The sequence below is a fragment of the Pseudomonas sp. LBUM1649 genome (assembly GCF_059716155.1).
This window is the reverse complement of record NZ_CP166807.1, coordinates 3,706,761-3,764,431: the sequence shown is the minus strand read 5'-3', so window position 1 is coordinate 3,764,431 and position 57,671 is coordinate 3,706,761. Positions and strand designations below refer to the sequence as shown.

Here is a 57,671-nt window from a genome sequence, read left to right as displayed (position 1 = left end):
CTGTTCAACTTCCGCGAAATCCGCTACTTCGACATCAAGGGCGAATACACCGGCCTGACCTCCAAGGCCATGACCGCGCCGGACGGCATGATCCGCATCCCGCTGAACGAAGAATCGTCCAAGGGCGCCGGGCAGATCGAAGAATTCCTGATGCAGTTCAACGGCGAGGGTATCCAGCACGTTGCGTTTCTCAGCGATGACCTGATCAAGACCTGGGATCACCTGAAAAGCATCGGCATGCGTTTCATGACCGCGCCACCGGAAACCTACTACGAAATGCTCGAAGGCCGTCTGCCAAACCACGGCGAGCCGGTGGGCGAGCTGCAGGCACGCGGCATTCTGCTGGACGGTTCGTCCGAGTCGGGCGACAAACGCCTGCTGCTGCAGATCTTCTCGGAAACCCTGATGGGGCCGGTGTTCTTCGAATTCATCCAGCGCAAGGGTGATGACGGTTTCGGTGAAGGCAACTTCAAGGCGCTGTTCGAGTCGATTGAGCGGGATCAGGTGCGTCGTGGCGTGCTGTCCACCGATTAAGCCGAGTCAGATGTAAAGAAGCCCGATCTGCATCCATGCAGATCGGGCTTCTTCGTTTTTGCCCTTGTAGGAGCAAGGCTTGCCCGCGATGACCGATAACGCGGTTCAGCAGGTTCACCGCAGCGCGCCCATCGCGAGCAAGCTTTGCTCCTACATTGGTTTGCGGTGTTGCCGAACGAGATGCTTGAACCCTTCAAACACCAACACCAGTACTGCCATCCAGATTGGAATATAGGTCAGCCATTCACCGGGCTTGATGCTTTCCCCCAGCAACAACGCCACGCCCAGCAACAGCACCGGCTCGACGTAGCTCAATAACCCGAACAGACTGAACGGCAGCAAGCGACTGGCGATGATGTAGACCACCAGCGCCGAAGCGCTGATCAGGCCCAGCAGTGGAATCAGCCACGCCAATGCCGGGTGCTGATCGAAGACACCGAAGCCTTGCTCGCCACCGTGCACAAACCAGTACGCGATCGGCAGCATCAGGGTCATGTCCAGCCAGAGCCCGCCGAGGTTATCGGCCTTCAGCCATTTGCGCAGCACGAAGTACAGTGGATAGCCCACTACCACGACCAGTGTCGCCCAGGAGAATCCGCCGACTTGATACAGCTCGTTGACCACACCCAGGCTGGCGAAGCACACCGCGACTTTTTGCAGGTATGACAGCCGATCACCGTAGGCAATACGCCCGGTCAGTACCATGGCCAGCGGCAACAGGAAGTAGCCCAGGGACACATCCAGGCTGTAGCCATTGAGCGGGGCCCACATGAACAGCCAGAGTTGCACGCCCAGCAACGCCGATGACAGTATCAGGCCGCCGATCAGCTTCGGTTGCGCGCCAATCCTTCGCAGCAGGTCGATGACCCGCCGCCATTCCCCGGACACCAGCATGAACAGGGTCATGCACGGCACGGTCAACAGCATGCGCCAGCCAAAAATCTCCACGCCACTCAACGGCTTGAGCAACGAAGTGTAGTAATACATGACGGCAAACAGCACCGAGGCTGAAACCGATAAAGCGATACCTTTTGACAAGCTGTCCTCGCGAGGTTGAACGTAAAACGGGGTGCGGAGGATACGTGGTTTTACTGTCGAATATTGTCCAATCGATCAATAAAGATCCCCTGTAGGAGCGAGCATGCTCGCGATGGTCGTCAACGATAACGCGGGGAGCCTGAATGCCCGCGGTGTCTATTCGCTCATCGCGAGCATGCTCGCTCCTACAGTGGTTTTGTGTTTATTCAGTTACGCGGCTTACGACCCGACACGAAATGACTCACATCATTGAACCCCGGCGTTGACGCATGCCCCGGTGTCACCAGCGAGTCGATGAAGGCTTCATCCTCAGCGCTAATCTTCACCGCCTGCGCTGTAATGTAGGCATCCCACTGTTCTTCAGTGCGCGGGCCGACAATGGCCGAGCTCACGGCACTGTTGTTCAGCACCCAGGCGATGGCGAACTCGACGATGCCGACGCCGCGTTCCTGGGTGTATTGCGCAATCCGCTGGGCGATACGCAGGGACTCGACGCGCCATTCGGTTTCCAGAATGCGTTTGTCTGCGCGTCCTGCGCGGCTGTTGGCGTCCGGCTTGACGTCCGGCGCATATTTGCCGCTGAGCACGCCGCGCGCCAACGGACTGTAGGGCACCACCCCTAGGCCGTAATTTTGCGCGGCACTGATCTGTTCGGATTCGGCCTGGCGGTTGACGATGTTGTACAGCGGCTGACTGATCACCGGCCGGTCGACACCGAGCTTGTCGGCCACGCGAATCACCTCGGCAATGCGCCAGCCTCGGTAGTTCGACAAGCCCCAGTAACGGATCTTGCCTTGGCGAATCAGGTCGCCAATGGCCGACACCGTGACCTCCAGCGGCGTGTTGTGGTCTTCGCGGTGCAGGTAATAGATGTCCAGATAGTCGGTACCCAGGCGCGTCAGGCTGGCCTCGATACCGTTGAAGATGTGCTCGCGGTTGAGGCCGCTGCGGTTCGGCACACCGTCCACCGGGCCGAAACCGACCTTGGTGGCCAGCACCCATTCCTGACGGCGACTGGCAATGGCCTCGCCGACGATCTCTTCGGAACGGCCATTGGTGTAGACGTCGGCGGTGTCGATGAAATTGATGCCCTGGTCCCAGGCCTTGTCGATGATTCGCAGGGAATCTTCGGTACTGGTCTGCTCGCCAAACATCATGGTGCCCAGGGTCAGGGTGGAAACCTGCAGGCCCGAGTGACCCAGCGTGCGGTAGCTCATGAGGAAATCCTTTTACCGGGGGGAAAGGCTAGATCAAATACCAGAATTGCAGCGCGGAGCAAACGCTCTGTGACATGGAGCCTCTCTGTATCATGATTTCTTGCGATGCAAAGGGTAACGTTGATCGCCCGCAGATCTCGACCAAACCATCCCGCCACGCTTTCAAGGATCACCACTATGTTCGAACTCGATCACGACCTGGCCCCAGGACATCGTCGACCGGGCAATTGTGGAAGCTGGACGGGATGCTCGCTCTCTATCTCGGCGTACAGCTTCTCCCCGAAACCGACACACCTCTCTGACCAAAACCCGACCCCCAGTAGGAACTGCCGCAGGCTGCGATCTTTTGATCTTGAAAAGCAAAGTCAAAAGATCGCAGCCTGCGGCAGCTCCTACAGGGAAACCATAAGATTTTGGAAATGAACAATAATTCTTGAGCCCGCTTGTGCAGCGGCCCGGCGTTATTGTTCCTGTCGGCTGGCAGCATGAGCGCATTGGAACTGGAGAATTTGCATGAAAATCGTCATCGCCCCCGATTCGTTCAAGGACAGCCTCAGCGCTCAAGGCGTCGCCGATGCCATCGCCCTCGGTCTGGCAGACGTCTGGCCCGATGCGCAATTGATCAAATGCCCGATGGCCGACGGCGGGGAAGGGACGGTCGAGTCGGTGCTGGCGGCCTGCAATGGCCAATTGCGCCGGACCGCGGTGCGTGGACCTCTCGGAGCCACGGTGAATGCAGCCTGGGGCTGGCTGCCCGGCACCCACACCGCGATCATCGAAATGGCCGAGGCCAGCGGTTTGCAGTTGGTCCCGGTCGACCGCCGCGATGCTTGCATCAGCAGCACCTTCGGTACCGGTGAATTGATTCGCACTGCACTCGATGCCGGGGCGCAGCGAATCATTCTGGCCATCGGCGGCAGTGCGACCAATGACGGCGGCGCGGGGGCGATGCAAGCCTTGGGCGTCAAGCTGCTGGATGCGCAGGGGCAGATCCTGGCACCGGGCGGCTTGGCACTGGCACAGTTGGCCCGCATCGATCTGAGCGCTATCGACCCACGCCTGGTCGAGGTGCGCTTCGACATTGCCGCCGACGTGAACAATCCGCTGTGCGGTCCTCACGGTGCATCGGTCATATTCGGCCCGCAAAAAGGCGCAACGCCTGCTCAGGTCGAACAACTGGATCTTGCCCTCGCGTACTTTGCCGATCACTGCGCAAACGTCTTGAACAAAGACGTGCGCGAAGAGCCCGGCAGTGGCGCAGCGGGCGGTCTGGGGTTTGCCGCCAAGGCGTTCCTGGGGGCGCAGTTCAAGGCCGGGGTTGAAGTGGTCGCCGAGCTGGTGGGCCTGGCCGATGCGGTTGCCGGCGCTGATCTGGTGATCACCGGCGAAGGTCGTTTCGATGCGCAGACTTTGCGCGGCAAGACACCCTTTGGTGTGGCGCGCATTGCTCGTGAACACGGCGTTCCGGTCATCGTCATTGCCGGCACGTTGGGCGAGGGCTATCAAGCGTTGTATGCCCATGGCATCGACGCCGCGTTTGCCCTGACGAGCGGCCCGATGACATTGGTGCAAGCCTGCAGCGAAGCACCACGCCTGTTGCGTGAGCGAGCAAGTGATGTAGCGCGGGTCTGGCGGATGGCTGTTCTACGCGATCCCCTGTAGAAACTTGCGCAGCCACCGAAGCAGGGTCTCCACCAGAGCGCGAAGTTAGTGAGCGGGCCACGCGCCCCTGTATAAGTAGCCACCTGTCAACTCTGACAGTATCGCAAACTAAAAAGTGAGTATTTAATTCTGCCCAAGGTTGTAAAAGCTGGGTAGTGCGACGAAGCGTGATTGCAGTGCTTGAAGTAGTTCGAACTGCCTACCGAGATGAATGGGTCATGACTAGCGTCACGAACAAATACTCATTATCAGGAGAGCAACATGGCAAGTTCCGACGAGCAACTGAATGTTGAACAAGTGTACAGGAGCAAGAGTACTAATCTATCCAGGGTTCCAGCACCTAACGCCTATGACGCGCCGACAATCGAAAATACGATTCCAGGTGATCCCGATGGGTTGATGCATATCAGCAAAATCCAGGGGCCTGCTGCTGAGCCTATAAAAATCAGAGTAGAACCATGGGCTAATTTGCCTGAAGACCCAACTGATGTCGGTCATCTTTACTTGGAATGGAAGTTTCAAGGTTGGGGTGATTATCAACCCATCGAAGACCGCGAAATTAGAGATCCGATAACTCAGCCAATTTTTCCCGGTTTCTTCGAAATCCCGAAGACCCTATACGATGGGTATGAGGGAACTTTTGAAGTCAGATATCGGGTTAAGGAGTGGAATAACGGGCAGGAGGTGGATTCGCTTTCCACCCCGCTGACTTTCGACACAACCGCGCCTTGGATGCCGGCCGCCCCCCCGGAAGCCATCGTCCCAAAATTGATCACCACGGCACTCCTGGAAGCAGAGGGCGGAGTCGAATGCGAGATCCCCGATCCCGGGGAGGTCAAACCCGTTACGATAGCCCTCGCCTGGTCCGACAAAGTTCCAGAGCAATTGCCTCCAATGGAGGAAATGCATTACGTAGGGCTGCTTCCAGCGGATCGCAAATCAAGGTGCCGAAGGAAATCTTCGAAAATTTTGGCTCACGCACGCTTTATCTGGCGTACGGTGCAATGGACAAGGCAGGTAATTTAAGTTAGATGTCATGGCCGGTCACTGTCGAGAATGCACTAGGGACATTACCCTCCGGCCTGAAATCGCCCACGGTGCCCAAGGGCGATGATGATGATGAGATCGACCGTGAGGATGCTGCCGCCCCCGTAGAGGTTCACACAGGAACAATTGATAATTACCAGCCTGAGGATCGCATCAGGATTATTTGGGGGGCACAGAGTTTCATCGGCGGCCCCATGTCCCAGTTAGGCCCATCACCGAAAGTTATTGTCCCATGGCCCAACATGAGGGATGCATACGACTTCGAATTGGGTGGCCAACAGTCCACGCCAGTAAAGTTCCAGGTATTGCGGGGCAATCACCCCATTGACTCCCCACCGAGGGTTAATCCGCTCAAGGTGGACCTTGAAGTGCCGATTGTTAATCCGGGTGGACCTGACCCGGAGCATCCTGATTTCCTGAAGCCAATCATCACCAGCAGTAGCGGTAGCACAACCGATTTGACAAGGGCCGATGCGGACAAACCCGCCACGGTCACCGTCACCCTCCCTGATGGCATTGAAGACAATGATGTGATCACGGTGAAATGGAATGGCGTTCTTGTGAATGCTACCGCGCACACCATCGACGGGACTGAAGGCGCCACCATCGGTATTGAGGTGCCTTGGGAGGAAATCGAAAAAACGCCGATGATGCTCAACCTTCCGGTTTGTTTCCGGGTCAGGCGGCCGGGTGTCACCAATCCTTTGGACTCACCTGAGGAAACGATCAACGTCAAGGTACTGAAAATAGAACTGCCACAACCCGAAGTACAAATGGCGGGGACGTTGGTCAATTGCAATGACTTGCTTCAAGAAGGCACGGAGTGGGGTATTCATGTGCTCATTCCACCATCCGACTATTTGAAGAAAGATACGAACGTGATGTTCGTTTGGCAGCTCTTTGTAGATGGCGTGGGCTTGGTCAATACCGAGATTGTGCAAGAAAAAACCGTCACTGAGGATCAGGAGAATAATGGCATTTTGTGGTTTGTACCTTACTTGCGATGCCTGAAGCCTTCTTACATTCCAGGGGTACGCCTAACGACCCGGGCACGGCTGGCCTACGGGATGCAGATCGATGGGGATGAAGCGTCATCCAATATGGTCGACGTAAGGGTCGGTGTATTTGAAAAAGAGGACCATTGCGAGATACCACGGCCCTAACTTCAGATGTCCGAGGAGAGAGCACGGAGAGGACGGCTTTTTATGAGGCCTTCGAATATCCTTCGTGCTCTTCGGAAAAGTCCTACATACCAATCTGAGATGTCTCGGTAGTCTTCGCCGCTTTTGTAGGCTCAAGCGGAGGTTGTCTGCTACGACGAACTCCACCGTTGAATCCCCAATATGTGGTGTCTAGCTTGGAAAATAAAACATCTTTTACATTGTCACCGTTGTCCTCATCCTTGAAGTGGATAACGATCATGCCCTTGCTGCTGATCAGCACGCATTCGCTTGCCCGGATTGTCGATAATGGCGAGCAGGCCAATATCAACAGCGGTACTGTGACCGATGATTATCTTGTCAGAAACAGTTCCAGTTTGACCGCTAACGGTGCTACCACCGAGCAAATTCGCGTCCAGGGCAACTCCGCGCTGACCCTCAACGGCAGTACCGTTGTCTCAGGCGGCAGTTCGATCGGGGTTGATCTCGTCAATAGTCGGGCAACTGTGAGCGGCAGCAATATCACCGGTACCACCACCGGGTTGTCGTTGGGTTATACGGGGGCCAATCCGTCGGGCTCCACCGCCACCGTGACCGGCAGCAATATTGTTGGCGGCACCATAGGGGCATTAGTCGGTGGTTTCAGCCAGCTGCAGCTCGAAAACAGTGTGGTGGCCGCGACCAATCCAACCAGTATCGGCCTGCAATTGGCCAATGGACAGGTGTCGGCGAAAGGGAGTGTGATTCGCGGAGGAACCAGTGGTGTGCGTTTCACTTCGGATCAGAACACTGCCGGTCCGGCGCGGCTGGACCTCGATGCCACCCGGATTGAAGGCCTTACCGGCTCGGCAATCATTATCAATAATGGAAGCCAGCCGCCAATCAACGCGCAAATTACCGTGGCTACAAGACCGTGAATGGCCTGCTGTGCATCACCGACGTCAAGACCCCGGTAAGTATACGGATCCGGAGGGGCATATGATTAGGTGGGTTAGACCAAACGTCGTAACAGCCGCTGATACTGCGGCTGCAAAGCTCGCTGCGAATTCCGCGATTATCGTTGCTGAGGACGCTGCTAAGGTAATGACAGGGAGTGCCAGAAAGGGTGCCAACGTACAAAATACTGCTGAAAGTACAGGTAGGCTGGTGAATAGCCAAGCTGACACTGTAATGACAAGTTCCCGTGGCGTACCGAGTAATCCGGCCTATGACGTCGTCAGCCAAAGTTCTCCAGCTTCGCCCGCGAGGTCAGGGCGGATCAGCGAAGCTTCCAGCGCAATGAGTCAAGGTTCGGTAAAAACGAAAACGACAACACAGACGACTAAGCCGGGCTACATCGACCAGTCGCACCGCGGTCAAATGCCCATTCCCGGACCTTCAAATCCGGTGCGTCAAAGTACAAGGCCGAAACCGGCACAACCACCAAAACCAAAATCTGTTCCGCAAGCTAATCCCAATCAACAGCGAATGAGTGACCTTAAAACAAAAATCAAAAACATGAAAAAACTGGATGGCGGTGCAATGTTTGATCAACGACAACTAAGTAAATGGCAGAATGAACTAGAAAATTATGAGTTACGGCATAAATAGTGCTATCCGCATAGGCCACTAATCCGAGCAAACTCCGCCAGCGCACCGTCATGGTCAAGTCCCAACTTGTCCATGGCGGTGCGCTTTTGCCGGCTGATGGTTTTTTCGCTGCGGTTCAGTTGCGCGGCAATCTGCCGTCCAGACAATCCTTGGGCAAACAACCGGACCACTTCGATTTCCCGGTTCGAAAGACTTACTGAAGGTGCGCTTGAACCGGAGGCAGGCAAGGACTGGGTATCGACGATCCCGGCAAAGGTGGGGCAAAGGTATCGACGTCCCTTGGTGACGGCGATTACCGCCCGTTTCACCTCGTTCAAGGCGGTGCGCTTATCGAACAGACCGTTCACCCCTATATTGAGCAGTGCTTGCAATAAAGACGGGTTGCGCAACATGGTCACTACAATCAAAGGCAGCGGCGCGAAGTGGCGTTTGAGGTACCCCATCAATGCCAGCCCATCGGGAAGGCGTCCGTACGGCATCGCGTAGTCGCTGATCACCAGGTCACAGGGCGTGCGCTGCAGATGATGGATCAGCTCATCGGCATTTTCAGCCTTGGCGACAACTGAACATGGGGGATCGGCCAAGGAGGAGAGAACCATTTCGATACCCGTCAGCACGACCGGATGATCGTCGGCGATGATGATTCGCAGCGCTTTGTTCGGTCGGTGCCCATGGGACACTGACGTATCGTCACAGGCACTGGCGCGGGAGAGGTCAAGCGGTTGGAATTGAGGTATGGGGTCCAGGCTCATGAAAAGTCTCAACAGGGGTCAATGACAGGCCGACCGCTGAAGAGACGTGGCTCAAGGTACCTTAATCAGGCCTTGTTCCAGCGCCATCACCATGGCGATCCAGCGCGACCTCACGCCGAATTTTCGGCGGATATTGCAAAAGTGATAATTCACACCAGCCTCGGTGCATTGGACGATCTGCGCGATTTCCCAGGACGATTTACCAATGGCTGTCCACTGCAAAAGCTCCTTTTCCCGAGCCGTCAGCCTGATCGCTTTAGGTTGTGGGCACTCTTGCGGCTGGAATTTGGCCTGGGCTGGCGATGTTCGAACCGATACGGTATTGGCACGGTACATAGTTGAATCTCCCATTCATCATCATTGACGGCGTGGGCGCGGCGGAATCTTCCTACATCTTGATGGCATGGTTCGCGCGGCCGTCCTTCAGGCACCTGGTTTCAGGGCTGGAGGCTCGGTTTCCTTATAGCGCGAATCACCCCACTTGGAACCTGTCACAAATTACAGGTGGAGACTTTAATCGGACTTCGCGGAATTGGCTGTCAGCAAAGGAACCCAGGTTTGTAGGAGGTATCGCTGAATTTCTGTTGCCTAATCCGTTCGTCGATTTCACAGCGGTACTGGCGCGCGGCGCGATTTGAGATAGGGTTGACTCAGGAACTCGCGCGATTGGAGAAATACATGCGCTATTCAGGCTTGACCCAACGCATCGCCGGTGAAGGCGCCGCGGCCTGGCAGATTCATAACCGCGCACTGCAAATGCGCGAACAGGGTGTCGACGTACTGCTGCTGTCGGTCGGCGACCCGGATTTCGATACACCCGGCCCCATCGTCCAGGCCGCCATCAACAGTTTGCTGGCCGGCGACACCCACTACACGGAGGTGCGCGGCAGTCGGGCTTTGCGCGACAGCATTGCCCACCGTCATCGGCGTCGAAGTGGTCAGGTGGTCGATGCCGACCATGTGATCGTGATGCCCGGCGCGCAATGCGCGGTGTACTCGGTCGCGCAGTGCCTGCTCGATCCGGGCGACGAAGTGATCGTCGCCGAGCCGATGTACGTGACGTATGAAGGCGTGTTCGGCGCGTGCGGGGCAACCGTGGTGCCGGTGGCGGTGCGTCCGGAGAACGGCTTTCGGGTCGATCCGGCGGATGTGGCGGCCCGTATCACACCCAGGACCCGGGCGTTGTTGCTCAACAGCCCGAACAACCCCTCCGGCGCCAGTTTGTCGCTGATGATCTGGCAGGAGCTGGCCTTGCTGTGTGTGCGTCACGACCTGTGGTTGATCAGCGACGAGGTCTACGGTGATCTGCTGTACGAGGGCGAACATATCAGCCCGGCCAGCCTGCCGGGGATGGCCGAGCGCACCGCGACCATCGACAGCCTGTCCAAATCCCACGCCATGAGCGGCTGGCGAGTGGGTTGGGTGATCGGGCCCAAACCCTTGAACGACCATCTGGAGCATCTCTCGTTGAGCATGCTGTTTGGCATTCCGGAGTTCGTGCAAAAGGCGGCGCAACTGGCGCTGGATGAAAACCTGCCGGAGGTGGCGCTGATGCGCGAAGAATATCGTCAGCGCCGCGACCTGGTGTGTACGAGCCTGAACCAATGTCCGGGTATCCGGGCCATTCGGCCGGATGGCGGGATGTTCGTGATGGTCGACGTGCGCCAGACCGGGTTGTCCGCCCAGCATTTCGCCGAGCGGCTGCTGCAGGGGTATGGCGTGTCGGTGCTGGCAGGTGAGGCGTTCGGGCCGAGTGCGGCGGGACATATCCGCATCGGCCTGGTGGTGGATCAGCGCAAACTGGCGGATGCCTGTCGGCGGATTGCGCTGTGTGCCATGGACCTTCTGGAAGCGCGGCGGGCCTGAAAAAAGATCGCAGCCTGCGGCAGCTCCTACAGGTGTATGCGTTCCCCAGTAGGAGCTGCCGCAGGCTGCGATCTTGATCTTCAGTCTTTCCAGGCCGCCGAATTCACCAGATTAGCCGGCCGCTCACCCGCCAACGCCGCCAACAGATTATCCACCGCACACCGGGCCATCGCCTCCCGTGTCTCATGGGTCGCCGAGCCCATGTGCGGCGTTGCCACCACGTTATCCATCTGCAACAGCGGCGAGTCATGGTTCAGCGGCTCACGCTCAAACACATCCAGCCCCGCCGCGCGAATCTGCCCCGTACGCAGCGCCTCGATCAACGCTGCTTCATCCACCACCTTGCCCCGTGAAATGTTGATGAAGATGCTTTGCGGGCGCATCAGGGCAAATTCCTCGGTGCCGATCAGCCGCTCGGTTTCAGCGGTTAATGGCAAGGTCAGGCAGATGAAATCCGCCTGCTGCAACAGCTCGCTCAGGCTGCGATATTGCGCATTGAAACGCTGCTCGACCGAAGGTTTTGGCGAGTGGCTGTGGTAGATCACCGGCATGCCGAAACCGCAATGCCCGCGCTGGGCCAACGCTTCACCGATGCGCCCCATGCCGATGATACCCAGGGTTTTGCCGTGAACGTCGCTGCCGAAATGCGCGGGGCCGAGGTTACGTTTCCAAAGGCCTGCGCGAACCATGTTCGCCAGTTCCACCACGCGTCGGGCGGTCGCGAGAATCAACGCAAAACCGGTGTCGGCGGTGGTTTCGGTGAGCACATCCGGCGTGTTGCTCAGCAGGATGCGTCGCTCGGTCAGGTAGTCGATGTCGTAGTTGTCGACGCCCACCGAGACACTGGCGATGGCTTCCAGGTTCGGTGCCAGATCCAGTAATCCGGCGTCCAGTTTCAAGCTGGCTCCCAGCAAGCCGTGAGCGCGGGGCAGGGCATCGCGCAATCGGGCCAGGCCAGCGGCGTCGAGGCTTTCGATCAGCGTCACTTCGGCCTGCTCGTGCAAGCGAGCCATCAGCAGCGGCGAGAGTTTCTTGTACAGAACAACCTGCTTTTTCATTGTCGTTATCCAATCAGGAATGTGCAGCGGTGCGGGTTAAAGCGACCGTGGTCCGCTCCCGATCGCTGGCGCCGGGCTTGAGGAAAATCGTCAGCACCACCGAGAGCATCAGCGCACCGCTCATCAACAAGTAAGACGCGCCGGGCGAACCCGTGGAGCTGTTCAGATAGCCGACCAGGTAGGAACCGCCGAACGAACCGAGGGCGCCCATGCTGTTGATCAGCGCCATCGCGCCGCCCGCCACGTTAGCCGGCAGGATTTCCGGGATGATCGCGAAGAACGGCCCGTAAGGCGCGTACATGCAGGCACCGGCTATCACCAGCAAGGTGTAGGACCACCAGAAATGTTCGGCGCCCAGCGCGTAGGAACCATAGAAAGCGAACGAGGCGATCAGCAGCGGCGGCCAAACGAAGCGTTTGCGCTTTTGCAGTTTGTCCGAACCCCAGGACACCAGCAGCATGCCGATCACCGCCGCCAGATAAGGCAGCGCCGACAGCCAGCCGGCCTGCACCATGTCCATCTGCGCACCGGCCTTGAGGATCGATGGCAGCCACAGTACGAAGCCGTAGACGCCGATGCTCCAGCAGAAAAACTGCAAGGCCAGGATGATGACTTTCGGTGAGCGGAACGCTTCTGCGTAGTTCTTCACCGCTTTGATGCCGACCTGCTCGGCGGCCAGTGCGCTTTCCAGATCCTGCTTCTCTTGATCGTTGAGCCACTTGGCTTGCGATGGACGATCATCGGCCAGACGCCACCAAATGAATGCCCAGAGCACCGCCGGCAGTCCTTCGATGATGAACATCCAGCGCCAGCTGTAATGCTGCACCAGATACCCCGAGACCACCGACATCCACAGCATGGTCACCGGATTGCCGAGGATCAGGAAGGTGTTGGCCCGCGAGCGTTCGGCGCGGGTAAACCAATGGCACAGGTAGATCAGCATTGCCGGCATCACCGCGGCCTCGACCACGCCGAGCATGAAGCGGATGACGATCAGCCAGTAGGCATTGGAGACGATCCCGGTCAGGGTCGCCAGGCTGCCCCAGAGGATCAGGCTGACGAAAATCAGCTTCTTCACGCTGTGTTTCTGCGCATAGATCGCCCCCGGCACCTGGAAGAAAAAATAGCCGAGGAAGAACAGCGCGCCGAGCATCGACGACAGGCCCGGCGTGATCATCAAATCCGCCGCCATGCCGGAGGCAGCGGCGAAGCCGTAGTTGGCGCGATCCAGATACGCCAGGCTGTAGGTGATGAACACGATGGGCATGATGTACCACCAGCGGCGGGTGGCGAGCGTTGCGGTTTTCATGGTGGTGCTCCTGAGCTTGTTGTTTTTGTCGCAGCAGGTAACGGTGATCGTTCCCACGCTCCGCGTGGGAATGCCTCTAGGGACGCTCCGCGTCCCCTGTGACGCAGAGCGTCACGGGCTGCATTCCCACGCGGGAGCGTGGGAACGAGCGGTTAAAGGGGGAGGCAGTTCGGCTCGGGTCGGCAACCCCTCCATATCCCCCCGACTCTGCACCGCCCGGCTGCCAATCCAGTTGGCCCGCTGCACGGCGTCGGCAAAGCTGTGGTTTTCGAGCAGGGCGCTGATCATGCCGACGGCAAAGCCATCACCGGCGCCGACGGTATCGACCACTGTGTTCACCGGCACGCCGTCGACAAAGCCGGCATCCAGATGCGTGCGGTAGTAAGCGCCATGCGGGCCGAGTTTGATCGCCACCGCTTCGGCGCCCCGGTCGAGGTAGAACGCGGCGATGTCGGCCGGATCTTCGAAACCGGTGAGCAAGCGCCCCTCACTCAGCCCCGGCAACACCCAATGGGCGAGGGCGGCGAGGCGGTTGATCTCGCTGATCATCTGTTGCTCGCTGGCCCACAGGCTCGGGCGCAGGTTCGGGTCGAAGGACACGCTGCGCCCGGCTTCGCGCATGCGGGTCATCAATTCGAACGACATCTGCCGTGCCGTTTGCGATAGCGCCGGTGGGATGCCGGTGGCGTGCAGGTGTCGGGCCTTGAGCAATTGGGGCACGATCGAGTGCGGCGACAGGTGACTGGCCGCCGAACCGCGGCGGAAATACTCGACGACGGGGTCGTTGCCATTGTCGGTGCGGGACTTGAGCTGGAAACCGGTGGGATGGGCAGCGTCAATGTCGACGTGGCGGCAATCCAGACCTTCCTTTTCCAGCGTGTCGATGACAAACCGGCCTAGAGAATCCGCACCCACCCGGCTCAACCATGCCACCTTGAACCCGAGCCGCGACAAGCCAATGGCGACATTGCTGTCGGCCCCGGCAATGCGCTTGTGGAAAGCGCTGACACTGGACAGATCACCCGCCTGCTCGGCGACGAACATCGCCATGGTTTCGCCGAACGACAGAATATCGATCTCAGACATGAGCGTTCTCCCGCTGCGATTGGCCCAGGTGGGCGAGGGCGGCGACGTGTTCGCGGGTCAATTGCACCAGGTCATCGCCTTGCAACGGGTATTCCGCCGCGCGCATAACGACTTGGGCCATGTGCCGCAGTAGCTGTTCCCACTGTTGCAAGTCGCTGGCGGCAGGTGGGATGGCAAGCAGTTTGCCGTCGGCGCGACGGGTCACCGCTTTGCAGTGCACATAACCCACATGGCGACCGAGCAATCGCGCAGCGCTGGCAGCCGACTGGTCCTGCCAGTGCCAGTTGCCGATGTCGAAGGTCATCTTGATCGGCAGGTTGTGCTGCTCCACTTCATCGAAAAAACGCTGGAAGGGTTCGATACGACCGCCGTGCAGGGTCTGGTCGTTCTCGACCAACAGCTGCACCGGGCTCTGCGCGAGTGTGCGAGTCAAGGCCGCAAGGTCGCTGTTGTCGGTGAAATAACCCAGGGACACTTTCAGCCAATTGGCGCCGAAAGCCTGGGCGCGCTGTAGGGCGCAGATCAGTTCGGGATTGGGTTTCGACTGGCCGGCCAGCCACAATTCCATTGGCGAGGAATACACGCTTTCGAGGCCCCCGGCTTGAGTGGCAGCGGCGAGTTGCGCGGGGTCTTCGACGGTCAGCAATTCTTCGCGCCATTCGATGCAGTTGGCACCGGCAGCAGCCAGCAGCTCGATGAAACTGCCTTGGCCGCGTTGGCGTACCAGATCGGCGCCGTAGCTGGAGAGGCTGATGGAGACGGGTGGTTTATTCATTGTTTTTCTACCTCTGAAACCGGTTTCATTTTTGTTCAAATAAAGGCGTGATCTTTAGGGCCCCATCGCGAGCAAGCTCGCTCCCACAGGGTTTTGTGTCGTACAAAAATTGTGTGTACGCCTGGGATCCCTGTGGGAGCGAGCTTGCTCGCGATGAGCCCGGAACAATCACCGAAAATCTCCAAGGGTCGACCCCCGCTCAATCAACCGCGCCGCAAAATCCAGCGTCCGCACTGGGCCATCATCGCCGCGCAAACGCCTGAGCAAACACTCAAACGCGCTGGCGCCCATCTCGGTGGTCGGTTGGGCGAGGGCGGTGATGCCGCTGCCCACCAGCGGGTACCAATCCAGGTCATCCAGGGCAATCAGGCCCACGTCATCGAACAGGTTGCACCCGAGCTCACGCAATGAATGAGTGCTGGCCAACGCCGCAATCCCGTTCGCGCAAAACAGCGCTTTCGGGCCGGGGCCAGGTGTGTCGAGGAAGGTTTTCAGATTCGCCGTCAGCTCGCTGCCGGTTTCTGTGATTGCCCCGCGAAGCGCGGGCCGCTGCTCGATCTGCGCCTTGAAGCTGCTGACCCGTTCGATCCGCGAACTGGTGCCGTCAAAAGGCTCGGTCACCAGCATTACGTCGCGGTAACCACGTTCTTCAAGATGGGCGAGGGCCATGTCGACGGCTGCCGGATTGTCCAGCCCGACCATGTCGCTTTCAAGGTGCTCGACCTTGCGATCCACCAGCACCAGGGGCATTTCACGATGCAGTTCGTGTAATTGGTCGCGGTGATGGCCCAGGGTGTTCACGATCAGGCCTTCGATGTTGTACGAGCGCAGTAGCGCCAAGTGCTGACGTTCCTGCTCGTCATCGCGGTCGGTGTTGCACACCACCAGGCTGTAGCCGTGCTGACGGCAAGCGGTTTCCACCCCGTGCATCACGGCAATCGAATAAGGGTTGCGGATGTCGGCCACGAGCATGCCGATCAGGCGGGTGCGTCCGCGTTTCAAGCCGCGGGCCATCTGGTTCGGACGGTAGCCCAGCTCGGCAATCGCCTGTTCGATGCGCTGGGCGATGGCATCGGAAAGCAGGGCGCGGTCATCGCCAATGAACCGGGAAACGCTGGCCTTGGAGACCTTGGCGTGTTCGGCCACGTCGAGCATGGTCACGCGGCTGCGCTGGGCGGCGGAGAAGTCGTTCACGGTCTGGAACCTTCTTATTGGATTTATTAGGCTGGCGCATAACGCTGAAACCGGTTTCAGGAGACACCAAAAGCAAATGTGCCGTCAAGTACCGATTTCTTCCGGAATCGATTCATGACCGGTGGCGCTTTGACCAGCGCACTCATCCACGCCGAACCCAGCAACCCTGGGCCAGGTCGATCCAGTTGTGAGTGGTCATGCTGCACCTGTGAGACGGATTGCAGGGTTATTTAACGCACGAAGCAAAGCGATGACTAGAACGTTTGTGCAATGAACAGCTCGGCTTTAGCACAAATAAACCAGCCGCACCACTATCAGGTTTGATAGTGGTGCGAGCGACAGGCATCAGTTTTACTGTATTGCATTAACTTGCGCGAGGAGATGCCCCATGAGCAGTTACGACGCCCCCGGCACCCCGACCGAAAAGTTGATTAATTCTGCCTCTGCCTCTGATGCGCGAATTTGCTCGCCCGGTAATATACGAGCACAGCGTAACCCACCCAACACTGTCTTGTTAACTTGGGACGAACCCTACTCAACGTGCAATTTATGCCCAGATGCCATTGGCTATGATGTCTACGGCGAAGGTATTACCACACAGCATGTGGTTCGGCCGCCTTGTGAAATAACGGGTTTGCAAACACATATCGAGTACCTGATTTACGTTACCGCTAAAGCGGGCGGGAACAATGTATCGACGCCCAGCGTCTATCATTTTCCCAAGATCAGACCCAACAAGCCCGGCATTCCTCAGCTGAGCAATATCGCTTATTCATCCGCGACGTTGACCTGGACACCGTCGCCCGACAGTGGCGAGATCAAACGTTATAGAATTTATCTGAATGGATTTCTGGTTGGTCTGACAAAAGAGACTCGTTTCAATCTGAATTTTTTGAAAACAGGTTACGGTTATTCAGTGCAGGTCTGCGCAGTCAACGAGCAGGGTGAGTCCGATCCCGCGTCGGCCACGTTAAGGACGTTGCTCCGCCCGCCGAAAGACCTGAGGCTGCGGCATAATTTGGGAACCTGCAGACTTACTTGGACTCCATTTTTTGCGGTTTTACCAAATCATGAGGGAACCGTTAATGGGAAACCCTTCACCGCCGGACCTTTCGGTCATAACTTTAATCTTGCTGAACTGTCCCCAGGGCCAGCTCCGCACCACTTCCACTTCACGATCTTTGCCAAACTGGGTGAGCAAGTTTCCGAAACCACCACGTTTACCGCTACCTTGGATGACGTCGTACCGCCCACACAGCCTGGAAAGCCTGTAGTTACTCATGTCACTCATGATTCGGCGCAATTGGCTTGGGCGCCAGCCAGCGACAATACGAAAGTTACCGGTTACAGAGTGGTAATCAATGGCATACGTGCCATTACCACAGAGAACACTCATTACCTATATAAGACCTCAAGTAACGGCAACTTCAAGTGTGTCTATATACGCGCAGAAGACAAAGACGGAAACCTTTCCAGACCCAGCGATCGAACAGTTTTCAGAATCACAGGGCCAGAGGATAATCCTTTACCTTCGCCCATAGCTTTCATTACAGCCCTGACATCCACAACAGCCAAACTGAATTGGTCCCTCGCGGAGGGTGGCGTCTTCCCACCGATAGGGGTAATGATCATGATTGATGGTAGTCATCATGAAACATCTATGGTTAGCAAGTCTATAGTGTTGCGGGATCTGAGCCCGGGTTTTGAATACGTTATTGAAATATTTGCTTATAATGCATTTGACAAAAATGTCAGAGCCAATAGTTTTGCATTATGAGCACAAGGATACTACGCCACCCGCCATGCCTGGAAATCTAAGAAAAATAGATTCGACATATGATTCAGTCACATTTGGTTGGGAAGATTCAGAAGATGACGTCGCCCTACTTGAATACGTTATCTATAGCAATCACGAATACTTCGATGTCACGACGCTTACTACCTATACGGCCGCTAACCTCATGCCTGGCACGTATGCCTTTGAGGTGTGCGCCATGGACCTGTCCGGAAACGTCTCAGAGCCAGCGACTGTCAACGTTATCGTTGAAGGCGAGTTAACAAACGCGCCGAGCAACTTTCGATTTACCCAGGCAACAGGGCTGCTGCCCATACCGACGTTAAAATGGGATGCACCCAGTGATATGGATAATGTCATTCGATATGACATCACCTTGACCGGCCCACAGGGGACGGCTCGCCCATATAATACAACCCGGGCTTTTCTGCAGCCGCTCCTGCTCCCGCGTACTCGTTACATTGTCAGTATTACAGCACTGAACGACATTGGCACTTCACGGCCATTAATTTCGGAGATGACCACAAACTGAAGGCCTGCACTCATGGCCGTACAACACTTACTGTGCCTTCATCCAAATAGTCCCGCGGCAATGTTGATAGAAAACCCGAGAATCGCCGTATTGAACAGAAAACCGATCAACGACTGCGCCAGCACGATCTTGCGCAAGCCGCGGGTTGCCACACCGACATCCGAGGTCTGCACCGCCACGCCGATGGTGAACGAGAAATACAGGAAGTCCCAGTAATTGGGCGTGGTCAAGCCTTCGGCAAAGCGCAGCGCCGGTTCCTTGCCGTTCCAGGTGTAAAACAGTCGCGCATAGTGCACGCTGAAAATGACCCCGATCAGCAACCATGAACCGATGACAGTGAACGCCGTGAAGCCGTAGTGCAGCAGCTTGCGGGTGGTTTCCAGGTCTTTGCTGCCGGCCAGTTCGAAGGCGATGGTTGCCAGGCTGGCAATCGCTGCGATGCACACCACGAACAGCACCAGCCCGGCGTTTTCGTCTTCAATCTCGGCGATGCGTTTCACATCGGTTGCCTTGGAGCGCACGGTGAGCCAGAACATCAGGAGCAGATAGGTCCAGACCCCGACGTTCCAGCCGATGAGGATTTTGCTGATGATCGAATCGGCCGGAACCAGGATGCCTGCCGCGACGCCGAGGGTGGCGGCGGCGGATAGGCGAGGGTGGGTGTGGGTGAGGTAGGGCATGGAGGCTCACTGTGGCAGGGCGTCAGTGCACCATAGCGCAGGCGGCGGCGCTTTGTGTAGGAGCGAGCTTGCTCGCGAAAAACTCGAGAACGGCGCTGGGTGTCAGGTACTCAGCGTTATCGTTGACGACCATCGCGAGCATGCTCGCTCCTACAGGGAAAGGATCGGTTATAGGTCTTTACGGCGCTTGCGCACCAGCTTCATCACCACCACAAAAAACACCGGCACGAACAGCACGGCCAGGGTCGCGGTGATCATCCCACCGATCACCCCGGTGCCGATGGCTTGCTGACTTGCCGAGCTGGCACCGCTGGCAATCGCCAACGGCACCACGCCGAGGATGAATGCCAGCGAGGTCATGACGATCGGCCGCAGGCGCAAACGCGCCGCTTGCAGGGTGGCGTCGATCAGGTCGTGGCCTTCGTCGTACAGGCTCTTGGCGAATTCGATGATCAGGATCGCATTCTTCGCCGACAGGCCGATGATGGTGATCAGCCCGACCTTGAAGAACACATCGTTGGGCATCCCGCGCAGGGTCACCGCGAGCACTGCGCCGAGTACACCCAGTGGCACCACCAGCAACACTGAGGTCGGGATCGACCAGCTTTCGTACAAGGCCGCCAGGCACAGGAACACGATCAACAGCGACAAGCCGAGCAGGATCGGCGCCTGACTACCGGACAAGCGCTCCTGCAACGACAGCCCGGTCCATTCCTGGCCCAATCCGGCGGGACCTTGCGCCACCAGCCGTTCGATCTCCGCCATGGCCTCACCGGTGCTGTGGCCGGGCTTAGGCTCACCGGAAATACTGATCGCCGGATAGCCGTTATAACGGGTCAGCTGGGCCGGGCCCTGTGTCCATTTCGCCTGGACGAATGCAGACAGCGGCACCATTTTCCCGTTGTTGTTGCGCACGTGCATTTTCAGCAAATCGGTCACCTGGCTGCGTTGATCGCCTTCAGCCTGGACCACCACCCGTTGCATCCGCCCCTGATTGGGGAAGTCGTTGATGTACGCCGAACCGACCGCGGTGGACAGCACGCTGCCGATGTCGGCAAAGGACACGCCCAGCGCATTCGCCTGTTTGCGATCCACGATCAACTGTACCTGCGGCGCTTCGGCCAGGGCGCTTTCGCGCACATTCATCAGGATCGGACTCTTCTCGGCGGCCGCGAGTAATTCAGTGCGGGCCTTCATCAATGTGGCATGGCCCAGGCCGCCGCGATCCTGCAAACGGAATTCGAAGCCGCTGGACGTGCCCAGGCCATCGACGGGTGGAGGCAGTACCGAAAACGCCATGGCGTCCTTGATCTGGCTGAGCGCAGCATTGGCCCGGTCGGCAATGGAAGCGGCCGAATCCTCAGGGCTCCTTTGGGACCAGTCCTTCAACGTGCTGAACGCCAGCGCCGCGTTCTGGCCGCTGCCGGAGAAGCTGAAACCGAGAATGACCACGCTGTCGCTGATGCCCGGTTCGCCGGCGTTGTGCGCTTCGATCTGCTCGACCACCTGCACCGTACGGTGCTTGCTCGCGCCGGGTGGCAGTTGAATGTCGGTGATGGTGTAGCCCTGGTCCTCCACTGGCAGGAACGAGGAGGGCAGGCGCATGAAACACACGCCCAGGGCTACCAGCAGCACAACGTAGATCAGCAGGTAACGCCCGGTTCGCTGCAACGCATAGGCGACCCAGCCCTGATAACGTTCGGTAAGTCTCTCGAAGCCGCGGTTGAACCCGCCAAAGAACCCGGTCTTTTCGTGGTGTTCGCCCTTGGCAATCGGTTTGAGCAAGGTTGCACACAACGCCGGGGTCAAGGTCAGGGCGAGGAAGGCCGAGAACAGGATCGAGGTGGCCATCGACAGCGAGAACTGCTGGTAAATCACCCCGACCGAACCCGGCATGAAGGCCATCGGAATGAACACCGCCACCAGCACCAGGGTGATGCCGATGATCGCCCCGGTGATCTGCGTCATCGCCTTGCGGGTCGCCTCCCTGGGCGACAGGCCTTCGCTGACCATGATCCGCTCGACGTTTTCCACCACTACGATCGCGTCATCCACCAGGATGCCGATGGCCAGTACCATGCCGAACATGGTCAGCACGTTGATGGAAAACCCGAGGGCCAGCATGGTCGCGAAAGTGCCCATCAGCGCCACCGGCACTACCAGCGTGGGGATCAGCGTGTAGCGGATGTTCTGCAGGAACAGGAACATCACCGCGAACACCAGCAACATCGCCCACCGAGGGTGTAGACCACCTTGGTGATCGAGACCTTGACGAAGGGCGAGGTGTCGTAAGGAATCGTGTATTGGACGCCCGCGGGGAAGTAACGCGACAGTTCATCCATCTTTGCCCGCACCAGGGTCGCGGTGTTCAAGGCATTGGCCCCCGGCGACAGCTGGACGCCGACGGCGGTCGACGGCTTGCCGTTCAGACGCGTGGAAAACTGATAGTCCTGACTGCCGATCTCGACCCGCGCGACATCGCCGATGCGCACCGTGGAACCGTCGGGATTGGCCTTGAGCACGATGTCGGCGAACGCTTCAGGGGTCGACAGCTGGCCTTTGACCAGAATGGTCGCGGTGATTTCCTGAGTCGTGCGGCTCGGCAAGTCGCCAATGCTGCCGGCTGAGACCTGGGCGTTTTGCGCGACGATGGCGGCGTTGACATCCGGCGGGGTCAGGTTGAAGCCGATCAGCTTGCGCGGGTCGATCCAGATGCGCATGGCTCGCTCGGCGCCGTACAGCTGCGCCTTGCCGACGCCGTCCAGACGCTTGATCTCGTTCATCACGTTGCGCGCCAGGTAGTCGCTGAGCGCCACATCGTCGAGCTTGCCGTCGCTGGAAGTGAGGGCGATCAACAGCAGGAAACCGGCGGACACCTTTTCCACCTGCAAGCCTTGCTGGGTCACCGCTTGTGGCAGTCGCGACTCCACGACCTTGAGGCGGTTCTGCACGTCCACCTGAGCCATTTCCGGGTCGGTGCCCGGCTGGAAAGTCGCCTTGATCGTCGCGCTGCCCAGGCTGCTTTGCGATTCGAAGTACAACAGATGGTCGGCGCCGTTGAGTTCTTCCTCGATCAGGCTGACCACGCTTTCGTCCACGGTCTGTGCCGACGCGCCGGGGTACACGGCATAAATTTCGATTTGCGGTGGTGCGACGTTGGGGTACTGCGCCACCGGCAACTGCGTAATGGCCAGTGCACCGGCCAACAGGATGAACAGGGCGACCACCCAGGCAAATACCGGGCGGTCGATAAAGAACTGCGGCATAAACAAGCGTCCTGCTTACTGGCCAGAAACCTGGGCAAGGGGAAGAGGGGTGTCGTCGACCTGCACTTTTTCGCCGGGACGGGCGTGTTGCAGGCCTTCGATGACGATGCGGTCGCCGGGTTTCAGCCCGCCTGTGACGACCCAGCGGTCGTTCTGCACCGGCCCCAGTTCGACCGGCTGCTGGCTGACGCGCTGCTCTGCGTCGAGCAGCAACACTTGGGCGATGCCGGCGCTGTCACGCTGGATCGCCCGTTGCGGCACGCTGATGCCTTGCTGGTTGACCGCTTGCTCCAGGCGCACGCGCACGAAGCTGCCAGGCAGCAGATCGAGGTCCGGGTTGGGGAATTCACTGCGCAGGATGACCTGGCCGGTGCCCGGGTCGACGGTGATGTCGGTGAACAGCAACTTGCCGGGCAACGGGTAGAGGCTGCCGTCGTCCTCGATCAGGGTGGCCTTGGCCTGTCCTTGACCCACTGCCTTTAACTGGCCAGAGCGGAACGCCCGGCGCAGGTCGTTGAGTTCGCGGGTCGACTGGGTCAGGTCGGCGTGGATCGGATCGAGTTGCTGAATCAGCGCCAGGGGCGTGGTCTCGTTCTGCCCAACCAGCGCGCCTTCGGTGACCAGCGCGCGACCGATACGTCCGGAAATCGGCGCGGTGACGGTGGCGTAGCCGAGGTTCAGCCGGGCGCGTTCAACCGCCGCCTTGCTGGCGGCCACGTCGGCGGCGGTTTGCCGTGCGTTGGCCCGTGCGTTGTCATAGTCCTGGCCGCTGATGGCCTTGTCATCGATCAACTGGGCGTAACGCTGCTCTTGCAGTTTCGCCTGGAACGCGTTGGCCTCGGCTTTGCGCAGGGCCGCTTCGGCGCTGTCCAGATCAGCCTTGAACGGCGCCGGATCGATACGGAACAGCACGTCGCCCTTTTTCACGTCACTGCCCTCGCGAAAGGCTCGTTGCAGCACCACGCCTGCGACCCGGGCGCGCACCTCGGCCATGCGCGGCGCGGCAATGCGCCCGGTCAATTCGCTGCTGATCGACAGCGCTCGGGTTTCGACGGTTTCGATGCGAACGCTGGCCAATGGCGGCTGTTCTTCGGCGATCGAGGACTTGTCGCACGCGCTCAGCGCCAACGCCAGTGCCAACAGGCTGAGCCTGGCAAGCAGATTCTTTGACATGAATGACCCCAATAGTGACCCCCAGCATCCTACTGGGCGACGGCGATGGTAGCGGTGAAGCTTTGTTGGCGCTGTGTGAAATTGTGTAAGGGTTTTGCTCAGGTGTGTGTGAGGGCGTATATCCTGCAGGTCTTGAATTTTATTGCGACTGTGAGGCCGCCATCGCGAGCAGGCTCGCTCCCACAGTGGTTCGGTGGTGTTCACAGCGTTTGTGTCCACTTGAGGTCCCTTGTGGGAGCGAGCTTGCTCGCGATGGCGGCCTGACAGACGCCACAGCACTTTCTGGAAACACCCATGCCCAACATCCTCCTGGTCGAAGACGACACCGCCCTCGCCGAACTGATCGCCAGCTACCTGGAACGCAACGGCTACTCCGTCAGCGTCATCGCTCGCGGTGACCAGGTACGCGAGCGTGCCCGGACCAGCCCACCGGACCTGGTGATCCTCGATCTGATGCTGCCCGGTCTCGATGGCCTGCAAGTCTGCCGTTTGCTGCGCGCCGATTCGGCGACCTTGCCGATCCTCATGCTCACCGCCCGCGACGACAGCCACGATCAGGTGTTGGGCCTGGAAATGGGCGCCGACGACTACGTCACCAAACCCTGCGAACCCCGGGTGCTGCTGGCCCGTGTGCGCACCTTGCTGCGGCGCAGTAGCCTCACCGAGCCATTGGCGGCCAATGACCGCATCCTCATAGGCAACTTGTGCATCGAGCTGTCCGAGCGCACCGTGACCTGGCGTGGGCAACCGGTGGAGATGTCCAGCGGCGAGTACAACTTGCTGGTGGTGCTGGCCCGGCATGCCGGCGAAGTGTTGAGCCGCGACCAGATCCTGCAACGCCTGCGCGGCATCGAGTTCAACGGTACCGACCGCTCGGTGGACGTGGCCATCTCCAAGCTGCGGCGCAAATTCGACGACAATGCCGGCGAGGCCCGCAAGATCAAGACCGTGTGGGGCAAGGGTTATCTGTTCAGCCGATCCGAGTGGGAATGCTGAGACGATGTTCAGAATCCTCTTTCGCCTGTACCTGGTGACCATCGTTTCGTTCAGCGCCGCGATCTACCTGGTGCCGGACCTGGTGATCAAGGTCTTCCACGAGCGCTTCGTCACCTACAACCTTGATTATTCCCGGGGGCTGCAAACCCTCATGGTCAAGCAGTTCAAAGCCGTCCCGGTCGAGCAATGGCCGGCCCTGGCGGCTGAAATGGACAAGGAGTTTGATCCGCTGCACATCGTGCTCAGCGGTAACGACGATGCCGAGTTTTCCCTCGAAGAACAGCAGCGTTTGCAACGCGGCGAAAACGTCGTGCGCATTGGCGACTGGGGCTGGCGTACCCTGGCGGTGGCACCGTTGAACGAGCGCACCGTGGTGCAAATGGTCGTGCCGCCGGACCCGATGGACGTCAGCCTGTTGTACTGGAGCATCAACGTGCTGATCGGCGCGACCATGCTCGCGTGTCTGTTGCTGTGGCTGCGTCCGCACTGGCGTGACCTGGAACGTCTGAAAAGCGCGGCGGAACGCTTCGGCAAGGGAAACTTGAGCGAGCGAACGCAGATTGCCGCCAGCTCCAACATCGGCAGTCTGGCCAACGTTTTCGACACCATGGCCGGCGACATCGAAAACCTGCTGAATCAGCAGCGGGATCTGCTCAACGCGGTGTCCCACGAATTGCGCACGCCATTGACCCGCCTGGATTTTGGCCTGGCGCTGGCCCTGTCGGATGATTTGCCCACCACCAGCCGCGAGCGCTTGCAAGGTCTGGTCGCTCACATCCGTGAACTCGACGAGCTGGTGCTGGAATTGCTCTCCTACAGCCGCCTGCAAAACCCCGCGCGGTTACCGGAGCCCATCGAAGTGCCGCTGGATGAATTCATCGACAGCATCCTGGGCAGCGTCGATGAAGAGCAATCGACGGACGTCGTCATCGACGTGATGCTGCACGGCCAACTCGAGCGCTTCAGCCTCGACCCGCGCCTGACCGCCCGCGCCCTGCAAAACCTGCTGCGCAACGCCATGCGCTACTGCGAAAAACGCATTCAGATCGGCGTGCAAGTGTGCCCGAAAGGCTGCGAAATCTGGGTGGACGACGACGGCATCGGTATCCCGGATGACGAGCGCGAGCGGATTTTCGAACCGTTCTATCGACTCGATCGCAGCCGGGACCGGGCGACCGGCGGGTTTGGCCTGGGGCTGGCGATCAGCCGTCGGGCACTGGAGGCCCAGGGTGGAACGTTGACCGTGGAAGCGTCGCCGTTGGGCGGGGCGCGGTTTCGGTTGTGGTTGCCGACGCCGACCTGATTACGACAAACGGCTGCTGCATCTGTCAGATCTGACAGTAGCCATATTCGCTGCGTGCGCGTTTGATTGTGCCTTGTCAGTCCGGATTTGACGGCAGGGTAGGAGGGCAGAAATGGGCGCGCCAATCACAAGAACCATGGGGCAGGGCACAATCAACGCGATCAGGGATGTCAGGGTTGACACGACATCGACCACTTTTGCCCTGGTCCTTCCTGATGGTGGGTTCCGTTCCAGGTTGGCGATCCGTATAAGGCCCACTGTCACCGCAGATGGCGAGGACTGTTTCCTTGTTGGCGACAAGGTGGAATACACGCTGATGACGGGGGCGGCGGGAGAGTTTCCCAGGGCACAAGACCTCGTGAAAGTCCGAATCGGCAACAGCAATACTTGAAGCCTGCCTCGCAGGACTCAGGCGCTGATCCGGGTGCGCAACTGCGTGGCCATCTCCTCAAGATCCACCACTGGATTACGCCCGATCAGCATCCACGCATGTTCCATATCCGCCCAATACACAATGTTCATCCCGTGCCGACGCTCCTTGGCGAAATGCCGGCTGCCGCTGTTGGAGCGCGTGACGCACAGCGCCATCGGCCCGTGAACCGGATCCAGATAGGTAATCTGGGCGATGGCCACGCCGTCGTACTCAAGGATTTGTGCGCGTTTGAATTGGGCGCGGGGCAAAGCCAGTTTTGCGGGTAGAAGATTGAGGCCCAGGCGTGCATCGATGGTCCGCAACTGCGCCTGTTGCGCAGCTTCGTCGCCGGGCAAATGGTCGAGGGTTTCCGGTACGTAAAGCACCATGTAATCGGCGACCAGCCCGCGCCAGTTGTGTGTCTGCTGACTGGTTTGCCATCCGAGGAACAAACGGTCCGCCACCACACCGCCCGCCAGCAATCCGGCGGCTGCCGCGAGGAACCAGCGTCGACTCAGCGCCGGGCGTGCCGGAGCGGGCAAGGTGTCGAGCATGGCTTGCAGGCGCTCCACCGGGGCTTGTCGAGTTACTTCGTCGTAAGCCGATTTGAAGGGCATGCTGCTGCGGTCCAGCCATTGCAGGCGCAGGCCGAGCATCGGATCTTCGGCGATGGCGGCGTCGATGCGGGTGCGTTGTTCGGCATCGAGCTGGTTGTCCAGGTAGGCCACCAGTTGCTCATCCGACAGTTTCGCGTTCATCGACGTTCTCCGGTGGAAGGGTTCGGCACCGTGTGCAGGGGTGGGTACTCGGCCAGTTTCAGCCGGGCGGCGGCCAGTCGGCTCATCACGGTGCCGATGGGGACTTGCAGGACATCGGCCACTTCGCGGTAGGACAAGCCTTCGACGTAGGCCAGAAACACTGTTTCGCGCTGGGCCTCGGGCAACGCCTCTACGCGCCGGATGACCTGCGCGGCGCGGACATGGGTCTGTGCCGCCTGTTCACCATCGAACGACAAGGCTTGATCGGCATCCACCACGCCCTGGCCTTGATGTACCCGGCGGGTGCGCAATTCATTGACCCAGATCGAATGTAGAATGCTCATCAGCCAACGGTCCATGCGTGTCCCCGATTCAAACTGCGCGGCACGTTCAAGCGCCCGCACGCAAGTGGCCTGCACCAGGTCTTCGGCGACATGCCGTTGTCGGGACAACAGCAGGCCATAGCGCCACAGGCGCGCCAGATGCTGGCCCAGTTCTGTCCTGATTTCGTGATCGCTGGCGATAGCGACTTCCCTCCAATCGGGTTGTCAGGTTTTCGACGAGACGTTGATGGCTTCGGCCAGGTCCTGGTATTGCTCGCAGGTGGTGTTGCCGCAGATCGATTTGATCTGCTGCAGCTGTTCCTGGGCAAGGTCCAGCCGGCCCTTGATCACATAGGCTTCGCCGAGGTATTCGCGGACCTGCGCATACTGCGGGTCGAGTTTGACCGATTGCAGGTAATAACCGATGCCTTCATCGGTGCGCCCCAGTTTACGCGTGGCGTAGCCGCGATAGTTCAGGGCCTTGGCGGTGTTGGGCTGCTTGAGCGTATCGAGCAGGGCCAGGGCTTCTTCGTAACGCCCGTCCTTGGCCAGTTGATAGGCGTAATCGGTACGGTCGGCGTCCGGCAAGAGTGTGCTGGTTTGTTTGACGCACCTTTGTGCCTTGCTGTCGAACGCCTGTCCTCGAGGGCACTGCGGTTTGGCGGGGGTATCTTCCTCGCCGTTGGCCCATGCCAGGCAACTGGACAGTGCTACGGCAAGCACCAGCGGCGCAGTTACAATCGAGAGACGGGGATTCATGGGCAATGCTCCACAGGTCATCGGAGTTAGGACATCGAGCGGGCCGAAAACGTTGGGAAGGGCTGATGACCCCTCATGCGAAACATAAACACCGCAGCGTGAGCATTTATTCATTTTTTTCGGCGGTTGTTGCAAGAAAAACTCTAGTCGCCGGGCGCTATCAGCTTAGTAGGCGAATCGGTTTTCCCGCCGACCAGGCTTGAATGTCCTCGATCATTTGCGAAAAGAATAGCTGGTAGTTTTGCTGGCTGAGGTACCCGACATGGGGCGTTGCCAGCACGTTGTCCAAGGTTCTGAACGGATGGTGCCCGGGCAGGGGCTCCTGCTCGAACACGTCCAGCGCTGCCCCACCCAGGCGTTGTTTCTGCAGGGCCTTGATCAGCGCAGCTTCATCGACAATCGGCCAACGGGCGGTGTTGACCAGTAGCGCTGTGGGCTTCATCCATGCCAACGCTTGGGCGTCCACCATGCCACGGCTGCGTTCACTGAGCACCAAATGCACCGACAACACATCGGCCTGCTCGAACAATTGCTGCTTACTGACGTAAGTCACGTCGAACTCGGAGGCGCGTTCGGTGGTGAGGTTTTCGCTCCAGGCGATGACCCGCATGCCGAACGCCTGGCCGAAGCGGGCGACCCGTTGGCCAATGCTGCCCAGCCCCAGAATCGCCAGGGTCTTGCCATGCAGGTCGCCACCCAGGCCTTGCCGCCACTTTCCGGTGCGCAAGGCGTTGGCTTCGACCACCAGGTTGCGAGTCGCGGCCATGATGAGTGCCCAGGTCAGTTCCGGCGCGGCATGCTTATTCCTGCCAATCATCAATCACTGCGTTCTGTACCGCCATTAGCCTTACCTCATCAAGGAATGGGGTTGGTTTTGTCCAGCCAGCCAAGCAAAGCCTTGTGAAACTGCGCCGGCTCTTCCATCTGCGGCGCGTGGCCCATGCCGGGGAATTCGACCAGGGTCGACTGCGGAATCAGTTTCGCCACCTGCTTGCCGAGCACGTCGTAATGACCGATTTTCGCCTTGACCTCGGGGGACGCAATGTCCTTGTTGATGGCCGTGGTGTCGGCGGTGCCGATCAGCAGCAGGGTCGGTACCTGCAGATCCTTGAATTCGTAGTACACAGGTTGCGTGAAGATCATGTCGTAGATCAGCGCCGAATTCCAAGCTACCTGGGTTTTTCCAGGGCCTTTGGCCATGCCCGCGTACATGTCGACCCAACGGTCGAATTCGGGTTTCCAGCGGCCATCATAATAGGTGTTGCGCTGGTAGTCGTGGATGCCAAGGGCTGTGACCTTCAGTTCGCGCTCATACCATTGATCGACCGTGCGATAAGGCACGCCGAGGGCTTTCCAGTCTTCCAGGCCAATGGGGTTGACCAGGGCCAGCTGCTCGACCTGTTCAGGATATTGCAGCGCGTAACGGGTGGCGAGCATGCCGCCAGTGGAATGCCCGAGCAAGGTGGCTTTCTGGATGCCGAGAGCCTTGAGCAGTTGTTGGGTGTTACTCGCCAGTTGCTGGAAAGTGTATTGATAGTTATCCGGTTTGCTGGACGTACAGAAACCGATCTGGTCCGGGGCAATGACCCGGTAGCCGGCATCGCTCAGGGCCTTGATCGAGGTCTCCCAGGTGGCGCCGCAGAAGTTCTTGCCATGCATCAGCACCACGCTGCGGCCGTTGGCCTTGCCATGGGCAGCGACATCCATGTAGCCCATTTGCAGGGATTTCCCCTGGGACTCGAACGCAAAATGCTTGACCGTGTAGGGGTATTCGAAGCCTTGCAGCTCGGGGCCGTAGGCCGGGCCTTCGGCAGCGATGGCGGGCAGTGCGGCAGTCAGCAGCAGGCCGGACAGCCAGCTTGAGCGGGTAAAGGGCATGGGTGAACTCCGTTGAAATCCGCCGATGCTGGATCGGCACGATTAGGGCGACATTAAACAGGCAATCGTCGCGGCACTTGGTTCAACCCATCCACCCCAGCGTGACCAGGGCCAGCACGCCATAACGGGCGCCCTTGGCCAAGGTCACGATCAGCAGGAAGCGCCCCAGCGGTTCGCGCATGACGCCGGCCACCAGGGTCAGTGGATCACCGATCACCGGTAGCCAGCTGAGCAGCAGCGACCAGTGGCCGTAACGTTGATAGTGACAACGGGCTTGGTCCAGATGCTTGGCGCTGACCGGAAACCAGCGACGGTCCCGGAAACGCTCGATGGCGCGCCCCAGCCACCAGTTCACCAGCGAACCGAGGACGTTACCGAGCGTGGCGACAGCCAGCAGCGACCACAGCCAGTAACGATCACTGAGTATCAGCCCCACCAGCACCGCTTCGGACTGCAGGGGCAGCAAGGTCGCTGCACCGAATGCAGCCAGGAACAAGCCGAAGTAGGCAGCGAAAATCAATGGGCGGGGTAGTCCGCCACCACCACATCCGTGCCGTCCTTTTTCAGGCCGATCACTTGGTAGGCATCGCTCATGCCGTCCATTTCCATGCCCGGCGAGCCCATGGGCATGCCAGGGGCGGCAACGCCCAGCAGGTCATCGCGCTTGCTCAGGGCCAGCACTTGATCGGCCGGCACATGGCCTTCGACGAATTTGCCGTTGATCAAACCGGTGTGACACGACGCCAGGCGGGGTGGCACGCCGTGTTGTTGCTTGAACTCGCTCATATTGCTTTCGACGTGGTCGTCGACCTTGAAACCATTGGCCTCAAGATGGCTGATCCATTTCTTGCAGCAACCGCAATTGGCATCCCGGTGGACCTCGATCGGGATCAGGTCGGCGGCCTGGGCCAGGGAGGAAATGAACAGGGCGCCCAAGGCAGCCAGACGTAAATGGGTTCGCATGTCGGGAGGGGTCTCGGATTGCGGGCAAAAGAATATATTCTGACCGTTTTTTGCGGGCAGATATTCGAGGTGTGTTTCGAAGTGCTACAGAGACACTGAGCCTTATTATCGTAGATCAAAGCTGTCAGGTGGATGAGGGGAAGATGACAGGTTTGTCATCCTGGCGGCCAACCTGTTGTTTATTGACGGAGTACATATCCGTTGCTGCGGTAACGGCCACTTATGGTTTCGTGGTTTAACGGGGCGTCCAAATCTAAAGCCAAAGCGAGGCGGTCTGACAGCCGACCTGACTTTTACAGCTGTACCTGATCCCCTGTGGGAGCGAGCCTGCTCGCGATGGATGTCAACGATTACGCGCCCTATCTGGATGATCGCGTTGTCCGGACGTTCATCGCGAGCAGGCTCGCTCCCACAGGGGATCGCGGATCAGCCAGTAATCAGGTCGGCTTTAAGGCCGCCTCGCCTCGCCTTGCTTTGGCTTTTGATTTTCTTGCCACCTCGAGAGGCCGAGTGGAGGTTCTGCGCAGTGGGTAAACCGGCATGGATGCCGGTTTAGCCGCGCTGGGCCAAGGATGGCCCATCGCGGCGGGCCCTGTAGGAGCGAGTATGCTCCGGGCGGCGTTCCGACGAAAAACCTGAGAGCACCTCGGGGTGTCAGGCTCCCCGCGTCATCGTTGACCTCCATCGCGAGCAGGCTCGCTCCTACAGGCTTTTCCAAGTGACTCGCTGTAAAAGCGAAACCATAGGTAGCCGTTACCGCAGGAATGGATATGCACTCCGTCAACAAAATCCAGGTCGGCTGCCAGGTCGCCATCGCCCTGATAAAGCTAAAAACCTTCATCGCCTGTAACATAAGCCCCCGTTCGCAGCCGTCCATCCCCACAAAACGCTAGGGGCCTGGCATGCAGGCGGATACAACGCGAATACATTTTTCAGGTTCAGGAATTGCCAATGACTCAGTCGCAACGTTTGAAATACTCGATTCTGATCTCCCTCGTGGTACTGGGGACCATGTTTGGCCTTTCGTATTTGCAGAACACCGGCGTTATCAGCGAAAAACTGTTCCAGTACATCGCCATTGGCGTGGCGGTGGTCGTGGTGGTCATCAACGGCGTGATGCGCCGCAAGGTCAAGCCCTGAGCCGCAGCCCCGGCTCGATCAGTCGTTGTGCAGCAGGGCGATGGCCCGCGGGTCGAGGCTGTAGCTCTTGTCCGGATTGAGGACAATCACGCCTTCGCTGCACAGGCGTTTCAACACTTCGCGCACACTCAGGAACGACAGGGGAATATCCAGTTCCAGCAACTGAGTGTGCACACCGCGCACGCCCAGGCTGCGGTCGTTCTCGGCGGCTGACAGCAAGGCGTCGATGACTTTCAGACGAATCAGACTGGTTCGCAGGCCAAAGCTCTTGAGCAGGATGCGGATCCGCTCGTTGCCGTGACGCTCGGTACGCTGCTCGAAAACACCGACCCCAATGGCAGTGCCCTTTGGCGCGTTGCTACCGTCCGTTGGCAATTGCGAGTTGTACATTGCAAAAACTCCTTTTCAGAGCCTGATCGGGAAAAATTGGGCGCTCTTACCTGATAAGACGTACGAGCGATACAAATCATGAAGACTTAAATGTAGAAATTTCGTCGTCATTGCGTGACCACTCTGTAAAGCGCCGCTGTAGCGCGGTCCGCGACCGCCATCCAATCTCCTAAATTTTCGTCGTTTGCTTCGTCCCTAAAAGGATGCGCAGTGCGTGTCTGTACGCAGAACTGTGACCATCGTTTTTCGATCAGGAGCGAATGTGTTTATTTCCAGCCAGTTGACCAGGTTGAGCCTGGCGGGTGTGTTTGTGGGGCTGAGTCTTGCGGCGAATGCGCGCAGTCAGCCTGAGCAGGCGAGTGCCGATATCCGCCGCACCAGTTTTGGCGTGCCGCATATTCGGGCCGAGAACGAGCGGGGGCTCGGTTACGGCATCGGCTATGCCTACGCTCAGGATAACCTGTGTTTGCTGGCCAATGAGATCGCCACGGTGAACGGTCAACGCTCACGGTTCTTCGGCCCGGATCAGTTCACCGTCGAAGCGCGTGAAAACCGCGTCAGCGATCTGTTTTTCACCTGGTTGAACACTCCGCAGGCCGTCGCTGCTTTCTGGCAGGCGCAAACCCCTGAAGTACGGGAGCTGATTGAAGGTTATGTGGCCGGCTACAACCGCTCCCTGGGCGAACGTCGGGCCCAGGGACTGCCACAGCAGTGCCAGGGCGATTGGGTGCGGGAAATCACCGCGATGGATCTGGTCAAGCTGACCCGGCGCCTGCTGGTCGAAGGGGGCGTCGGGCAATTTGCCGAAGCGTTGGCCGGCGCCACGCCACCCAATGACGTCGCTCGAAACGCGAACGCGTCCGCGTCGTTCCAGGTTGCCGATGCGCGCAGGCAGCGCTTCGCCCTCGATCGCGGCAGCAACGCCGTCGCGGTGGGCAGCGAGCGCTCGTTCAATGGCCGGGGCATGTTGCTGGCCAACCCGCATTTTCCGTGGGTCGGCGGGATGCGCTTCTATCAGATGCACCTGACCATTCCCGGCAAACTGGACGTAATGGGCGCCGCGTTGCCCGGCTTGCCGATGATCAACATTGGCTTCAACCAGCACCTGGCCTGGACCCACACGGTGGATTCGTCCAAACACTTCACGCTGTATCGGCTGCAGCTGGACCCCAAGGATCCGACCCGTTACCTGCTCGATGGCAAATCCCTGCCGATGCACAAACAGACACTGACGGTTGACCTCAAGCAGCCGGACGGCTCGGTCAAAGCGGTCTCCCACGTGGTGTACAGCTCGCAATTCGGACCGATTGTGCAATGGCCCGGCAAACTGGGTTGGGATAATCAGTTCGCCTACAGCTTGCGCGACGCCAACCTGGATAATGACCGGGTGTTGCAGCAGTGGTACGCCATGAACCGTGCCGACAGCCTCAAGGCGTTTGCGGCAAGCGTTCATCAGCTCCAGGGCATCCCGTGGGTCAACACGCTGGCGGCGGACGACCAGGGGCAAACGCTGTACATGAACCTGTCGGTGGTGCCGAACGTCAGCAGCGAGAAACTCGCGCAGTGCAGTGATCCACGGATCGGCTTGCAGATGATCGTCCTCGACGGTTCCAACAGCGCCTGCGCTTGGGACATCGACCCGCAAGCTGCACAAAAAGGCATTTATGCCGCGGACAAATTGCCGCAACTGTTGCGCAAGGACTTTGTGCAGCATTCCAATGATTCGGCATGGATGGCCAACCCTGCGCAGCCGCTCACCGGGTTCTCGCCATTGATCAGCCAGGACCGCCAACCCTTGGGGCTGCGCGCGCGGTTCGCCCTCGATCGTCTGGGTTCACTGGCCAAGTCCGGGCCAATCGCGGCGGCGGATCTGCAACACATGGTGATGGATGACCAGGTGTATCAGGCGGCACAAGTGATGCCGGACTTGTTGCAATTCTGCGCGGCTGACCTGGGTGCCGATACGCAGGCGCTGGCGCCGCTGTGTGCCAGCCTCAAGGCCTGGGATCGCAAGGCCAATCTCGACAGCGGCGTGGGCTTCGTGCATTTCCAGAATGTCATGGAGCCGCTGGAACAGGCGCCCGATGTCTGGCGCGTGGCGTTCGATCCGCTGGATCCGCAACACACACCGCGAGGCCTGGCAGTGGATCGTCCACAAGTAGCGCTGGCGCTGCGACAAGCGATGCTGGCATCGGTAGAGCAGGTCAAGGCGTCAGGGCTGAAGAAAGATACTCGCTGGGGCGATGTCCAGGTGGTCAGCAGCGGTGGGGAGCAAACGCCGATACACGGTGGGCCGGGTACGCTGGGCGTCTACAACGCCATCCAGAGCGTGCCGAGAACCGACGGCAAACGCGAAGTGGTCAGCGGCACGAGCTATCTGCAAGTGGTGACGTTCGATGAAAAGGGCCCGCAGGCCAAGGGGTTGCTGGCGTTCTCGCTGTCGAGTGATCCGGCCTCGAAATACTCCCGGGACCAGACGCTGGCTTTTTCGAAGAAGCAGCTGAGTGTGTTGCCGTTCACCGAGCAGCAAATCAAGTCCGATCCGGACTATCAGGCGCTGACCATCCGCGAGCAGGACGCAAAGGTGGCGGCTCACTAGGCTGGAGTGTATTTGATCCAAGCTGAAGGCCGCACCCCGCAAGGGTTGCGGCCTTCAGCTTTTCGGGGCTTGCTGCGCAATGGAGTTGAGGACCGGGTTGCCGGCCTTGTTGCGGGTCAGGTAGACCGGCAGCACCTTGGGCAGGGACGTCACCAGGGTATTGAGTTCCTTGATGTTGTAGATGCCGCCGATGCGGATCGCGCCAGTGGAATTGTCGGCCACCAGCACCGGGGTTTTCAGATAGCGATTGATCAGCGGCAGCGCATCGCTCAGCGCCAGGTCATCGAGTACCAGTTTGCCGTTTAGCCAGGCCAGGGAATTGTCGTTGTCGTAGGTCTGACTGATACGCGGAATCAGATCGCCATGGCCAAAGCTGGCCTGCATGGCCGGGCCGAGCCGTAGCCCATCTCCCGGCAGGTCATCGTTGCTGCTGACCAGTACTGAGCCTTCGACCAGATTTACTTTCACTTGGTCTTCATACATCCAGACGTTGAATCGGGTGCCGGTTACCCGGATCTTGCCTTCGGCGGCCTTGACGACAAAAGGGTGGCTGGTGTCGTGACTCACGCTGAAAAAGGCCTCGCCTTTTTTCAAGGTGACCTGACGCTGGTCCTTGTAGTTGCTGTAAGTCAGCTCACTGCCCAGGTTCAGCTCGACCTTGCTGCCATCTTTCAGGGTGACCTGACGAACGTTGTCGCTCGCCTCGAAATGTTCGTATGAATCGGGCAGCCACCCCAAGCTCCAACCACTGTAGGCCGCCATCGGCAGGGCCAGCGCACACACGGCCGCGGCCACGCCGAAAGTACGCCAGGGGGTCTGCGGTTTGACGCGAACCAATGGTACAACCGTTTCGGGACGCGGCAGATCGCCGGCGACTTCCCAGATTTCCAGCATGGCCTCGTATTCGAAGGCATGCAGCGGATGAGCGTCCAGCCATAATTCGAACGCCTGCCGCTCCTGGGCTGTGCAGTCGGGGGCATGCAGGCGCATACACCAATGCGCTGCGGCATCGGTGATGGCGTCATATTGGGCTGGCGAGAGAGGGCTGTCGGTCATTGACTCATCCTGATTTCCTGCATTCTAACCTTGAGAGGAAGTCTGCGAGAACAGCCGTCATGGCATTTACCCCAAACGGCTGTTTATTTTCTGTAGTCAAGGTGTATTGACGTGTAACTCCCGTCCGAGCTGACTGATTAACCAGGCCACGCTGTCGGCATTTCCGAGTTGTACCGCCAGCCTGGTCAGTGAATTTTTTTTGAAGGTTTCGCGAGCACCGCTCAGGTTCTCTGCGCCGGTCAACGCCAAAATATGCGTTTTTACCCGATCAGTATTTTCAAGAGTAGAACTTCCCGGGTCTTTCCACTCGCCGGTGTCGGGATCCTGGGTCATGAACAGTTGTGTGTAAGGTGTCTTGATCGAAAGAGCGGTGTCCTGAACATTGGTCAATGCATCCTTGAGATCAGTGGCGGCCACGCTGGCCGTGCCGATCAGGTCGGCGAAGGGTCTGCCAGGGTCCAGATAGGAGATGTCCTCGGTTTTACAGGCAATGTGCGAAAGTTCATGCAGAAGGGTCACCGCCCGGGCATGCGTGTTGATCGGGAAGGCGAAGTCGGTAAGATGTTGGCGGTAAATGTCGAAACCCGGATAGAAGAATCTTTCTGCCAGATAGATCTTTTTCTTTGCGTCCTTCGGAACGGTAAAACCGAATGTACTGTTTGCGCCATCGACTACCGTGCCGACGACAAAACGATCGGACTTGGTCTTTCGCAGTGTAGGGTCCAGCAACGCGGTAAACATGTCGCCCACGACTTTCTCCAGCTTCTCGGCATGTGCGGGCAGTACCTCTGGCACATCAATGAAACGCTTGATGAGTTGATGCACGGGGGTGGCCTTGTCATCGGAGTTCTTCAGCAATTGCAGGTTTCGAAAGCTGTTCCAGGCATAGGTCGTTGCCTGGTCCAGCGCTTCGTCGATCTGCCGCGCCTTTTGCGGGAAAAACCGTCGTATCTGCGGCATTCCATGGGCGTCGATGATCATGCCCTCCCAAGCCGCATACGCAGCATCCAGCCGGTCCACGAGGCCGAATTGCGGCTTTGGTGTATTCCTGTCGAGCACCCATTGTTTCGATGCGTTTTGCCGCAGATATGGGCCGAGCGTCTGTGTGTCGGCGATGCGCCAGCGGCTGCCGCGTTTTGTCACCGGAAACACTTTGCCTTCAACCGGCCCGTAGAGCTGTTTCGTCGTCGGGTGCGCGTAGAGCCCGGGCGTTGAGTCGGGCTTGAGCGAACCCAGGTCGACATGAAGGCTTTCATGACGCTTCAAGCCTGTGCGCTCGGGGGCGGTGACTTTGATGTCCTGCCATTTGCAGGTGGCTTCGGGTTTTTCTTGCGCCGCAGCGGCTGGCGTAGAAGTCGGCAGCGCGTGAGTGTCCAGCGATTGGCGCAACGAAGCGAGTTGAGCAATGCCGCTGATGAACTCCCTGATGGCCGCGCCCCATTTGTGCGCTTGCAGGTCTTCGGCGGATTGCTTTATGTCAAGGTAGCTGTGGTACACCGTGACAGGGTAGGCGAGCTTGCCCATGAAAAACGAATACGCCTCGTGCAGGTCTTCACCCAGAACGTGCTTGATGGTTGCCCATTCATTCTGCTTTCGGTCATCGGACTGACAACCGAGCAATCGGCCCAACAACGCGGCATTGTCATTGAACAAGTGCCCGAACAGGTGCCCCTTGACGGGATTGGACGCCAGCGTGACCTCGGCATCGGTATTGCCTGCGGTCGTCGACGTGGCTCTTGCAACCCGCTTGGTGCGCGTCGCCATCCGGGTCTCCAGCAATATCCGGTCAGGATTCTCCAGGTTCATGAGGACCCAATCGAGCAGTGCGCCGCGCGTCTTCAGTTCTGCCAGCAGCTGGGTTTCGCTTGCGTATTCCTTTATCCCGTGCCGTGGACTGTGAGGGGCGACAAGCACCTGCGGCGCTGTGCTATCGGCCGATGAACCGATCAGATAGACGCCTGGCACTTTGACGGTTTGTCCGCTCCTGACACCGAGGAACTCCAGGGGCCGGATGATCGCGTGGGCACCGTCGACTGCCGCACGGGCGATGGCGTCGGGCATATCCATGACCTGGCGGATCAGGTCAAACCCGGTTTCGCTCAGGCGCTCCTGCAGTTTTTCCGAGTGGGCGTGGTGCATCAGTTGCCAGGGCAGTTGCGTGTAAAAACGTTGCCTGCGATCCGCATTTGCCTCGGTGTTTGCAAGGGCCGCGCTGAGTATTTTCTGCTGATGCTCACCCGGTTTCAGGTTGCGTATCAGGTTCTTGATGTAGCGTTCGTCCATGCCCTCTGGAATGACCGTGGTGTCCAGCGACGTCAGTTTGAGCAGGACAGTGTCCAGGTCCTTGAGGTGAGCCAACGCAAAATCGGTCAGAGTCTGCCTGCTGGACGCAGACCTGGGGCTCGCGCTGATCTCGATCTGGACTTTGTCCGGATCAATGTTGAAGTCGTCTGCCTTGAGTTGTTTTTCCAGTTCATGGTGGGCGGTGCGCTGCAATGAGCGGATGTCGGTGAGGTAATCCTGGTCGTCTTTGACGTTTTTCAGGTATTGCTGAAGCAGTTCGCCATGCAGGATCAGTTCTTTGATCGGCGCCTTGGCCAGCCAGGCCGGCAGTTTTTGCTGGGTGATCAGGGACTGGGCGATGTCGGTCGCACGACTCAGCCCGGTCATCGGCTCACGCAGGGCCACAAAATTCAGCAGACTGGCCAGCGGCGCGGGAGAGAGCGGGGTGGTCAGTGCACGGGTAACGGAGGTCTGGTCCAGATCGACGAAGGGCTTTTGCAGATAATCGAGAAAATGCCCATGGACCCGTTGCAGTGGCGCGAGCGTGTAAGCCTTGCCTGGCAACCGCTCGCTGCGGCCGAGGTTTTCCAGAAGCATTGAGCGATGATTTTCGTCCTTGAGACGTCGCTCGAGTTCCTGCAGTAGCGGTGTCAGGGCCTTGAAGGCTTCAAATCCCAGTGCAGGCGTCCACAAAATGGCCTTGCCCGAGTGCACCGGATCCAGGCCTCCCCGCTCAGTCAGGACAAAACAACTGGCCAGTTTCAACGGGGTTACAGTGGCGCCGGCCTTCACCGCCAGGGAAAAGACCTCCGGCAAAAAACCGTTCAATGCCGCTCGCTGCAAGTGTATTGGGGTATCGAGCACGGTTTTGATGATTGCCTGTCCCGTCGCACCCAGGGTGCGCGAGACGGCGCGAAGCTTCAATTCACTGCGCAGTGCCGTTGACAGGGTATGGGTAAAACTCGATTGCAAACCCGCCAATGATGAACTGACGAGGCTTTGCGCCTCGGCGAATGTGCGGGTTGTCGTGGGAATGGCCGGGTGTTTTTCAAGGAGTTGATCGAGCGCCTGCCCGACCGAGCTCAGCAGCGACAGCTCTTGTTTGGCCGACTCGGCTCGCACGGTGGCGGGTCGCGCGTTCACGCGTCGGTCCGGTCGTGTGCTCCAGCGTCCTGCGGCTTCAGCCAGGAGCAAGCGGTGATCGATCAATCCCCGGACGTCCAGGGCATTATCGAGCAAGGCGTGAGGGTCCAGCATGCCTTCGCTTTCACGGTAACGGCTCAAAGCATGGCGGAGGTTTTGCCGTTGTTTATCAATGATGTCAGTCATCACGCGTGCAAACACCGAGCCGACGATGGGTTCACCGACGATCATCCGATCGTTCGGTTCCAGTCCAAGAAACGTGCTGCGTTCGTCTAGTGACATGAAATTGAGCAGCGTGTCTTCATGTCCTTCGCTTTTGAGCATTTGCAGGACGATTTTTTTCACCGCTGGCAGGTTGCTTGTGGCCTCGATGCCTCGGGACGGGCTGTACAGGAAACCCAGGGTGTTCGCGCCGCCGATCATCAAGGTCGAGGCAAGCTCCGCGAAATGTTTGAAGGGGGCGGTGATCCGCACTTTTTCGATGCGAAGGGGATCAATCGTGGCCGGGGCGAGGCTGACATTCATCAATTGCAGGTATTGCTCTGTGGTCAAAGTGCCCTGTTGGCGCTGGTGTAACAGCCTCGCGTGAAAAGTGTCGCGCAGGCCCTCGGCGAAAAATGCCTGGCGCGACATGCCATTGCTCATGGGCGTGTTCCAGAACGTCTCAAGCAGGCTGATCAGGCGGGGCGTAAAACTTTGCGCGATTTCTTTTACGGCGCTTTCCCAGGTCTGGTTGTCGGCATCGCTGCTGACGCTGTGCTCGGGATGGGCAAACACCCTGGAGTCGCCCGTCGGCCACTGGTTCGTCAGGTAAAAATGCAGGAGGGCCTCGCTCAGTGACATCGATGCAACCGTATGGGGCGTTTCGCGGTCATCAAACGCAGAACCCGTACTGACAAAGCCTTTCAGCCGCGTCAGGCGCTGGTCCAGTTTGGGGAACGGCTTGTGCAATGCGTACTTGAGGGTGTCGTCCAGCATGGATTGCAAGGTGGGCATCTTGACCAACTCGCTTGCCATCGCCTTGAGGTTTTGTTCCTGCTGTTGCTTGAGAGTGAGTTCCTGATGTTCGAATACCGCGCCTTCGATATCGCTGGTGGAGAGGTCGAGTGACGTGGCAGCGGCCAAGGGCAGGCGTTGTTCGATGGAGAGGAAGCGCAACAGCTCACGTTTTCCAGTGGCCTGCGCCAACCACTCCTTGAGTTTGCTTTTGAGGTCGGCCATGTCCGCGAATTTGATCAAGCCTTTCCACGGTGTGTAGAGCGTGACCTCGCCATCGTTGGGCCGGCTCATGGCAAAGGCGCCGGCCAATGGAATGCCCACCTTGCCGGTCAAAGACAACATCACCTGGAAGGCCTGCATCGGTTTTACATGGGTTTTGCGGGCTGCCTGGGTCGGCAGATAAACCGCCTTGAGCCAATTCAGATCGTCCAGGGTAAAGCCCAGCGCGTTTTCCCGTTCTCCCGGTTGCCTGGCCGCGGATGCGCGCTCGGCTTCGTCAAAAAAATACGGCAGTGCTGGTGTCGTCATGATGTTTCCTCGATGGGCTGCGACGGTGTTCAGCGCAGGTCGTTGGGTCGAGGGGCAACAATAGGGGGCGGGAAAAGGCGGGGTGCGGTACATATTGCTTGCGCGAGAGACTTGACAGGACGCCGGTAAAAAAGCGCTTAATCGACCTGTCGCCCGCCTCTAAAAATAAAACTGGAGCTTCAGATGACCGCTTCGCCTGAAATGGCAGTCAGTTCGGCCAACTCAACCCTGGATTTTGATTCTCTCGTCCTTTTACTCGAACGCATTTTCGTGCGTCACGGCACCTCCACCGAGGTCGCCAGGACACTGGCCCTCAACTGTGCCGGTGCCGAGCGCGATGGTGCCCACAGTCATGGTGTGTTCCGCATTCCCGGTTACGTGTCGACACTGAAAAGTGGCTGGGTCAATGGCCAGGCCGTGCCGGTGGTTGAGGACGTGGCCTCGGGTTTTGTCCGGGTCGACGCCGGCAATGGCTTCGCCCAACCGGCGCTCGCCGCCGCACGCGCCTTGCTGGTGGAAAAGGCTCGCAGTGCCGGCATTGCGGTATTGGCAATTCGTAATTCCCATCACTTCGCGGCGTTGTGGCCGGATGTCGAGCCGTTCGCCTATGAAGGGCTGGTGGCGTTGAGCGTGGTCAACAGCATGACCTGCGTGGTGCCGCACGGTGCCGATCGCCCGCTGTTCGGCACCAACCCGATTGCCTTCGCCGCCCCACGCGCAGACGGTGATCCGATTGTCTTCGACTTGGCCACCAGTGCCATCGCCCATGGCGATGTGCAGATCGCCGCACGCAAGGGTGAGCGCTTGCCCGCAGGCATGGGCGTGGACGGCCTAGGTCAGCCGACCCAGGACCCGAAAGCGATTCTGGAGGGGGGCGCGTTGCTGCCGTTTGGCGGGCATAAAGGTTCGGCGCTGTCGATGATGGTGGAGCTGTTGGCGGCGGCGTTGACCGGCGGCAACTTCTCGTTCGAGTTCGACTGGAAGAACCACCCGGGGGCCAAGACACCGTGGACCGGCCAACTGTTGATCGTGATCGATCCGGGCAAGGCGGCCGGGCAGAGCTTTGCCGAGCGCAGCCAGGAGCTGGTGCGGCAGATGCACGGTGTGGGGCTTAAGCGGTTACCGGGGGATCGGCGGCATCATCAGCGGGCGAAGTCCAGCGCGGATGGCATTCAGTTGGATGCAGGTACGTTGGCGGATCTTCGAGAGTTGGCGGGGCTCTGACTGTAGGAGCGAGCCTGCTCGCGATGGACTTCCAAGCGCCGTGTTTAACCAGTAGACACGCGTCTTCGTTAACGACCATCGCGAGCATGCTCGCTTCTACAAGGACCGTATTTCAATTACGTGTTATCGCAGGCTTACCGTCGGCCCAGCAACAAGCCCACAACCAAACCAAAACCGGCGGAAATGGCCACGGTCTGCCATGGGTGCCCGCCAATGTAGGTTTCAGTGGCTTCGACCGCCGGCAGGGTGCGGTTGCGGACGCTGGTGACTGAGTCTCGTGCCTGCTGGAGTTTCTGGGCGATTTGTCCGCGAAGCGTGTCTGCTTCTTCACCGACCAGTGTCGCACTGCTCTTGAGCAGTTTTTCCGACTCTTCGATCAGCGCCTGAAGATCGCTGAAAGCCTGGTCCTTGATTTGGTCTTCGGCGACTTGTGCGGCGGTTTTGCGGGCCATTGAGATACTCCTTGCAAGTGAATAAGCAGTGAACAATGGAGTCTGCCGCGACGGAAAAAGTTGCAGTGATTTTGCGTGCGGACGCCATCCTGACGAAAAATCCAGCGCAGGACATTTCTTCCTACAGTGTAAGATGTAGCCTATTTACGCAGCAGGTAACTTCCCATGAGCTTCAATCTGGCCGATAAACCCCTTGCCGAGCGCGCGGCGCTTGAAGACGAAAAATCCCGTCTGTTCGATCTCTGGCAAAACAACCTGGGCAAAGCCAAGGGCGAAGCTGCACGTCTTTTCGGCGAGCGCGCCAAGCGCAAGGGCAAATGGGCCGAGTGGGTCCGTTCCGAACTCGACGGAATGTCGCCCCCGGAATTCGCGAACATGGTGCGAAGTGAAGTCAATCGATTGATGGCAGCCAAATAACGCAGGGCTACGCAAAGGCTTGCTGGCGATGCGATGGTGGCCGTTACGGCAGGAATATGTACTCAGTCAACAAAATCGAGGCCGCCTTCGCTGCGATGCGGCGACCCGACAAGCCTGCTACAGGTGCGGGAATTGCTGCTGGATGGCGTCGGCATCGGCCAGTTCCAGCGGGCGCAGAATCAACCGCTCTGTAAAGCGTGGGTATCGGGTCCATGCGTTTGCAGCTCCTTGACATCGGCCTCAGCGGCTACCGGCGGATGGCGAGGCGGGTTCACCCTTGGGCGTAACCTCGGGGTTCTGCATGACTTGCAACACTGAGGCTTCCGGGTCGAACTCGTCTTCCTCCAGCTCGATGAATTCCTCGGGCAGGAAGATATTCAGCACGATAGCGCACAACGCGCCCACGGTAATGGGCGATTCGAAGATGTTATGCAGCGCTTTCGGCAACTCGCGCAACACCTCCGGCACGGCTGCCACACCCAGGCCCATGCCGATGGAAATCGCCACGATCAGCATGTTGCGCCGATGCAATCCGGCTTCGGCGAGGATCTTGATCCCGGCCACGGCGACGGTGCCGAACATCACCAGCTCCGCACCGCCGAGCACCGGTTTGGGCATCAGCTGCAGCACGGCGCCGATCATCGGGAACAGCCCCAGCAATACCAACAGGCCGGCAATGAAAAATGCGACATAACGACTGGCCACACCGGTCAGCTGAATTACCCCGTTGTTCTGCGCAAAGGTCACCATCGGCATGCTGTTGAACACCGCGGCCATGGCTGAGTTGAGGCCGTCGGCCAACAGGCCGGACTTGATCCTTCGAATGTAGACCGGGCCTTTGACCGGTTGACGGGAAATCATCGAGTTGGCGGTCAGGTCACCGGCCGCTTCCAGCGGTGACACCAGGAAAATCACCGCCACCGGCACGAACGCCACCCAGTCGAAGGCAAAGCCATACTTGAACGGTACCGGCACGCTCATCAGCGGCACGGCGGGCAGGCTGGTGAAATCGACGTGGCCCAGCAGCCAGGCGACGGCGTAGCCGAGGGTCAGGCCGATGACAATCGCGCCCAGGCGCAGAAACGGCACGTCCACCCGGTTCAATACCACGATGGTGCCGAGCACCAGGGCCGCCAGACCCAGATGACTGGCCGCGCCGAGGTCGGGAGCGCCGAAGCCGCCGGCGATGTCGGTCATGGCGACCTTGATCAACGACAGGCCCATCAGGGTGATGATGGTGCCGGTCACTACCGGGGTGATCAGCATCCGCAGCTTGCCGATGAACTGGCTCAATACCACTTCGATGAAGGCGGCAAAAAAGCACACGCCGAAGATCGTCGAGAGGATTTCATCGGTGCCGCCGCCCCGGGCCTTGACCATGAAACCGGCACTGAGAATGACGCTGATGAACGAGAAACTGGTGCCTTGCAGGCACAACAGACCCGAGCCCACCGGACCGAAGCGCCGCGCCTGGACGAAGGTGCCGAGGCCAGAGACGAACAGCGCCATGCTGATCAGGTAGGGGATTTCGCTCTGCAAACCCAGGGCACTGCCCATGATCAGCGTCGGGGTAATGATCCCGACGAAGCTGGCGAGCACGTGTTGCAGGGCAGCGAACACCGTGGCGGTGAGGTGCGGGCGGTCGTCGAGGCCGTAGAGCAGGTCACTGTGGCGCGGGGTTTTTTCAGGGGAAGTCATGGTGGTTTGTGTGCCGGGAGGCGGGGCCGGGTCAGAAAATGGAGGCGCAGGATGCCAGAAAGACTCTGAAACAGAAACTCGGGTTTGTCCCAACCCTGTGGCGAGGGGATTTATCTGTGGCGAGGGGATTTATCTGTAGTGAGGGGATTTATCTGTGGTGAGGGGATTTATCCCCGTTGGGGTACGCAGGAGAGTGTCAGATTTTTTGTGTGCGGGCCGGTAACAGCCTGCCGTAAGGCAGGCCTTCATTTCACCAAGTTGGCCTGATGAATCGATCTCCGTACAAAACCGCGAACTGATTCATTGCGTTCTTCCAGTCATGGGCCGGACTGCCCCAATTGGCGGTGATATTTTGCAGTGCCAGCCAGATCAGCTTTGTCGCCGCATCATCGGTTGGAAAATGTCCTCTTGTCTTGATGATCTTGCGCAACTGAGCATTGATGCTCTCGATGGCGTTGGTGGTGTAGATCACTTTTCGTATGGCTGGCGGGAAGATGAAAAACGGGATGACTCGGTCCCAGGCACGCCTCCAGGCAGCAGCCACCGTTGGATATTGTTTACCCCAAGGTCCAGATTCGAAGGCATCTAAAGCCTGCTCGGCAACTTCAGCGTTGAGTGCTTGATAAATCGGCTTCAGGGCTTTGGCCAGTTCGCGACGTTTATCCCAGGCCGCGTAATCAAGGCTGTTACGGATCAAGTGGACGATGCAGGTCTGCAGCGTCGTCTGAGGGAACACCGCACTCAAGGCTTCTGGCATGCCTTTGAGTCCGTCAGTGACAGCGATCAAAACGTCTTCGACGCCTCGAGTCTTGAGGTCATTGAAAACCTTCATCCAGAACTTGGCACCCTCGGTCGTTTCAATCCAGATGCCCAGAATATCTCGTGTACCGTCCGGCAATACGCCCAGGGCTAAGTAAATGGCCTTGTTGCGAACCACCCCCTCGTCACGGATTTTGACCCGCAGAGCATCGAAGAAAATGACTGGGTACATGGGTTCAAGTGGTCGCTGCTGCCAAGCACTGACCTCTTCCAGAACTGCATCGGTGACTGAGCTGATGAAGTCATGGGAGACATCTGTGCCGTATTGCTCCGATAGAAATGCACGAATCTCGCGCACGCTCATGCCGCGTGCATACATGGCAATAATCTTGTCATCGAAGCCGGTAAAGCGGCGCTCGTGCTTGGGGATCAGAATCGGAGCAAAGCTGCCATCGCGGTCTCTGGGGATGTCCAGGCGAAGCGGGCCGTCATCGGTCAGCACGGTCTTGCCGCTCTTACCATTACGCTGGTTGCTCGACTCCTCAGGGCGCTGCGCGCCCTGAGGGTAGCCAAGGTGGTGGCCGAGTTCGGCTCCCAAGGCTCGTTCAATCAGCGCCTTTTTGAACGCCATCGAAGCGTCCTGAATGGCTTCGGCACTCATCGGACCGTTCACGAACTGGTCGATCAGCTCTTTTGGAATGGATGGTAGGTCACGCTGGGCCTCGCGGGCCGGTTTCTTTTTGGTCGGCATACATGCACCTCTTCAACATGTTATGCCCGAACACAAAATTTATGACAGTCCCTACGCAGCGCCCCTAAACCCCCTAAACCCGAACGGCGCATTGCTTCAGATGTACCGCGTGGAATGATTTGGGGCCGCTTCGCACCCCAACGGGGATAAATCCCCTCACCACAAAGTGTTTAGGCAAACGCTGCCAACAAGTCTTCCTCAAACGCCTTCTGCGCATCCCCCGGCACCTGCGCGCGATGGCGAGCAAGGTGAAACGCCACGTCGAAACTCATGCCTTCCCGGCGTACCACCCGCAGCAAGCCCTTGTCTTCCCAGCTGCGCGCAAAGTGACTGGGCAGATAGCCAATGTGCTTGCCGGACAGGATAAAGGCGAGGGTGCCTTCGACCTGCTCCGCACGCGCCGAGCAGACCTTTCCTTGAAAGGGCTCGTCGCTGCGCAGGAAGCGGTAGGGGTGATCGACCCGGTCGCAGGCCTGGAGTGCCTGATCATCCGGTGCCTCATCGGTGAATAGCGGATGGCCAATGGCGCAGTACAGGTGCTGGGTTTCGCTAAACAGCTCGCGGTAGTCAAACGCGCTTTGGATCTGCGAGAAATAGCCGATGGCCAAGTCCAGCCGCTGCTGCAACAGCAAACGCTCCATGTCGCCGGGCATGGCGCTCATCAACTCGATGCGCACCGATTCGTCACGCTCGCGAAAGCGCCGGATCGCCTCGGCCACCCGCTGCAGCACCGATTGATCCAGCGCTTCGGACACACCCAGGCGTACCTCGCCGATCAAGCGCCCGGCCACGCCGTTGGATTGATGACGGAATGCCTCGATGGACTGGAACAGGCTTCGCGTCGCGCTGAGTAAATGTTCGCCTTTGGCTGTGATCCGAAATCCACCCTTGCCGCGGCTGCACAAGCGATAGCCGAGACGGGTCTCCAGCTTGGCCATTTGCTGGCTGATGCTCGACTGGCTCAGGCCCAGTTCACCCTGGGCTGCGCTGAAGCCGCCGCACTCGACGACGCTGACAAACAGGCGCAGCAGTTGCAGGTCCAGATCATGCAGTTGACCGAGCATCAAACATTACTCCGGGATAATGTCAGGTTAACAATCTTTATATTTTACCAATGTAACCGACGACGCATCCTGCAACCACTTCCCCCGGTCAGGTGTTCGTCATGAATTCCCTATTCAAGATATGTGTCCCCGCGCTGTTCCTTGCCATGGCCGCCGCGGCCCAGGCCGAGGAAAAGGTAGTCAACCTCTACAGTTGGGCCGATTACGTTGCCCCCGAAACCTTGCAGCGCTTTGAACGGGAAACCGGTATTCACGTGCGCTACGACACCTTCGATGCGCCGGAAGTGCTGGAAACCAAATTGCTCACCGGCGGCAGCGGCTATGACGTGGTGGTGCCGTCGTCCAGCGTCCTGGCCCGTGGCCTGTCGGCAGGCGCTCTGAAGGCCATTCCCCACGAGGGCCTGAAGGGCTACGCCAACCTTGATCCGGATCTGCTGGAGAAACTGGCCGCTGTCGATCCCGGCAATCAATACGGCGTGCCCTACACATGGGGCACCCTGGGGTTGGGGATGAATGTCGAGGCGGTACAAAAACGCCTGCCGAACGTACCGCTCAACAGCCTGGACCTGCTGTTCAAACCCGAATACGCCAGCAAGCTCAAGGACTGCGGCGTTGCGATCATCGACTCGCCCCAGGAGGTGATCGGCCTTGCGTTGCACTACCTGGGCAAGGATCCCTACAGCACCGACAAGACGGATCTCGACGCGGCGCAAGCGCTGCTGCATCAACTACAGCCTTCGGTGCTGTACGTTGCCAGCGGCCGGCAGATCAACGATCTGGCCAATGGCAGCGTCTGTCTGGCGCTGGCTTACAACGGTGATGCGAGCATGGCCGCCGATCAGGCGCGCAAGGCCAACAAACCCTATGAAATCGCCTATCGGATTCCCAAGGAAGGCACCCTGGTGTGGCAGGACAACCTGGCGATCCCCAAGGACGCGCCGCACCCCGAAGCGGCGCGCCAGTTCATCGAGTTTATGTTGCGCCCCGAATCTGTCGCCGCGCTGACCAACACCCTGTTCTTCGCCACCGCCAACCAGGCCGCGACGCCGCTGGTCGACGAGGCGGTCCGCACCGACCCGGACATCTATCCACCCGCCGACATTCGCCAGCGCCTGTACGCCGACCGCAGCATGAGCCTCAAGGACATGCGCCAGCGTACCCGCGTGTGGACCACTTTCCGTAGCCGCCAATAACAAGGATCCTTCAATGGACGTCCCCATGCAGAACGATCAGGCCATCACCCGTGACAGCCTTTATGGAACCGCCGCCGAAAGCACCTACGCCGGCATCACCAGTTTCATGCGTCGACGCTACAGCCGCGACTTGCGCGGTGTCGACGTAGCGGTCAGCGGCGTGCCGTTCGACACCGCGACCAGCAATCGCCCCGGCGCCCGCTTCGGACCACGGGGGATTCGCGCCGCTTCCACCGGGATTGCCTGGGAGCGCCACTGGCCGTGGACCTTCGACCCCTTCGATCATCTGGCGGTGGTCGACTTCGGCGATTGCGACTTCGATTACGGTTCGCCGCAGTCGACACCCGAACGTATCGAAGCCCACGCCGAGCACATCCTCAATGCTGGCAGCGCGATGCTGACCTTCGGCGGCGATCACTTCATCACCTATCCGCTGCTCAAGGCCCATGCGCGCAAGCATGGTTCGCTGTCACTGATTCACTTCGATGCCCACAGCGACACCTGGCCGGACGAAGAGGGCAAGCGTATCGACCACGGCACCATGTTCTGGCATGCGGCCAAAGAGGGGCTGGTCGATCCGTCGCGTTCGGTGCAGATCGGGTTGCGCACCACCAACGACGATCACCAGGGCTTCCAGGTGCTGGACGCGCGGCAGGTGCATCGGCGTGGCGTCGATGCGATTGTCGAAGCCATTCGCGCAAGGGTCGGTGACAACCCGGTGTACCTGACGTTCGACATCGACTGCCTCGACCCGGCGTTCGCACCGGGCACCGGCACCCCTGTGTGTGGCGGCTTGAGCACGGTGCAGGCGCTGGAAATCCTTGGCGGCTTGCGCGGGATCAACCTGGTGGGCATGGATGTGGTGGAAGTGGCGCCGGCCTACGACAATGCGGACATCACCTCATTGGCGGCGGCGACGCTGGCGATGGAGATGCTGTGCCTCTATGCGGCGAAACATAAGGTCGACCGGTAACACACGCACACACACTGTAGGAGCGAGCATGCTCGCGATGGACGTCAACGATGACGCGGGCTGTCTGAATGCCATCGTTGTCCCGGCTTCCATCGCGAGCATGCTCGCTCCTACAGGTGATCGGTATCAGGCCACGGGAATTTTGGGTAGATCCAGCGTTACGCCACCGCTAAACCGCGCGAACGACCCGGTAATGGATTCATGGGGCACGCCTTTCGGCAAATGGCTGACGCGATCAAGCCGCGACAACTGCTCGGCATTCAATTCCACGTTCAACGCCCCCAGGGTCGCATCCAGTTGTTCACGGGTACGCGAGCCCAGAATTGGAATCAGCGTCGTGGTCGAACGTCTGGCTTGTTCGCGCAGCCAGGCAATGGCCACGTGGGTCGGGCTCACACCCAGTTCCGCGGCGACGGCCAGCAGGGTGTCGAGCAGGGCGGTTTCGCGGGTGCTTTTCTCGGCGTGCACCAACATGCCCAGTTTGCTGGCGCGGTTGTCGCCATCGCCTGTGCGGTATTTGCCGGTGAGAAAGCCTCCACCTAACGGCGACCACAGGGTCGCGGCCAGGCCCAAGGCTTCAGCCATGGGCAGTTGTTCGCGTTCGGCGGTGCGTTCGGCCAAGCTGTACTCGACCTGGATCGCCGCAATCGGCGCAAAACCGCGCACCTCGGCCAGCAGATCGGCACGGGCGATGCGCCACGCCGGAAAGTTCGACAGCCCGGCGTAATGAATCTTGCCGGCCCGGACCAGGTCGTCGAAACCGCGCAGGATCTCTTCCATCGGCGTCACGCCGTCGCTCATGTGTGCCCAGAACAGATCCAGGTGATCGGTTTTCAGCCGCTTCAAGCTCTCTTCCACGGCACGAACCATGTTCTTGCGGTTGTTGCCGGTGTGGGAAATGCCGGCATCCGGCGTCGTGCCCAGCGTGTATTTACTGGCGATGACCAGATGATCGCGTTCGGCTGCGATGAATTCGCTGAGCATGGCCTCCGACTGGCCAGCCTGGTAGCCGTTGGCGGTATCGATGAAATTACCGCCAGCGGCAAGGTAACCCTCAAAAATGCCCTTGGCTTCATCGCGCTCGGCTCCATGACCCCAGCCGGTGCCAAAGTTGCCGGCACCCAGCGCCAGTTCGGAAACCCGCAAGCCGGTTTTACGGCCGAAAACTTTGTAATGCATGGTGGAGACTCCTGAGAAACGTCTGAGTGAGTTTAGATGTTGTTAGTCATGTATGAAATATGATGATAATAATATAAGCCGTCAAGGCGTTTTTTTCCTTGACCGAAAAGCGCAGAAACGGCGTGAAATTTCACAGAAGGCGGCTTCGACGGATGGCATACTGCCGCGCATGAATGTCGACTCCCCCCTCAGTGCCTGGCAGCACGCGATTGAACAGAAGGGTTTCGTCCAGGACGAAGCCCAAGAACATGCTGTCTGGGCCTTGCAGAAATGCCATGAAGCGCTGCATGAAGGCCGCAAGCCGATCATGGGCGTGTACCTCTGGGGCCCGGTCGGGCGTGGCAAGACCTGGTTGATGGACCAGTTTTACCAACACCTGCGGGTGCCGGCCCGGCGTCAGCACTTTCATCATTTCATGGGTTGGGTGCACCAGCGTTCGTTTCAGCTGACCGGTACCCCCGACCCGTTGCAGGCCTTGGCCCGCGAACTGAGCGAAGAAGTGCGCGTGCTGTGCTTTGACGAGTTGTTCGTCAATGACATCGGTGATGCGATCATTCTCGGGCGTTTGTTCCAGGTGATGTTCGAACAGGGCGTGGTAGTGGTCTGCACCTCCAACCTTCCCCCGGACCAGCTGTACGCCGACGGCTTCAACCGCGACCGCTTCACGCCTGCCATCGCCGCGATCAAACAGCACATGCAGGTGATCGCGGTGGACGGCGGCGAAGATCATCGCCTGCATCCGGGGCAGGGCTTGCAACGTTACTGGGTGGCCGCGCCGGGACAGCCCAGTGCACTGGGTGACGTATTCAAGGTGCTGACCCTGGGCCAAGCGGTTTCCAGCGCGCCGATCAAGGTCGGCTTTCGTTCCCTCGATGTGGTGCAGGCCAGCCAGAGCGTACTCTGGTGCCGTTACTTTGATCTCTGTGAACAGCCCTTTGCCGCGATGGATTTCATGACCCTGTGCGACACCTTCAGCGCTATTCTTCTAGGTGACGTGCCCAACCTCAGCGCGCAAAAGCGTGCAGGGCGCATTGCCCGCGGCACTGAGGACGGGGTCGAGCGCGTGGTGGCAGGCGACCGCGAATTGCCGCAGTTGTCGGTGCACGACGACGGTGTACGGCGTTTCATCGCGCTGGTGGACGAGTGTTACGACCGCAAAGTGCCGCTGTACCTCGAAGCCCAGGTGCCCATGGACTCGCTTTACACCGAGGGCTACCTGGAATTTCCATTCCGTCGAACCCTCAGCCGCCTGCAGGAAATGCAGCTGCAACGTTTCGCCGAGGCGTGAAATCCAGGAGGCGTGAACATGAATCAACCTCTGTCGCACCATATGTTGACCATGGCCTATCAGAATGCCTGGGCCAATCACCGACTGGCCAAGGCCTGGTGTCAGTTGAATCAGGAGGAGTTGGCGGCACCCCGGGTCAGTTTCTTTCCCAGTCTCTTTGCTACCCTCAACCACATCCTGACCTGCGACTGGTTCTACGTGGATGCCCTTGAGCGCGAGTTGCGCGGTGATGATCCCCATCCTGATTGCTACGTATTCTTCAAGGACGACGAGCCGTTCACCCATGCGACCGACCTCAAGCGCGAACAGGCCCAGGTAGACCGACGATTGATTGCCTATTGCGAGCAAATGCGCGATGCCGACCTCGGCAAGATCGTGACTATCGCCCGGGACACACCGCAATACGACAGCCGCTTGCGCCTGCTGTCGCATCTTTTCGAGCATCAGATTCACCATCGCGGGCAGGTCCACGCGATGCTCAGCGGCACTTTGGTCAAGCCGCCACAGCTGGACGAGTTTTTCTGTGCCGGTGAGTCACGCCTGCGGGCTGAGGATTTTGCCGAGCTGGGATGGACTGAAGCGTTGATTTGGGGACATTAAAATCAAAAGATGAGCCAACGAATGCTGCACAAGGTCGAGGACATTGCCCGTCAGCGCGGCTGCTGCAAAATCACCCTGGAGGTACTGGAAGGCAATGCGCTGGCGCAGGCGTCCTACGCCAAGTTCGGCTTTGCCCCGGGCGAGATCGATCCGGCGCACGGGCGCATGATGTTCTGGATCAAGCCCATTTAATGCTGTTGTAGGAGCGAGCCTGCTCGCGAAAAACTCAAGGATACGAGGGGTATCTGGTGCCCCGCGTTATCGTTGACCTCCATCGCGAGCAGGCTCGCTCCTACAGACAGACAGACAGGCAGTCAGAGGTGAATCATTTCGGTCTGTAGGACTCGGTCATTTGCGCGGTTTGATCGTCCGGCACCCGCAGCTCATTCGCCTGGCTTGGCGTGATGTTGCCCAGCGCCACTTGCTGGTTGTAGCGCAAGGTTTCGTAGTAGTAGCGCATGCGTTCGGCGCCGCCTTCGGCAAAGGCGCTGGCGGAGCCTAACGTCATCAGGACCGCGAGGATCAACGTAGATCTTTTCATGGTGTGCCTCCCACTTACAGATGTCGGATGCCGTTCGTCCATGAGTCAATGAATCAAAGTCGAACGCTCATTATCCGCCGATTCCGTTAAATGGGAATTAACATCGCCTTAGAGTTTCCAGTCCAGGCTCAGGGTCACCGTGCGCGGGTCGCCCCAGTACACACCGTTGTAGAACCCGACGTTGTCGTAATACTTCTTGTCGAACAGGTTGTTGACGTTCAACGACGCCGACAGGTGCTGGTCGAATTCGTAGCGCGACATCAGGTTGACCACGGTGTAGGCCTCCTGCTGGATGTCCGTGCGCTCGGTGATCACGCTGCCATCGGCACGGCGCCCGACCGGGCGACTGGCGCCGCGGTAAATGTCGCTCTGCCAGTTCAGCGCAGCCCCCACGGTCAGCGCCTGCCACTCGCCGGGCAGGTGATAGGCCGTGGAGAAGCGGACCATGTTCAACGGCTGAACCGTGTTGATCCGTTGTTTTTCTCCGTCTACCGAATGGGTGTAGGTATAACCAGCGGTCATGTTCCAGCCCTCCATGACTTCGCCTGACAGCTCGGCTTCGAAGCCTTGCACCTTGTTGCCTTTACCGCTGGATTTGTAGAACTCCTCGCCGGTCACCGGATCCGGTGGCACCGAGTCGTCCAGTTCCGCGACGTTGTCCTGCTTGCTCCAGAACAGCGCGGTGGCCAGGTTCAATCGCTCTTCCAGCAGGCTGCCCTTGAGCCCCAGTTCATAATTGCTGCCCACCACCGGTTCGAGGTATTTGCGACTGCTGTCGCGGTTGGTCTGCGGTTTGAAAATGTCGGTGTAGCTGACGTAAACGGTGTACTCCGGGGTCAGGTCGTAAAGCAGTCCGGCGTAGGGCGTCCACATGTCGTTTTGTTGCTGGCTGCTGTGGTCGATGCCGCTCAATTGCAAGTTGTCGTCGTAGTTGTTGGCGGTGGTCGAGGTTTTCCAGCTGCCGTAGCGGCTGCCGAGGACGGCGTGCAGTTCATGGGTGAGGTTCAGGCGCGTAGCCAGGTAGCCGGCTTTCTGCCGGGTATAGTCTTTCGAGCCGGTTAGGCTGGTAACGGTGTCGGGGAATTTGCCGATGTTGCCCATGTACTTCCAGTCAGGGACGTTTTCGTAATCCGCTGCTCTTGGGCCGTCTTGCGTGTAAGGACTTTCATCACTGCGTTCGGCCTCGCCATAGCCGACCATCATTTCGTGATCGCGCCCCAGCAGCGTGTAGGGGCCGGAGACGTTGAAGTCATAGGCCTGCATTTTCTGCGTGCCGATCATATGGCTGACATTGGCGACCATGCCGCTGCGATCGGCATTCGGGAAGCCGCCACCGCCGTAGTAGATCTTGCCGTCGGTGTCACTTTCGCGATGAGTGTACGCCGCCTTGAGCTGCCATCCGCCGCCCAGTTGATGATCGACGTTGGCAAACGCGGTTTTGTCCTTGAGCGGCCAGGAACTCCAGGACGTGGCCATGTTGGTCGAGCGCCCGAGGTTGGCCTTGCTGCCGTCGGAGTTCCAGTACGGCACCGTGCCCCACGATGTGCCTTGCACGTGCTTGTTCTGATAGTCGTAACCCACCGCCAGCAGGGTGTCGTCGGTCAGGTCGGCCTCGAGCACCCCGTACCCGACTTCCCGTTGCTGCTGGTATTTGTCCCGGTACGAATCGCTGTCGCGGTAGGCCACCACCCCACGACCGCGCAGTCGCCCGTCGAAGGCCAGCGGACCGCCGACGTCCAGGTAGCTGTAGTAGTCGTCGTAGCTACCGCCACTGATACCGGTCTTGGCTTGCCACTGCGAAGTCGGCCGCTTGCGCACCATGTTGATGGTCGCCGAAGGATCCCCCGCGCCGGTGGTCAACCCCGTTGCACCGCGTACCACTTCGATGCGGTCGTAGATGATGGTGTCGGAATCGGACTTCATGTAGCTGAAGGTATTCAGCATTCCATCGACCTGGAAATTGTTGATGGAATAGCCGCGCGAGGAATAGCTGACCCGGTCCGAGTCGTTGTGCTGGACCACTATGCCGGTGGTCTGGCTCATGGCTTCGGACAGGCTGCCGAGTTTGAAATCGTCCATTTGCTGGCGGGTGACCACGGAAACCGATTGCGGTGTTTCCTTGATCGACATGGGCAGCCGGGTGGCCGTGCTCATGGCACCGGTGGTGTACGACTCGGTATTTTCGGTGGTGCTGCCCAGGCTCTGAGCGGTGACGTTGGTGGCGCCGAGCATAAGGGTTGGCGCCAAGGGCGCGGTCTCGGTCTCGGTTTCAGCCAGCAGATCCGGGCTCAGTGCAGCACTGCACAGGCCAAGGGTAAAAGTCATGGAACGGGTGATAGGCGCGAACATCGCGGCCGACTCCTTGTCGTCGAGGGAAAAATCCGTTGATTCAAAGACGAAGGAGGCGGGAGGGATTTAGGATTAAACGAGAATAATTATTATTATAAGGTTTTTCTGGTTCACAAAACCCCCTGTAGGAGCGAGCATGCTCGCGATGGAGGCACAAACACCGCGGGTTGTCAGACAGCCCGCGTTTTCGTTGACGACCATCGCGAGCATGCTCGCTCCTACAGGTACAGGTTATTTCTGCGCAACTGCCGCCTTGGGTTTGATCAGACTGAAATCAATCAATGGCCGCTGTTGCCGCTCGTAAGGGTTGCCGATCAGCAATGGCCGTGGCTTGAAGCTGTCGCTGACCACGCTCTTGCTGCGATCGAGTTCATCGAAGCTCAGGCCCGCCAGGTCTGCCCAGGTATGGATCAGGTGCGAACTGCTGTACGGACGCCCCAGGTCGCCGGCAAAGTTCCAGTCGTGGGTTTCGCGCCATTTTGGCGAGGCCCATGCCATGAACGGGATGGTGTACATCGGCGCCGTCGGCTTGTTCTCGTTGCGCCCGAGGGTGCCATGGCCAGGGGAGTCGAACACGTCTTCACCGTGGTCGGAGAGGTAAAACAGGAAGCCGTTCGGGTCAGCCTTGGCGAAGTCCTTGATCAGGCTCGACACCACGAAATCGTTGTACAGCACGGCGTTGTCATAGCTGTTATAGGTTGGCAGTTGATCGTCCCGCACACCGGCCGGAACGCCGTTGCGGTCCTTGAACTTGTCGAAGGTCGCAGGGTAGCGATACTGGTAGCTCATGTGCGTGCCAAGTAGATGCACCACGATCAGCTTGCGCGGTGCCGCGTCGGCCAGGGCCTTGTTGAACGGCTCGATCACGTCGCCATCGTATTGGGCGGCATTCTGGTTGCGGTTGTTGTTGAGGTACACCTGTTCGTCGGCCTGCTCGGAGAAGGTCGTGAGCATGGTGTTGCGCTTGGTCATGGTCTGTTGGTTGGTGATCCAGAACGTCTTGTAGCCGGCCTGTTTCATCATGGCGACCAATGACGGCGTGGACAGGTACAGCTCTGGGTTTTCTTCGTCGGCGAAGGTCAGCACCTGTTGCAACGCCTCGATGGTGTAGGGGCGCGGCGTGATGACGTTATCGAAGACCGCCAGTTGGTCCTTGAGCTTGTCCAGTTCCGGGGTGGTTTGCCGAGGGTAGCCGTACAGGCTCATGCGCTGACGGTTGGTGGATTCGCCAATCACCAGCACCAGGGTGGCGGGCTGGTTGGCCGTCGAATCCTTGAAGTTGTGCAGCGGCGCGACCTTGCTCGCGCTGTGCAGCATCTGCTGCATGTTGGCCAGGGTATCGAGGTATCGGTGATAAGCCACGGCCATTTGCCACGGCACCGCCGGCTCGATGCGGGTTTCGAATTTCTCGAAACCCTCGGCGAAGCTGCCGGTACGCAAGGTGTGCTTGACCAGCGGATAACCGACCACGCCGACCAGTATGGCGGTGGCCGCCACCAGGGCCTTGGCGCGAGGCAGGTACACCGGGCGCAGGCGTGTCCACAGGAAATAGCCGACCGCGGTGTGCGCGAGGAAGGCCGGAACCATCCACCAGGCAAAATACTGGGTCATGTACTCGCCGGCTTCGGACACGTTCGATTCGAACATGATGAAGATGACGCTTTGCGAGAATTCCTGCTGATAGATGAAGAAGTAACCGAGGCTGGCCATCGAGCACGCCCACAGCACCACGCCGATGACCGCGGCCATCACTCGGGTTTGTCTGGGAAACAACAGCATCGGCGCCAGCCAGATGGCACTCATCACGAACGCCTGGCGAAAACCGGTGAAACCGGAGGTGCCGGTCAGCTGGATCAACAGTTGGGTGATGCCGGAAAAATACCAGAAGAACAGGAACAACCAGAGAAATCCTGTCCAAT

At 59.1% G+C, this 57,671-nt stretch carries 48 protein-coding genes and 3 pseudogenes (2 of these 51 cut by a window edge); 21 read left to right on the top strand and 30 right to left on the bottom strand.

The annotated features are described in order from the left end of the window. On the top strand, positions 1-534 hold the 3' end of the coding sequence (gene hppD, locus ACA058_RS17425; RefSeq protein WP_497635118.1) for a 4-hydroxyphenylpyruvate dioxygenase. Its footprint begins 543 nt before the window's first position; the window shows 534 of its 1,077 coding nt (coding positions 544-1,077); its start codon lies beyond the left edge, outside the window; the stop codon is at positions 532-534. A gap of 150 nt (positions 535-684) precedes the next feature. On the opposite strand, the gene rarD is transcribed toward hppD, so the two are convergent. Both rarD and ACA058_RS17415 read right to left on the bottom strand, forming a co-directional pair. Beyond that, the gene (rarD, locus tag ACA058_RS17420; protein ID WP_497635117.1) at positions 685-1,572 is read right to left on the bottom strand and encodes an EamA family transporter RarD; all 888 of its coding nucleotides are present in this window, start codon (positions 1,570-1,572) and stop codon (positions 685-687) included. A gap of 206 nt (positions 1,573-1,778) precedes the next feature. Continuing rightward, positions 1,779-2,789, bottom strand: a complete 1,011-nt coding sequence (locus tag ACA058_RS17415) for an aldo/keto reductase (RefSeq protein ID WP_497635116.1) — start codon at positions 2,787-2,789, stop codon at positions 1,779-1,781. 513 nt (positions 2,790-3,302) lie between these two features. On the opposite strand from ACA058_RS17415, the gene ACA058_RS17410 reads away from it, so the two are divergent. The 5 genes from ACA058_RS17410 to ACA058_RS17390 all read left to right on the top strand — a co-directional run bounded on the left by ACA058_RS17410 (position 3,303) and on the right by ACA058_RS17390 (position 8,248). Further along, on the top strand, positions 3,303-4,451 hold the full coding sequence (locus ACA058_RS17410; RefSeq protein ID WP_497635115.1) for a glycerate kinase: 1,149 nt from the start codon (positions 3,303-3,305) through the stop codon (positions 4,449-4,451). Between the two features lie 261 nt (positions 4,452-4,712). Further along, positions 4,713-5,477: a hypothetical protein gene (locus ACA058_RS17405; protein ID WP_497635114.1), complete on the top strand. Its 765-nt coding sequence runs from the start codon at positions 4,713-4,715 to the stop codon at positions 5,475-5,477. 5 nt (positions 5,478-5,482) lie between these two features. Further along, the gene (locus tag ACA058_RS17400; protein ID WP_497635113.1) at positions 5,483-6,661 is read left to right on the top strand and encodes a hypothetical protein; all 1,179 of its coding nucleotides are present in this window, start codon (positions 5,483-5,485) and stop codon (positions 6,659-6,661) included. A gap of 257 nt (positions 6,662-6,918) precedes the next feature. Then, positions 6,919-7,575, top strand: a complete 657-nt coding sequence (locus ACA058_RS17395; protein ID WP_497635112.1) for a hypothetical protein — start codon at positions 6,919-6,921, stop codon at positions 7,573-7,575. 61 nt (positions 7,576-7,636) lie between these two features. Further along, complete coding sequence (locus tag ACA058_RS17390) at positions 7,637-8,248, top strand: hypothetical protein (protein ID WP_497635111.1); 612 nt, start codon at positions 7,637-7,639, stop codon at positions 8,246-8,248. 2 nt (positions 8,249-8,250) lie between these two features. On the opposite strand, the gene ACA058_RS17385 is transcribed toward ACA058_RS17390, so the two are convergent. Continuing rightward, positions 8,251-9,000, bottom strand: a complete 750-nt coding sequence (locus ACA058_RS17385; protein ID WP_497635110.1) for a response regulator — start codon at positions 8,998-9,000, stop codon at positions 8,251-8,253. Positions 9,001-9,051: 51 nt separating this feature from the next. Further along, positions 9,052-9,336 (bottom strand): helix-turn-helix transcriptional regulator, encoded by a 285-nt coding sequence (locus tag ACA058_RS17380; protein WP_497635109.1) that lies wholly within the window; start codon positions 9,334-9,336, stop codon positions 9,052-9,054. Between the two features lie 342 nt (positions 9,337-9,678). Here ACA058_RS17380 and ACA058_RS17375 point away from each other — a divergent pair, with 342 nt between their 5' ends. Beyond that, positions 9,679-10,866 carry a pyridoxal phosphate-dependent aminotransferase gene (locus ACA058_RS17375; RefSeq protein WP_497635108.1) on the top strand — a complete coding sequence of 396 codons (1,188 nt, stop codon included), beginning with the start codon at positions 9,679-9,681 and terminating at the stop codon, positions 10,864-10,866. An 80-nt stretch (positions 10,867-10,946) separates the two neighbouring features. On the opposite strand, the gene ACA058_RS17370 is transcribed toward ACA058_RS17375, so the two are convergent. The 5 genes from ACA058_RS17370 to ACA058_RS17350 all read right to left on the bottom strand — a co-directional run bounded on the left by ACA058_RS17370 (position 10,947) and on the right by ACA058_RS17350 (position 16,288). Then, the gene (locus ACA058_RS17370) at positions 10,947-11,924 is read right to left on the bottom strand and encodes a 2-hydroxyacid dehydrogenase (RefSeq protein WP_497635107.1); all 978 of its coding nucleotides are present in this window, start codon (positions 11,922-11,924) and stop codon (positions 10,947-10,949) included. Positions 11,925-11,937: 13 nt separating this feature from the next. Next, entirely contained in the window at positions 11,938-13,233 is a 1,296-nt protein-coding gene (locus ACA058_RS17365; protein WP_497635106.1) for an MFS transporter, read from the bottom strand. 111 nt (positions 13,234-13,344) lie between these two features. Then, positions 13,345-14,319, bottom strand: coding sequence for a sugar kinase (locus ACA058_RS17360; protein ID WP_497635105.1), 975 nt, complete (start codon positions 14,317-14,319; stop codon positions 13,345-13,347). Beyond that, positions 14,312-15,094 (bottom strand): sugar phosphate isomerase/epimerase family protein, encoded by a 783-nt coding sequence (locus ACA058_RS17355; RefSeq protein ID WP_497635104.1) that lies wholly within the window; start codon positions 15,092-15,094, stop codon positions 14,312-14,314. The genes ACA058_RS17360 and ACA058_RS17355 overlap by 8 nt, the downstream gene beginning before the upstream one ends. A gap of 168 nt (positions 15,095-15,262) precedes the next feature. Continuing rightward, positions 15,263-16,288: a LacI family DNA-binding transcriptional regulator gene (locus ACA058_RS17350; RefSeq protein WP_497635103.1), complete on the bottom strand. Its 1,026-nt coding sequence runs from the start codon at positions 16,286-16,288 to the stop codon at positions 15,263-15,265. 388 nt (positions 16,289-16,676) lie between these two features. Here ACA058_RS17350 and ACA058_RS17345 point away from each other — a divergent pair, with 388 nt between their 5' ends. Both ACA058_RS17345 and ACA058_RS17340 read left to right on the top strand, forming a co-directional pair. Next, on the top strand, positions 16,677-18,065 hold the full coding sequence (locus ACA058_RS17345; protein WP_497635102.1) for a fibronectin type III domain-containing protein: 1,389 nt from the start codon (positions 16,677-16,679) through the stop codon (positions 18,063-18,065). 217 nt (positions 18,066-18,282) lie between these two features. After that, positions 18,283-18,615: a fibronectin type III domain-containing protein gene (locus tag ACA058_RS17340; RefSeq protein ID WP_497635101.1), complete on the top strand. Its 333-nt coding sequence runs from the start codon at positions 18,283-18,285 to the stop codon at positions 18,613-18,615. 38 nt (positions 18,616-18,653) lie between these two features. Here the strand turns inward: ACA058_RS17340 and ACA058_RS17335 are convergent, their stop codons facing one another. The 3 genes and pseudogenes from ACA058_RS17335 to ACA058_RS17325 form a co-directional block, all read right to left on the bottom strand. Further along, on the bottom strand, positions 18,654-19,295 hold the full coding sequence (locus ACA058_RS17335; protein WP_497635100.1) for a DUF1345 domain-containing protein: 642 nt from the start codon (positions 19,293-19,295) through the stop codon (positions 18,654-18,656). 168 nt (positions 19,296-19,463) lie between these two features. Next, positions 19,464-22,561: pseudogene (locus ACA058_RS17330) on the bottom strand (multidrug efflux RND transporter permease subunit). Positions 22,562-22,576: 15 nt separating this feature from the next. Then, a complete protein-coding gene (locus ACA058_RS17325; protein WP_497635099.1) occupies positions 22,577-23,734 on the bottom strand; it encodes an efflux RND transporter periplasmic adaptor subunit in 1,158 nt (385 codons plus the stop codon). Between the two features lie 294 nt (positions 23,735-24,028). Between ACA058_RS17325 and ACA058_RS17320 the strand changes: the two genes are divergently transcribed. The 3 genes from ACA058_RS17320 (at position 24,029) to ACA058_RS17310 (ending at position 26,424) form a co-directional block, all read left to right on the top strand. Continuing rightward, entirely contained in the window at positions 24,029-24,730 is a 702-nt protein-coding gene (locus tag ACA058_RS17320) for a response regulator (protein ID WP_497635098.1), read from the top strand. Between the two features lie 4 nt (positions 24,731-24,734). Beyond that, the gene (locus tag ACA058_RS17315) at positions 24,735-26,033 is read left to right on the top strand and encodes an ATP-binding protein (protein WP_497635097.1); all 1,299 of its coding nucleotides are present in this window, start codon (positions 24,735-24,737) and stop codon (positions 26,031-26,033) included. Between the two features lie 112 nt (positions 26,034-26,145). After that, positions 26,146-26,424: a hypothetical protein gene (locus tag ACA058_RS17310; RefSeq protein WP_497635096.1), complete on the top strand. Its 279-nt coding sequence runs from the start codon at positions 26,146-26,148 to the stop codon at positions 26,422-26,424. 17 nt (positions 26,425-26,441) lie between these two features. Here ACA058_RS17310 and ACA058_RS17305 read toward each other — a convergent pair whose 3' ends face one another. The 7 genes and pseudogenes from ACA058_RS17305 to ACA058_RS17275 form a co-directional block, all read right to left on the bottom strand. After that, positions 26,442-27,203, bottom strand: a complete 762-nt coding sequence (locus ACA058_RS17305; RefSeq protein WP_497635095.1) for an anti-sigma factor family protein — start codon at positions 27,201-27,203, stop codon at positions 26,442-26,444. Next, positions 27,200-27,685: a sigma-70 family RNA polymerase sigma factor gene (locus tag ACA058_RS17300; protein WP_497639958.1), complete on the bottom strand. Its 486-nt coding sequence runs from the start codon at positions 27,683-27,685 to the stop codon at positions 27,200-27,202. The genes ACA058_RS17305 and ACA058_RS17300 overlap by 4 nt, the downstream gene beginning before the upstream one ends. A gap of 66 nt (positions 27,686-27,751) precedes the next feature. After that, positions 27,752-28,285, bottom strand: coding sequence for a tetratricopeptide repeat protein (locus ACA058_RS17295; RefSeq protein ID WP_497635094.1), 534 nt, complete (start codon positions 28,283-28,285; stop codon positions 27,752-27,754). Positions 28,286-28,445: 160 nt separating this feature from the next. After that, positions 28,446-29,087 (bottom strand): annotated as a pseudogene (locus ACA058_RS17290) (D-2-hydroxyacid dehydrogenase family protein); the annotation flags it as partial. Positions 29,088-29,140: 53 nt separating this feature from the next. Next, positions 29,141-30,163, bottom strand: a complete 1,023-nt coding sequence (locus ACA058_RS17285; protein WP_497635093.1) for an alpha/beta fold hydrolase — start codon at positions 30,161-30,163, stop codon at positions 29,141-29,143. 82 nt (positions 30,164-30,245) lie between these two features. Then, a complete protein-coding gene (locus tag ACA058_RS17280) occupies positions 30,246-30,680 on the bottom strand; it encodes a YqaA family protein (RefSeq protein ID WP_497639957.1) in 435 nt (144 codons plus the stop codon). Next, on the bottom strand, positions 30,680-31,126 hold the full coding sequence (locus ACA058_RS17275; protein WP_497635092.1) for a DUF411 domain-containing protein: 447 nt from the start codon (positions 31,124-31,126) through the stop codon (positions 30,680-30,682). Before ACA058_RS17275 ends, ACA058_RS17280 begins: the two co-directional genes overlap by 1 nt. Before the next feature lie 951 nt (positions 31,127-32,077). Between ACA058_RS17275 and ACA058_RS17270 the strand changes: the two genes are divergently transcribed. After that, a complete protein-coding gene (locus tag ACA058_RS17270; RefSeq protein ID WP_008061425.1) occupies positions 32,078-32,266 on the top strand; it encodes a hypothetical protein in 189 nt (62 codons plus the stop codon). An 18-nt stretch (positions 32,267-32,284) separates the two neighbouring features. Here ACA058_RS17270 and ACA058_RS17265 read toward each other — a convergent pair whose 3' ends face one another. Further along, entirely contained in the window at positions 32,285-32,656 is a 372-nt protein-coding gene (locus ACA058_RS17265; protein WP_497635091.1) for a fe2+ zn2+ uptake regulation protein, read from the bottom strand. A gap of 262 nt (positions 32,657-32,918) precedes the next feature. On the opposite strand from ACA058_RS17265, the gene pvdQ reads away from it, so the two are divergent. Then, positions 32,919-35,255, top strand: coding sequence for a bifunctional acylase PvdQ (gene pvdQ, locus ACA058_RS17260; protein ID WP_497635090.1), 2,337 nt, complete (start codon positions 32,919-32,921; stop codon positions 35,253-35,255). Positions 35,256-35,309: 54 nt separating this feature from the next. Here the strand turns inward: pvdQ and ACA058_RS17255 are convergent, their stop codons facing one another. After that, positions 35,310-36,311, bottom strand: a complete 1,002-nt coding sequence (locus ACA058_RS17255; protein ID WP_497635089.1) for a FecR family protein — start codon at positions 36,309-36,311, stop codon at positions 35,310-35,312. A gap of 96 nt (positions 36,312-36,407) precedes the next feature. Next, on the bottom strand, positions 36,408-41,264 hold the full coding sequence (locus ACA058_RS17250; RefSeq protein ID WP_497635088.1) for a dermonecrotic toxin domain-containing protein: 4,857 nt from the start codon (positions 41,262-41,264) through the stop codon (positions 36,408-36,410). 183 nt (positions 41,265-41,447) lie between these two features. Between ACA058_RS17250 and ACA058_RS17245 the strand changes: the two genes are divergently transcribed. Continuing rightward, on the top strand, positions 41,448-42,488 hold the full coding sequence (locus ACA058_RS17245; RefSeq protein ID WP_497635087.1) for an Ldh family oxidoreductase: 1,041 nt from the start codon (positions 41,448-41,450) through the stop codon (positions 42,486-42,488). Positions 42,489-42,622: 134 nt separating this feature from the next. On the opposite strand, the gene ACA058_RS17240 is transcribed toward ACA058_RS17245, so the two are convergent. Then, complete coding sequence (locus ACA058_RS17240; protein WP_497635086.1) at positions 42,623-42,940, bottom strand: ElaB/YgaM/YqjD family protein; 318 nt, start codon at positions 42,938-42,940, stop codon at positions 42,623-42,625. A gap of 165 nt (positions 42,941-43,105) precedes the next feature. Between ACA058_RS17240 and ACA058_RS17235 the strand changes: the two genes are divergently transcribed. Next, positions 43,106-43,357 carry a hypothetical protein gene (locus ACA058_RS17235; protein WP_497635085.1) on the top strand — a complete coding sequence of 84 codons (252 nt, stop codon included), beginning with the start codon at positions 43,106-43,108 and terminating at the stop codon, positions 43,355-43,357. A gap of 240 nt (positions 43,358-43,597) precedes the next feature. On the opposite strand, the gene ACA058_RS17230 is transcribed toward ACA058_RS17235, so the two are convergent. From ACA058_RS17230 to ACA058_RS17220, 3 genes are all read right to left on the bottom strand, one after another. Continuing rightward, positions 43,598-45,055: a nucleobase:cation symporter-2 family protein gene (locus ACA058_RS17230; RefSeq protein WP_497635084.1), complete on the bottom strand. Its 1,458-nt coding sequence runs from the start codon at positions 45,053-45,055 to the stop codon at positions 43,598-43,600. A gap of 250 nt (positions 45,056-45,305) precedes the next feature. Beyond that, the gene (locus ACA058_RS17225; protein WP_497635083.1) at positions 45,306-46,565 is read right to left on the bottom strand and encodes an IS256 family transposase; all 1,260 of its coding nucleotides are present in this window, start codon (positions 46,563-46,565) and stop codon (positions 45,306-45,308) included. A 170-nt stretch (positions 46,566-46,735) separates the two neighbouring features. Then, complete coding sequence (locus tag ACA058_RS17220) at positions 46,736-47,629, bottom strand: LysR family transcriptional regulator (RefSeq protein WP_497635082.1); 894 nt, start codon at positions 47,627-47,629, stop codon at positions 46,736-46,738. Positions 47,630-47,730: 101 nt separating this feature from the next. Here ACA058_RS17220 and ACA058_RS17215 point away from each other — a divergent pair, with 101 nt between their 5' ends. Then, positions 47,731-48,822, top strand: a complete 1,092-nt coding sequence (locus tag ACA058_RS17215) for a polyamine ABC transporter substrate-binding protein (protein ID WP_497635081.1) — start codon at positions 47,731-47,733, stop codon at positions 48,820-48,822. 13 nt (positions 48,823-48,835) lie between these two features. Beyond that, positions 48,836-49,795 (top strand): agmatinase, encoded by a 960-nt coding sequence (gene speB / locus ACA058_RS17210; RefSeq protein WP_497635080.1) that lies wholly within the window; start codon positions 48,836-48,838, stop codon positions 49,793-49,795. A 126-nt stretch (positions 49,796-49,921) separates the two neighbouring features. Here the strand turns inward: speB and ACA058_RS17205 are convergent, their stop codons facing one another. Then, positions 49,922-50,974 (bottom strand): aldo/keto reductase, encoded by a 1,053-nt coding sequence (locus tag ACA058_RS17205; RefSeq protein WP_497635079.1) that lies wholly within the window; start codon positions 50,972-50,974, stop codon positions 49,922-49,924. A gap of 169 nt (positions 50,975-51,143) precedes the next feature. Between ACA058_RS17205 and zapE the strand changes: the two genes are divergently transcribed. The 3 genes and pseudogenes from zapE to ACA058_RS17190 all read left to right on the top strand — a co-directional run. Further along, a complete protein-coding gene (zapE, locus tag ACA058_RS17200; RefSeq protein WP_497635078.1) occupies positions 51,144-52,262 on the top strand; it encodes a cell division protein ZapE in 1,119 nt (372 codons plus the stop codon). A gap of 18 nt (positions 52,263-52,280) precedes the next feature. Further along, the gene (locus ACA058_RS17195) at positions 52,281-52,862 is read left to right on the top strand and encodes a DinB family protein (RefSeq protein WP_497635077.1); all 582 of its coding nucleotides are present in this window, start codon (positions 52,281-52,283) and stop codon (positions 52,860-52,862) included. Between the two features lie 9 nt (positions 52,863-52,871). Next, positions 52,872-53,054: pseudogene (locus ACA058_RS17190) on the top strand (GNAT family N-acetyltransferase); the annotation flags it as partial. A 133-nt stretch (positions 53,055-53,187) separates the two neighbouring features. Here ACA058_RS17190 and ACA058_RS17185 read toward each other — a convergent pair. From ACA058_RS17185 to ACA058_RS17175, 3 genes are all read right to left on the bottom strand, one after another. Next, positions 53,188-53,403 (bottom strand): hypothetical protein, encoded by a 216-nt coding sequence (locus ACA058_RS17185; RefSeq protein ID WP_497635076.1) that lies wholly within the window; start codon positions 53,401-53,403, stop codon positions 53,188-53,190. 108 nt (positions 53,404-53,511) lie between these two features. Next, entirely contained in the window at positions 53,512-55,752 is a 2,241-nt protein-coding gene (locus ACA058_RS17180; RefSeq protein WP_497635075.1) for a TonB-dependent siderophore receptor, read from the bottom strand. Between the two features lie 231 nt (positions 55,753-55,983). After that, positions 55,984-57,671, bottom strand: the 3' portion of a protein-coding gene (locus ACA058_RS17175) for a phosphoethanolamine transferase CptA (RefSeq protein WP_497635074.1). It continues 43 nt past the right edge of the window; 1,688 of the gene's 1,731 nt are visible here — the last part of the coding sequence; its start codon lies off the right edge, out of view — the gene reads right to left on this strand; its stop codon occupies positions 55,984-55,986.

Excerpts from the sequence above, each read along its gene's own strand:
- ACA058_RS17335 (WP_497635100.1), bottom strand. The coding sequence starts at position 19,295 with ATGCCCTACCTCACCCACACCCACCCTCGCCTATCCGCCGCCGCCACC.
- ACA058_RS17235 (WP_497635085.1), top strand. The coding sequence starts at position 43,106 with ATGAGCTTCAATCTGGCCGATAAACCCCTTGCCGAGCGCGCGGCGCTT.
- ACA058_RS17365 (WP_497635106.1), bottom strand. The coding sequence starts at position 13,233 with ATGAAAACCGCAACGCTCGCCACCCGCCGCTGGTGGTACATCATGCCC.
- ACA058_RS17230 (WP_497635084.1), bottom strand. The coding sequence starts at position 45,055 with ATGACTTCCCCTGAAAAAACCCCGCGCCACAGTGACCTGCTCTACGGC.
- ACA058_RS17385 (WP_497635110.1), bottom strand. The coding sequence starts at position 9,000 with ATGAGCCTGGACCCCATACCTCAATTCCAACCGCTTGACCTCTCCCGC.
- ACA058_RS17325 (WP_497635099.1), bottom strand. The coding sequence starts at position 23,734 with ATGTCAAAGAATCTGCTTGCCAGGCTCAGCCTGTTGGCACTGGCGTTG.
- ACA058_RS17265 (WP_497635091.1), bottom strand. The coding sequence starts at position 32,656 with ATGTACAACTCGCAATTGCCAACGGACGGTAGCAACGCGCCAAAGGGC.
- ACA058_RS17320 (WP_497635098.1), top strand. The coding sequence starts at position 24,029 with ATGCCCAACATCCTCCTGGTCGAAGACGACACCGCCCTCGCCGAACTG.
- ACA058_RS17310 (WP_497635096.1), top strand. The coding sequence starts at position 26,146 with ATGGGCGCGCCAATCACAAGAACCATGGGGCAGGGCACAATCAACGCG.
- ACA058_RS17405 (WP_497635114.1), top strand. The coding sequence starts at position 4,713 with ATGGCAAGTTCCGACGAGCAACTGAATGTTGAACAAGTGTACAGGAGC.
- ACA058_RS17390 (WP_497635111.1), top strand. The coding sequence starts at position 7,637 with ATGATTAGGTGGGTTAGACCAAACGTCGTAACAGCCGCTGATACTGCG.
- ACA058_RS17340 (WP_497635101.1), top strand. The coding sequence starts at position 18,283 with ATGGACCTGTCCGGAAACGTCTCAGAGCCAGCGACTGTCAACGTTATC.
- ACA058_RS17345 (WP_497635102.1), top strand. The coding sequence starts at position 16,677 with ATGAGCAGTTACGACGCCCCCGGCACCCCGACCGAAAAGTTGATTAAT.
- ACA058_RS17225 (WP_497635083.1), bottom strand. The coding sequence starts at position 46,565 with ATGCCGACCAAAAAGAAACCGGCCCGCGAGGCCCAGCGTGACCTACCA.
- ACA058_RS17275 (WP_497635092.1), bottom strand. The coding sequence starts at position 31,126 with ATGCGAACCCATTTACGTCTGGCTGCCTTGGGCGCCCTGTTCATTTCC.
- ACA058_RS17195 (WP_497635077.1), top strand. The coding sequence starts at position 52,281 with ATGAATCAACCTCTGTCGCACCATATGTTGACCATGGCCTATCAGAAT.
- ACA058_RS17215 (WP_497635081.1), top strand. The coding sequence starts at position 47,731 with ATGAATTCCCTATTCAAGATATGTGTCCCCGCGCTGTTCCTTGCCATG.
- ACA058_RS17270 (WP_008061425.1), top strand. The coding sequence starts at position 32,078 with ATGACTCAGTCGCAACGTTTGAAATACTCGATTCTGATCTCCCTCGTG.
- ACA058_RS17245 (WP_497635087.1), top strand. The coding sequence starts at position 41,448 with ATGACCGCTTCGCCTGAAATGGCAGTCAGTTCGGCCAACTCAACCCTG.
- ACA058_RS17295 (WP_497635094.1), bottom strand. The coding sequence starts at position 28,285 with ATGAATCCCCGTCTCTCGATTGTAACTGCGCCGCTGGTGCTTGCCGTA.
- ACA058_RS17305 (WP_497635095.1), bottom strand. The coding sequence starts at position 27,203 with ATGAACGCGAAACTGTCGGATGAGCAACTGGTGGCCTACCTGGACAAC.
- ACA058_RS17360 (WP_497635105.1), bottom strand. The coding sequence starts at position 14,319 with ATGTCTGAGATCGATATTCTGTCGTTCGGCGAAACCATGGCGATGTTC.
- ACA058_RS17375 (WP_497635108.1), top strand. The coding sequence starts at position 9,679 with ATGCGCTATTCAGGCTTGACCCAACGCATCGCCGGTGAAGGCGCCGCG.
- ACA058_RS17180 (WP_497635075.1), bottom strand. The coding sequence starts at position 55,752 with ATGTTCGCGCCTATCACCCGTTCCATGACTTTTACCCTTGGCCTGTGC.
- ACA058_RS17380 (WP_497635109.1), bottom strand. The coding sequence starts at position 9,336 with ATGTACCGTGCCAATACCGTATCGGTTCGAACATCGCCAGCCCAGGCC.
- ACA058_RS17205 (WP_497635079.1), bottom strand. The coding sequence starts at position 50,974 with ATGCATTACAAAGTTTTCGGCCGTAAAACCGGCTTGCGGGTTTCCGAA.
- ACA058_RS17185 (WP_497635076.1), bottom strand. The coding sequence starts at position 53,403 with ATGAAAAGATCTACGTTGATCCTCGCGGTCCTGATGACGTTAGGCTCC.
- ACA058_RS17400 (WP_497635113.1), top strand. The coding sequence starts at position 5,483 with ATGTCATGGCCGGTCACTGTCGAGAATGCACTAGGGACATTACCCTCC.
- ACA058_RS17410 (WP_497635115.1), top strand. The coding sequence starts at position 3,303 with ATGAAAATCGTCATCGCCCCCGATTCGTTCAAGGACAGCCTCAGCGCT.
- ACA058_RS17415 (WP_497635116.1), bottom strand. The coding sequence starts at position 2,789 with ATGAGCTACCGCACGCTGGGTCACTCGGGCCTGCAGGTTTCCACCCTG.
- ACA058_RS17315 (WP_497635097.1), top strand. The coding sequence starts at position 24,735 with ATGTTCAGAATCCTCTTTCGCCTGTACCTGGTGACCATCGTTTCGTTC.
- speB (WP_497635080.1), top strand. The coding sequence starts at position 48,836 with ATGGACGTCCCCATGCAGAACGATCAGGCCATCACCCGTGACAGCCTT.
- ACA058_RS17255 (WP_497635089.1), bottom strand. The coding sequence starts at position 36,311 with ATGACCGACAGCCCTCTCTCGCCAGCCCAATATGACGCCATCACCGAT.
- ACA058_RS17220 (WP_497635082.1), bottom strand. The coding sequence starts at position 47,629 with ATGCTCGGTCAACTGCATGATCTGGACCTGCAACTGCTGCGCCTGTTT.
- ACA058_RS17250 (WP_497635088.1), bottom strand. The coding sequence starts at position 41,264 with ATGACGACACCAGCACTGCCGTATTTTTTTGACGAAGCCGAGCGCGCA.
- ACA058_RS17285 (WP_497635093.1), bottom strand. The coding sequence starts at position 30,163 with ATGCCCTTTACCCGCTCAAGCTGGCTGTCCGGCCTGCTGCTGACTGCC.
- ACA058_RS17395 (WP_497635112.1), top strand. The coding sequence starts at position 6,919 with ATGCCCTTGCTGCTGATCAGCACGCATTCGCTTGCCCGGATTGTCGAT.
- ACA058_RS17355 (WP_497635104.1), bottom strand. The coding sequence starts at position 15,094 with ATGAATAAACCACCCGTCTCCATCAGCCTCTCCAGCTACGGCGCCGAT.
- ACA058_RS17370 (WP_497635107.1), bottom strand. The coding sequence starts at position 11,924 with ATGAAAAAGCAGGTTGTTCTGTACAAGAAACTCTCGCCGCTGCTGATG.
- zapE (WP_497635078.1), top strand. The coding sequence starts at position 51,144 with ATGAATGTCGACTCCCCCCTCAGTGCCTGGCAGCACGCGATTGAACAG.
- ACA058_RS17240 (WP_497635086.1), bottom strand. The coding sequence starts at position 42,940 with ATGGCCCGCAAAACCGCCGCACAAGTCGCCGAAGACCAAATCAAGGAC.